This window comes from Novosphingobium sp., from assembly GCF_025351285.1.
Lineage (GTDB): Bacteria > Pseudomonadota > Alphaproteobacteria > Sphingomonadales > Sphingomonadaceae > Novosphingobium.
Genome location: NZ_JANXWG010000056.1, coordinates 1 through 42,090 on the forward strand (window position 1 = coordinate 1; position 42,090 = coordinate 42,090).

Consider the following 42,090-nt stretch of genomic DNA (forward strand, 5'->3'; position numbering starts at 1 on the left):
GCCCGCCCCACTGCTCGGCCACGCCCCATTTCGCCATCAGCCCCATCGCGGTTCCTTCCCGTCGCGCTACACAAGCCATCCTATGCTGCAAATGCGAGAAAGGGAAAGCGCCACGACGAGATTTGTCGGCGAGGGGGCCGCGCATCCCACCCCCCTCCTCGTCGCCCGCACTCGCTGCGGGGCTCGGCTTTCCTTCTCTGCAGCACGCACCAACTGCTTCCGGAAGGTGGCGCGGAAGCTTAGCCAAGCCCAGAGTCAAGCACGGGGCGACGAGCGGTGGCTGGGGCTGGCGACGCTCGCGGTTCGAGGGGGGGCTGAGAGTCGGCAATGTCGTGTCCGGCAGCGGCACTTGTGTTGCAGATTGGAGCCAAGCAACCCTTCGTTCACGCTTGCAACGAAGGGCGGCTTTCAGGTCTGGTCGGCGCTACGGAAACAACGGCGTGGCTAATTGTCCGACTGCTTTTTGTGGTTGGATCTGGTAAGCTGACGCGAGGCCATTGGAGGATCGGGTGATGGAAGCCGTGTGCGCCTGTGGGACGGTAGTACTCGAACTTTCAGATGAGCCGTTGGCGCAGGTCTATTGTCACTGTGACGACTGTCAGCGAGCGCACGGAGCGGCCTATGTGCCGCGCGCAATCTTTCCGCGAAGTGCGGTTTCAGTTCGCTGCGGCGAAACCAGAGAATGGCTGAACCGCACCCGCACGATGGTTATCTGCTCAGCTTGCGGCTCGCACCTTTACGGCGAGCAAGACGGATCGCCATTCCGTGGCGTCAACGCATCACTCTTGCCAGCGGGTCGATTTACGCCGAGCGCGCATTTTCATTGCCTCTATGCCGTCGCTCCTGCGCTGGATGCTTTGCCGCACTATCGCGACTTTCCTGCCGAATACGGGGGAACCGGCAAGTTGATTGGCTGGTGACAAGAAACGCCAAAGGTTGCTGCAGGCTCCGTATGTGGTCGTTTCCGGAGCGGCCACGTTTTGCAGCGAGTACACAAGTAGCGGTCGTCCCCTCCACCGTTTGAAAGCAGCGGGACCCCCGGGGTGAGCCCGGGTTGTCGGTTGCAGGAAGGTGCGAGCCGGAACTTTCCTACTTGCGCGAAGTGTGGCTTATCCTGCGCGATGACGCCCTCCGCATCCCTCCCATGCCAGCACAGCACGCGCACTGCGGCATTCGCGCGGTGGCCACGCGTGCGCGGCGCAATTGGGGGGCGATTGCTCCAGAACGGAAGATCACGCTCGGCGCGCAGCGACAGGGCGCATTTGGGGGCCTGCTGCGCGTGGTCCTGCGCGGCCGGCTGCACGTTTGGATCGCGCCAAAACGCGACAACTCCGCGCTTTTGCGCTGGCTCAGCGTGCTCGATCAGTCGCGTTGCCAGGCAATCCGGGAGGCGAAGGTGACAGCGCACAAAAACCGCGTTGAGCGTCAACCGCTCACTGCTGCGTGCGCCATAAAGTCAGGCGATGCGCTTGACCCATCCGTGCGGATCGGGCGCTTCGCCGCGTTGGATCGCGACCAGTTGCTGGCGCAGCTTCTGCGTCAACTGGCCCGGCCCGCCCGAACCCACGGTAAATTCGCCGAAGTGTCCGGCCACCTCGCCTACAGCGGTCACCACCGCAGCGGTGCCGCAAGCGAAGGTTTCGAGCAGCGCGCCCGATGCGGCATCGGCGCGCCACTGGTCGAAGGCATAGCGCTCCTCGCGCACGGTCAGCCCCTCGTCGGCGGCGAGCGCGAGCAGGCTGTCGCGGGTGATGCCGGGCAGGATCGTGCCCGACAGCGGCGGGGTGATCAGCGAGCCGTCCGCCTTGACGAAGAACAGGTTCATGCCGCCCAGTTCCTCGATCCACTTGCGCTCGGCTGCGTCGAGAAACACGACCTGGTCGTGCCCGCGCGCGATCGCATCGGCTTGCGGGACCAGGCTGGCGGCGTAATTGCCGCCGCACTTGGCCGCGCCGGTGCCGCCCGGCGCGGCGCGGGTGTAATCGCTCGACAACCAGATCGACACCGCCGGTGCGCCCGACTTGAAGTAATTGCCTGCAGGGCTCGCGATGACCAGGAACTTGTACTGCCTGGCCGGCCGCACGCCCAGGAACGCCTCGCTGGCGAACATGAACGGGCGCAGATAAAGCGAGCCGCCGTCGACCGGGGGAAACCACTCGCGATCGGCCAGCACGAGTTCGGTGACCGCCTGGACGAAGGTGTCCTCGGGCATTTCGGGCATCGCCAGCCGCGCGGCCGAGGCATTGAAGCGCCGCGCATTGGCCTCGGGCCGGAACAGTGCGATGCCGTCATCGGCTGTCTTGTATGCCTTCAACCCTTCAAAGATCTCCTGCGCATAGTGCAGCACCGCGCAAGCGGGATCGAGGAGGATCGGTTCGCGCGGGCCGACGGTGGCGCTGTGCCAGCCAAGCGATTCGTCCCATTCGATCGAGACCATGTGGTCCGAGAACGCCTTGCCGAAGCCGGGATCAGCCAGCACCGCCGCGCGATCGCTGGCAGGCGTGGGGGCAGGGTGGGGCTGACGGCTGAATGCGATTTCGGCTGCGGCGATGGTCGCCATCGGGAAGTGTCCTTGTAGCGGGCCGCATGTCGCGACCGGATCGCGCGTCCTTGAACTATAATTGCGCGTAGATCAATAGATCGGACATAAACAGAAAGTTCGGCTTAAGGCTAAGTGAAGGCCCCAAAAATGTGAAGGGCCGCGCCCGGAAACCGGATGCGGCCCTTCGCATGGTCAGCGGCAGGAAGTGCCGCTTACGAAGCCTCTATCGCGTCAAAATCATCTCAGCGATAATGCTTTACGTAGCGGAAGTCCGACCTCTGTGCTGAACCATGAGACATCGGATCACCTCCTTTCGCGCTGTTGAGCCAAGTGCCACCTTTGCGGATGGCTTGGCCGGAAGATCGCGAGCAACCGTCCGGCCTGCACACCTTGTGAATCAGGTGCGCTGCAACAACAAGTCTTGCATTGAAAAAGTTTCACGTCACAATCGGAGCTTGGCGCTAAATCGCGGGCCCGAATCCAACGGGCGCCAGCTCGAATATTCTACCGGCAATCCTCGATCACGCGGCCCACTTCCTCCCACGCGGGCAGGATCAGCGTTGGCTGCCCGTTAGCCTCGATCGCAAAGCGCCCGCGGCTGAACGCCAGGTCGTCGAGCGTGGCATCGCGAACTGCGAAACTCACCACCAGGCTCGGCCCGAATTGCCCCGGATTAGCTGCAACCACGGCATTGAAAGGGTGCTGCTGCGCGGTGGTGACCAGCGTCAGCGGCACCGATGCCTGTGGTCCCACGGTGGGGTTGGGCGCACTGCGACTGACGGTCACGATCCGTTGACTCAGGTTGCACGTGATCGCGGCCAGCCCGATTCCCGTGCTATCGCTGAACCGCGCGATCGACCCGCTGGCCAGTGTGCGATAGCTCCAGTCGCCGGCAGTCAGCGGCCGGTCGCGCCAGTCGGTTGGCCCTTGTACGAGGGGCGCCGGCGCGGGACGCGCCATCGGTGCGGGTTGCGGCATCACGCGCGGTGGAGGCGCTGCGCGCTGCGAAACGCAGCCCGCCAGCGCAATCGTCACCACGCCCGTCAGCACAAAAGTGCCACGACTGATGCGGCTCAACTTCGGGTCGCGGGGGACGGAATGGTGCGCATGGTTGATCTTCATGCCCCGGCTATGGGATCAAGCGGCCATGACCTCAACCCCGCCACCCGACAAAGCGCCCGGAAAGCAGGCTGCGAAGGCCGGCAAGGCGCGTGTTGACCAGCTTCTGGTCGATCGCGGCCTCGCCGAAAGCCGCACCCGCGCGCAGGCGCTGATTCTGGCGGGGCTGGTCTACGTGGGCGAAAGCAAGATCACCAAGCCGGGGCAGACGGTGCCGGTCGACGCTGCGCTGGATGTGCGCGGGCGCGATCATCCGTGGGTTTCGCGCGGCGGGATCAAGCTGGCGCACGCGCTCGATCACTTCGCGCTCGATCCAGCCGGCATCACCGCGATGGATATCGGCAGTTCTACAGGGGGCTTCACCGACGTGCTGCTGAACCGGGGCGCTGCCCACGTCTTCGCGGTCGATTCGGGGACCAACCAGCTCGCGTGGAAGCTGCGCAGCGATCCGCGCGTGACCGTGCTCGAACAGACCAGCGCGCGTTTGCTGACGCCGGCGCAGATCGACCGGCCTCTGGTTTCTCGACCGCACTGGATCGTGTGCGATGCCAGCTTCATCTCACTGGCCAAAGTGCTCGAAGTGCCGCTTGGGCTGGCGGCGCGTCCGTCGGTGCTGGTCGCGCTGATCAAGCCGCAGTTCGAAGTAGGCAAGGCCGAAGTCGGCAAGGGCGGGGTGGTCCGTGATCCCGCGCTGCACGCGCGTGTTTGCGACGATGTCCGCGGCTGGCTGGAAGCGGGCGGATGGACTGTCGAAGGCGTGGTGCCCAGCCCGATCACCGGACCCGAGGGCAATGTCGAATTCCTGATCGCCGCGCGTCGCGGTTGACCGCGCCGGCTGACCCCGCCGACAGGGGCGCGGATGGCTCCATTATGGGGCGGCACGATTGCGTGGGCCCTCGCGTGTTGCCACACCGGCACAGGACCGCCACACTCCGGTCGATTCGGGTCAGCACGCGCTGCCATACAGCTGCCAAAAAAGGGCCGAACGGTCGATGAGATATCTTGCTTCGCCCGCGCAATTGCGTGGGTCACTGATCCGCTGGTCGCTGGTTACGGTTCCGCTGATCCTCGCGCTCGGTTTCCTGGCGAGCATGACGTCGGGCAGCGGGCCGGGCAACGCGTGGTATGATGCATTGGTCAAGCCCGCGATCAACCCGCCGCCGATCGTGTTCCCGATCGTGTGGAGCACGCTGTATGTGCTGATGGGGCTGGCACTGGCGCTAATCCTGTCGGCTTCGGGTGCTGCGGGCCGGGGTGTGGCGGTGATCGCGTTCGTGGTGCAGATGGCGCTCAATCTCGCGTGGAGCCAGGTGTTTTTCGGCGGCCATCAGTTGACCGGCGGGCTGATCGTAATCGGTTTGATGGCGTTGGCGATCATCGCCACGATCGCGCTGTTTGCGCGGGTGCGGAAATCGGCAGCGTGGCTGCTGGCGCCTTACCTGGCGTGGGTGGTGTTTGCGGGGTTCCTCAACTGGCAGTTCCTCGAATTGAACCGCAACGCCGATGGCAAGCAGGTTTCCGGCGCGGCGGTGCGTATCGCGATCTGATGCGGTCTTGCCATTGCGGCGTTCCAGCCCCATTTCGCGCTCAACCAATCACGAAGGCCAAGTCCCATGCAAAGCGAAAACCCGATCATTGCCGACATCTCCAAGCTGATCAACAGCGCCGCCGGCACGCTGGCGGGCATGGGGCGTGAAGCCGGATCGAACGTGCGGGAACGCGCGCGCGAAGCGCTTGGCGGGCTCGATTTCGTCAGCCGCGAGGAGTTCGACGCGGTCAAGGCCATGGCCGCCACCGCGCGTGAAGAAGCCGAAGCGCTGAAGGCCCGCGTGGCTGCGCTCGAAGCCGCCGCAGGCCAGGCCAAGGCCGGCTAACGCCAGCTATTGAGCCACATCCAGTCCAGGTAGCTCAGCTTGCCTGCCAGCGCGCCGGCCGAGATGATCGGGTAAAACCCCACGAACATGCCCAGCGCAGCCAACAGCGACACCGCTACCGGCCAACGAAAACCGCGGTCCCACCACGCGCCCACCACCACCGCCAGCGCGGCAGCGGCAAACACGCTGGCAAGCAGGTAGTGGTAATAGAACTGCACCGGCTTGCCGTTGATGGCCCAGAAGATCAGCGACGCCACGTACAGCACCACCAGTGCCAATCGCAGCCGATCGGCCCGGCGAACCCCGTCCCACGCGCACAGCGCCAGCGCGGGGAGGGCGGCCAGCATCGTGAACGGATTGCCCATCATCAGCACCGCGCGCTGCGCGCCGTCGACATTCTGGTACAGGAACCAGATCGGCCGCAAGTTGAACATCCACTGCCACCAGTGGCTCATATAGCGGTGCGGTTTGACCACGCTGTCCTGCAATCGCAGCATCGTCTGCTGGTACGGCAGCAGTTGCGTGGGGCTGTTCAGGTGCCCGGTGTGGTACAGGAACATCGGCGCAAAGCTGACGAAATAGACGAACAACGGCAGCGAACCGAGCCACAACGCGGCCTCGATCAGCGACACGCCGTGCACCGGCGCTGCGTTTCGCTGAGTCAGCCAGCCGCGCAGTTTGCGAGCGCCGAAATCGCCCTCCACTGCCCGCCAGCGTGCGATCGCAAAGCCGATCCCGGGCAGCACCGCGAGCGGAATGCCGTTCCACTTGGCCCCCAGCGACAGCCCCAGAAACAGCCCGGCCAGCGCCAGATGCAGCCGCCCGCGCCCCGGCTTTCGGCACGCCAATGCGCATTGCCAGAACGCGCAAGCCAGCGCGGCGGCCATCGTCATGTCGAGCATCGCGATGCGGCTGAGGATGAACCACACGAAATTGGTCGCTAGGAAAGCGCCGAACAGCAACGTGGTGCTGCGCGAAAGGCTCGCCCACCACATCGCGCGGATCGCAGCGTAAAGCCCCACCGTCCCCAGCACGGCATTGACGATGCGCCACCCGAACGCGTTGTCGCCGAACAGCGCAAAGCCCAGCGCCATTGCCTCCTTGGCGACCAGTGGATGCTCCTGGTTCACAGGATTGGACAGCGCGAGCAGGTGGCGGATGGCGGGAAGGTAGTGAATTTCGTCGAACATCGGGTTCGACGGGATCGCCAGCCGGTGCAGCACCACGACGAAAAACGCGGCTGTGATCGCCAGGCACCAGTGCCACGGATCGCGCCGCGCCATCGTTCCGCCCACGGCCACGGCAGGGAAGCTTTCGATGCCGGTATCTTGCTGCGGGTGTTCCATGATCGGCGCCAGCCTTATGCGCTCGCCGCGCCGCCCGCAACGCTGCGGTACTTTCGACCCGCTTGCGCGGCTGCGCCGGCTTGCATAGAGGCAAGCCCATGAAACGCACAGCCGGCCAGGACCGTTCGATCACCGCCAATTGGCGCCCAGCAACCCGCGCGATTCGCGGCGGCACCTGGCGTTCGGAAATGGGCGAGACGAGCGAGGCATTGTTCCTCACCTCTGGTTATTCGTACGACGATGCCGAGACCGTGGCCGCGCGATTCCGCGGCGAAGATTCGGGCATGACCTATTCACGCCTGCAGAATCCCACCGTGCAGATGCTTGAAGAACGCATTGCACTGCTCGAAGGCGCAGAGGCGTGCCGCACCCAGGCTACCGGCATGGCGGCGATGACCGCGGCGCTGCTGTGCCAGCTTTCGGCCGGAGACCACATCGTCGCCGCCAAGGCCGCGTTCGGATCGTGCCGCTGGCTGATCGACAGCCTGTGCCCGCGCTTCGGGATCGAAACCACGGTGATCGACGCGCGCGACAACCACGCCTGGGAAGCCGCAATTCGGCCCAACACCAAAGTGTTCTTCTTCGAAACGCCGGCCAACCCGACGATGGACATCGTCGATCTGGCATTCGTGTGCGGACTGGCGAAAGCGCACGGCATCACCACCGTGGTCGACAACGCGTTCTGCACCAGCGCGCTCCAGCGCCCGCTCGAATTCGGGGCCGATGTAGTGGCCTATTCCGCCACCAAGCTGATGGACGGGCAGGGGCGCGTGCTGGCGGGCGCGGTTTGCGGAAGCGCAGAATTCATCAACGACAAGCTGCTGCCGTTCCAGCGCAATACCGGGCCGAACTTGTCGCCGTTCAATGCCTGGGTTGTGCTCAAGGGGCTGGAAACGCTCGATCTGCGCGTTCAAAGGCAGAGCGAGAACGCGATGAAAGTGGGCAAGTTCGTCGAAAGCCGCGTTCCGAAAATCCTTCACCCCGGCCTTGCCAGCCATCCGCAGCACAACCTGGCAATGAGCCAGATGGCTGCGTGCGGATCGATCTTCAGCCTGGTGCTCGATGGCGGCCGCGCTCAGGCGCACGCGCTGCTCGATGCGCTGACGCTGGTCGATATTTCGAACAACATCGGCGATTCGCGCTCGCTAATGTGCCACCCGGCGTCGACCACGCACCATTCGGTCGGGCCCGAAGCGCGCGCTGACATGGGTGTGGCCGAAGGGATGCTGCGGCTCAATGTCGGGCTGGAAGACCCGCAGGATGTGATCGAGGACCTCGATCGCGCGCTGACGGCGGCCGGTCTGTAAGGGAATCCGGTTCCTCTCCCGATTGCGGAGCCGGTCCGGTCACATCTGGTCGGCGATGGCCGGAAGCAGCAGCCCTGCCGCAATCGCGCGGTCGAGGTCTTCGGGGGTGTCGATATCGAGCGCCAGACCGGGCCGTTCCACAACTGCCGCATCGGGCAGCAAAGCGCGGTGCAATGCAAAGCTGTCCGGGCCGAATGCGGGTAGCAAGCCGTTCGCATCGATGAACGCGAGCGCATTGGTGCCGGTGCGCGCATGATCGGGCGCGATTGCCGCGCCGGCCCCGGCGGCTGCGTCGATCAGCACAGCGATATCGTCGGGGGCTGCCAGCGGCAGATCGGCATGGATTATCAGGACATGCCTGGCTCTGGCCAGGGCGGCGGCTAGCTCCGCATTCAGCCCGTGCCCCTTGTCGACGATCAAACCCGTGCCTTCCGACGCGAACGCGGGCCGGACCGGCGCCAGCAGGGTGAGCGACCCGATCGACGGGCAGCGACCGAGCGTTTCCAGCACATGCGCCGCCATCGCTTCAGCCAGCGCCGCGCGGGACGGCGCGTCGAGCCGTTCCGCCAGCCGGGTTTTCGCCCCGGCGCGGAACGGCACGATTGCGTGCCAATGGGTCATAGCGCCTGCCGGACGATCATCATGCGACTGTGCCGGCAAGCGTCAGCGCTTCATCGGCCACGCGCACTTTGTCCGCCAGCGTCGTCATCAGCGTCGATGCGGCGCGCGCTGGCAGGCCGGGCGGCGCAGCATCCGATCCGTCATGGAGCATGGCATCGATCACCGGCCCATAGTGCGCGGCGATGGCGGCATTGTCGGGCTCCAGGCCCAGTTCGGCCATCATCTTCGAAGTCGGCCCCTTGACCGCCTTGCCACCGACCAGCGGCGAGACCGCCACCACCGGCGCGCGGGTTTCGCGCAGCGCAGCGGCGATGCCCGGCACAGCCAGCAACGGATCGACCGACAGCCACGGGTTCGATGGTGCGATCAGCACGGCATCGGCGGCCAGAATCGCCTCGATCACCCCCGGCGCGGGCCGAGCCTTGGCCGCGCCCTCGAAACGGACCGCGCGCACGGCGGGACGGCATTGCTGCTCGACGAAGTAGTGCTGGAACGCCAATGGGCCAGCTTCGGTATCGAGCCATGTCGCCACCGGATCGTCGCTCATCGGCAGGATGACCGGCGCAATACCCCAGAGGCGCGCGGCCTGTGCGGTCACTTGCGACAGCGTCGCGCCCTCGGCCAGCCGCGCGCTGCGCCACACGTGCAAGCCAAGATCGCCATCGCCCAGGTTGAACCAGCCCGGCCCGCCGAGTGACTTCAGCGCCGCCATGAAGCTCCACGTTTTGCTCTCGCGGCCCCAGCCTTGCGCGGGGTCGGCCTTGCCCGACAACGTATAGAGCAGCGTGTCGATATCGGGAGAGATGGCGAGGCCCAGGTGGCGGAAATCGTCACCGGTGTTCACCACGGCGGTCAGCGACGAAACCTTTGCGCTGTGCATCAGCCCCAATACCAGCTTGGCACCGCCTACCCCGCCGGTCAGCACGGTGACTTTCATCGGAACAGATCCTCGGCTTCGGGGCGGATCAGGTCGGCCGCCGGGCGCTTGCCGGCGGGCAGCCGATACCCCGAAACCAGCGCGGCCGGTATGCCTTCGTCGGCCTCGCCCATCGCCAGCCCGGCGGCTGAGGCGATCAGGTCTGCCAGCGCGACTTGCGTCATCTGCATCGGCCGCCCGTCGCGGTCCAGTTCACCACGCCGGTCGACCAGCGCGGGCAAGCCGGCGCACCCGTTCGCGACGTTGACGACGCCATGCCGCCACGGCCGCCCAAAAGAATCCGAAATGACCACGGCCATTTCCAGGCCAAGCCGCGCCAGGATCGAGGCGGCGATGCCTGCGGCCGAGCGGTCGGGATCTGCGGGCAGCAGCAGCACGCGATCGTCCTGCTCGCCACCTCCCGGCCCCAGGTTCGAGGCATCGATCCCGGAATTGGCCATGACCAGCCCCAATTTGTGCCGTGTGATCAGCACTCCCGGCGCCGCACGCACCACCGCAGTGCTTTCACGCAGCGCCAGTTCGACCAGCCGGGGGTCCTTGTGGATCGCTGCGGCGATTTGGTGCGCGCGGGCGCTTGCGGCTATCGTGGCCAATGAAACCCAGCGGTTTTCCGCTTTGGAGACGATCTTCTGCGTTACCACCAGGATATCACCGGCGATGGGGCCGAGCGGTTCGATCGCGGCGGCCAGCATCGTCCCGAGATCGCAGCCGCGCGCGACTTCGCCGATCCCGGCGAGCGGGCGGATCGTGATCGTCGTGCTTGCCGGCGAATGCATGTGGAGGCCTTCTTCTTGCGCGGCAACGTGTGCGGGCTGGCAGTGCGCAGTGTCAATCGGGATCGGCGGATGGGCACATGAGCAGCGATGTCGCAGGCTTGCGCGCGCACCTGCTCGAAACTCCGTTGGCCGCGTTGCTGGCTGAGGCGCGCGCAATGCGCGATGCCGGCCACGGACTGGCGCAGAGTTTTTCGCCCAAGGTGTTCATCGCGCTGACGCAGCTATGCCGCGATTATTGCCATTACTGCACGTTCTCGCGACCCCTGGAGCGCGGCGCTGCAGCCTATCTTTCGCGCGACGAAGTGCTGGCGATTGCCCGCGCAGGTGCCGCGCAAGGCTGTACCGAAGCGCTGTTCACGCTGGGCGACAAGCCCGAACTGCGCCATCCGGCGGCCCGCGCCGCGCTCGATGCGATGGGGTACGCCAGCACGATCGACTACCTTTCGGCGATGTGCGCGGCGGTGCTGGCCGAGACTGGGCTGCTGCCGCACATCAACGCCGGGGTGATGGGGCGTGATGATCTGGCCAGGTTGCGGCGGGTTTCGGTCAGCCAGGGCTTGATGTTGGAGACCACCGCCGCGCGGCTTTCAAATCACGGTGGCCCGCACTGGCGATCGCCCGACAAGGACACGGCGGCGCGGATTGCCACGATCGCCGCGGCGGGTAAATTGTCGATCCCGTTCACCAGCGGCTTGCTGATCGGCATCGGCGAGACGCGCGGCGAACGGCTCGATGCGCTGTTTGTGCTGGCCGATCTTCAGGCGCGGCATGGCCATATCCAGGAAGTGATCGTCCAGAACTTCCGCGCCAAGCCCCGCACGCCGATGGCCAATGCGCCCGAACCGGATCTCGAGGACCTCATGTGGACGATCGCGGCGGCGCGGCTGGTGCTGGGGCCGGCGATGAACATCCAGGCGCCGCCCAACCTGTCGGCCGATGACTTTCCGCGGCTGATCGAGGCGGGGATCAACGATTGGGGAGGGGTCTCGCCAGTCACGCCCGATCATGTGAACCCCGAAGCGCCGTGGCCCGAACTGGCGCGGCTGGATGCGGGAACCCGCAGCGCCAATGTTACGGGGGGCGGCCGCGTGCTGGTGCGGCGGCTGCCGGCTTATCCGGCGATGATCGCGGACAGCGAACGCTGGTTCGATCCGGCGGTACTGCCCGCGCTGCGGCGCCACGCCGATGCGCACGGCTGGGGACGCGAACCGGGCTGGCACAGCGGCGATGCGAAGGCGTGCGTTCTCCTGAACGGGTACAGCGACGGCCCTGCAGACTCGACGGTTGCCGGTGCGCTCGCTGCGCTGGAAGCGGGTGCCGAGCCCAATGCGGCGCTGGTCGAGGCGCTGTTCACGGCGCGCGGAAGCGACGTTGAGCGTGTTTGCACCGCCGCCGATGCGCTGCGGCAACGGGTATCCGGCGAGGCGATCAGCTACGTTGTCAACCGCAACATCAACTACACCAACATCTGCGCTTATGCCTGCGGGTTCTGCGCGTTCTCGAAAGGGCGTGGCCATGCCGCGCTGCGGGGCACGCCTTACGATCTCGACCATGCCGAGATCGCCCGCCGCGTGGCCGAAGCGGCCGCGCGCGGGGCCAGCGAAGTGTGCCTTCAGGGAGGCATCCACCCGGCATATACCGGCGAGACGTACCTGGCGATCCTGCGCACCGCCAAGGCCGCCGCGCCGGACATCCACGTCCACGCGTTTTCGCCGCTGGAGGTGTGGCACGGCGCGGAGACATTGGGCATCCCGCTCGCCGCGTACCTGACCATGTTGAAGGACGCCGGGCTGGGCTCGCTGCCGGGCACAGCGGCGGAAATCCTCAGCGACGACGTGCGCGCGGTGATCTGCCCCGACAAACTGACCACGGTGCAATGGCTCAAAGTGATCGAGACCGCGCATTCGGTCGGACTGCCCACCAACGCCACGATCATGTTCGGCCATGTCGAGACGCCTGCGCACTGGGCCAAGCACTTGCTCGCGGTGCGCGATCTGGCCGCGCGGACCGGCATGATCCGCGAATTCGTGCCGCTGCCGTTCGTCCACATGGCAGCGCCCCTGGCGATGAAGGGCCGCACCCGCGCCGGGCCGAGCTGGCGCGAAGTGCGGCTGATGCATGCGGTTGCGCGGCTGGTTTTGCACCCGCACGTGCCCAACGTGCAGGTAAGCTGGACCAAGCTCGGACCGGCCGGCGCGGCGGCGTGCCTGAACGGCGGCGCCAACGATCTGGGTGGCACCTTGATGAACGAGAGCATCAGCCGCGCCGCGGGCAGCGGCCACGGCGAGGAGTTCCCGGCCGAAGCGATCGAGGCGCTGGTCACCGGCATGGGCCGCATTCCGCGCCCGCGCCTGACCAGCTATGCCGATGCCGATCTCGCCAAAATCGCGCAAGCCAAAACCGCACCGCCGCTGGCTACGGTGGTGCAGACCAAGCCCAGGAAATTCAGATTGCCGGAGTTGCAAGCATGACCGACACGCCATCACGCCTGATAATCGCGCTGCTCGGCGGCGCGGGCAAGGAAGGCAGCGGCCTTGCGCTGCGCTGGGCCAACGCCGGGCACACAGTCGTAATCGGCAGCCGCGACCCCGCACGTGCCGCCGAGGCCGCCGCCAACATCAACGCCAGACTGGGCCGCGAAGCCGCAACCGGCACCGACAATCTGTCAGCCGCACGGGCAGGCGAACTGGTGGTACTGGCGGTGCCCTATTCCGCGCAAATCGCCACGGTCGAAGCGGTGCGCGATGCGTTGGCGGGCAAGATCCTGATCGACGTGACCGTCCCGCTGGTGCCACCCAAGGTTGCCCGCGTGCAACTGCCGGCAAGCGATTCGGCCGTCGTCGCGGTGCAAACGCTGCTCGGCGTGGACGTGCGCGTAGTCTCGGCGTTCCAGAACATCTCGGCCCACCACCTTGTTCACCTCGATGCCGAGATCGACTGCGACGTGCTGGTCTGCGCCGATGACAAGGCCGCCGGCGAAACCGTGGTGGCGCTTGCGCGCGAGATCGGCCTGGGCGCGTTCTATGCCGGCGTGCTTGCCAACTCGGTCGTCGCCGAGGCGCTGACGAGCGTGCTGATCGCGCTCAACCAGCGTTACAAGGTGCCCGGCGCGGGCATCCGGCTGACCGGGATTCCCAGGGACTGAGTTAGCACTTGCGCGGCGCGCGGGGCGTGCGATGTATTGCCCTGGCGCGGCCGGATCGCGTCGAAAACCAAGGGATTCGCGCGATGAAAACCGGGATCAAGGCCCAAGTGCTAGGCGCGGCAATTGGCGCGGCGCTTGCAGCATCGACCGCGCTGGCGGCGCCTGCCGGCCCGGCTTTCGTCAAGGCTGCCACGATTGCTGCGCCCGATGGTGGCTGGGATTTCGCAAGCTGGGATTCGGCGCACCACTTGCTGCTGATCGCGCACGGCAAGGACGTGCTGGTGATCGATCCCGCGCACCCCGAAACGGTCCGCGCGATCGGCGCACTGCAAGGCGCACACGGCGTGGTTCCCATCCCCGACAGCAACAATCTGCTGGTCACGAGCGGCAAGGACAACACCGTCCGCGTGATCGACATGGCCAGCGGCCAGGAACTCGCCAGCATCCCCGTGGCCGCCAATCCCGATGCGGTGATCCTTTCGGCCAGCGGCAACCGCGCTTATGTGATGGCGGCCAAGGGAGGCGCAATCTCGATCGTCGACCTGACCAGGAATGCCGAAGTGGGGCGGATCGCGCTCAAGCCCGCGCTCGAAGTGCCGGTACTGGTCACGCCCGGCCTGCTCGCCGTGAACAACGAAGATGCGAACGAAATCGAGTTCGCCAACTTGCTCACGAAGAAAGCGGCGGGGGTAATCAAGCTGACCGGGTGCGAGGGGCCGACCGGGCTGGCTTACGATCCCGCGAGCGGCCTTGCGCTCAGTTCCTGCGCCAACGGCAAGGCTGCGCTGACCGACTTGCGCGCGCGCAAGGTGGTGGCGCTGCTGCCGATCGGTGACGGTCCCGACACCGTGATCTGGGACGCCGGCCGCAAGCGCTTCCTGGTGCCTTGCGGAAAAAGCGGCACACTCTCGGTAATCCGCATGCTTGGCCGCAAGCCTGTGGTGGACGCTGCCGTGCCGACTGAAGTGAGCGCGCGCACGGCGGCGTTCGATCCGGCGACGGGCCGGGTGTATTTGCCGGCCGCACGCTTCGGACCGCCCGCACCGGGCGCCAGGCGTGGGGGGATGGAGCCCGCGAGCTTTCACGTGCTGGTGATGGCGCCGCGGGGTTAGGCAAGGAAGAAAAGCCCGCCCCCAACCCCTCCGGCAAGCGGGCGGGGGAGGCTAGCGGATCACCAGACCAGCGGCACCGCCTCCGGCCCCACGACCCCACCCGGCCGGTACTCGATCCTGGTGCCGGGCTTTACCGCGAACTCGGGTATCCGCCGCAGCCATTCCTGCAAGGCGATCTTCATTTCCAGCCGCGCCAAGTGTGCGCCCATGCAACTATGGACGCCGACAGTGAAGGCCAGCGTGGTCTTCCTGGGGCGGTGGAAATCGACTTCGCGCGGGTTGGGGAACACCTCGGGGTCGAAGTTGCACGCGGGCAGGACGCAGGTCACGCGGTCGTCCTTCTTCAACTGCACGCCGCGCATCTCCACATCCTGGATCAGCACGCGGCCCGAGAACGTGACCGACCATACCCGCAGCAGTTCTTCCAGTTGCGCGTTGATATTGTCGGGATCGGCGATCATCTCGCGCACCTTGGCGGGGTTCTGCGCCAGATAGAGCCAGATGTTGTTCATGCTGGCGAACACCGTGTCGAGCCCGCCGATGAACAGGAAGCACACGAAGCCGAACACCTCCTTGTCCGACAGCGGTACCCCGCCGGGCGCGGCGTGGGCGATCAGGCTGACCACGCCATCGTCGGGCTGGGCCTTCTTTTCGGCGATCGCCGACTTGAGATAGGCGGTGATCTTGCCCATCGTTTCGGCCATGGTCGCGCGATCGTTCGAATGAAGCAGCGCCATCGCCCATTCGACGAAAGTGTCGCGCATGGCTTGCGGCAGGCCCATGATGTCGAGGAACACCATCACCGGCAGCGGGCGGCCATAAGCCTCGGTGAATTCGCAACTTCCCGCATCGATGAACTGGTCGATCAGGTCGTTGGCCAGCTTGCGGACCTTGCCTTCCAGCTTAAGCACGCCTTGCGGGCTGAACACGGGATCGACGATGTTGCGGTACTTGCGGTGGTGCGGCGGGTCGATTTCCTGTGGGATGAAGTAGAAATAATCGTCCGGATCGCGCGGGAAGGGGGTGGCGCCCGCGTTCGAGAAGGTCTCGGGATGGCGCAGGATGTGCAGCGCGTCCTCGTGCTTGAGGACTTGCCAGGCGTTGCCCATCGGACCGACGTCGTAGAAGATCGGCGGCATCGTGTCGTGCAGCCCAGCCATGTAGGCGTGCGGCGCCGCCAGGAATTCGGGGCCGAAAGTGATCCCGGCCGATCGGATCAGATCCTTGGGCACGTGCGCAGGCACCTGGTCCATGCCGACGCGGCGCGGATACGTGGGCGGAACGGGGTTGGCAGCGTCGATCGGCATCATCAATCTCCTGGGCGCAACGCGTCTGTCAGAACTGGGTTTCGGGCAGATGGACGACCAGCCCGTCGAGCGCGGGGGTCATGTCGATCTGGCACGACAGCCGGCTTGTCGGCCGCACTTCAGCGCCAGCGGATTCGAGCATGTCGCGTTCGTCCTGAGACGATGGTCCGCCGACCTTGTCGGTCCACGCCGCGTCGACGTAGCAATGGCAGGTGGCGCAAGCGAGCCCGCCGCCGCATTCGCCGATGATCCCGTCGATATCGTTGTAGAGCGCCCCGCGCATGACGTTTTCGCCCAGCGGTACATCGACCGTGTGCGTGGCGCCGCTGGCCGCGATGTAAGTCACCGAAGGCATGGCTTCATCCTTTTCCATTTGCTTGAGAACAGCGTTCTCGACGCACTGTGTATAGCGTGATAGTGGCAAAAAGGAAGCGAGATCGGGCGCGCCGGTGATCGCAGGGGCGGTGTAGGAGCAGGTGTTGGCGGACAAGGCGGCTGATTCGACGCCAAGTGCGACCGAAGATGACCGCGCCGGGCGGATCGTCCTGGCGGCGTACGAGTTGCTCGATTCGGCCGGGCTGGAGGGGCTGACGATCCGTGCGGTCCTGGCGCGGACCGGACTGGCGCGGCGGGCCTTTTACGATTGCTTTGCGGGCAAGGACGCCCTGGTGCTGGCAGTGTTTGCGTACACTCTGCGGCTGGCGGCGGGCTATTTCGCCGAAGCGGTGATCCGCTTGCCCGATCCGCTGGCGCGGGTGGAAGCGATCGTCACCGGGATTGTCATGGGCAGCGCAGCGATCGAAGGTGCGCACGACAGTGGTTCGAACCGCCGCAGCGCGGCGCTGTCGCGCGAACATCTGCGGCTGGCCGAGGCGCATCCGCCCGAATTGCAAGCCGCGGTTGCCCCGCTGATAGACCTGATCGCCGCACACCTGGCCGATGGCATGGCGGCGGGGCAAGTGCGCGCGGGCGATCCGGCCAGGATGGCCGCGCTGGTGTACAATCTGGTGTCCACGACCGTTCACACACAGTTGATCGCCGAGGAAGCCGCCACGCCCGACCGCGCGCGGCGAGAGGCGCTGGCCGAGGAAATCCGCGAGTTCTGCCGCAGGGCGGTGGCTGCCTGACGCAGCCCTAATTCAACACATCGCTCGCTTCGGCCTGCGCGATCACCCGCGCAGCATCGTCGGGCAGCAACCAGCCGTCGGCCAGGCTGCGCGCGGTGGCGGCCTTGACGTGCGCGACGAAGCCGGCGTGATCGGCGTAGCGTTCTTCCAGGCTGGGGCGCGGATCACCGTTGGCGATGCGCTCGGCCTTGGTGCGCGCGAACGGGATGTAGCCGCCGAACAGGCTGCACCCTCCGCCCGTGCCATAGCCTGTGCCTGTCACGTTCCAGCCGGTGTAGGTGCCGGTGGGAACTTGCAACTGGATGGGCAGGACGCCGGCGGTTTCGTTGCCGTCGGCGTTCACGCGGGGCACGCGCTGCGGCAGCACTTGCCGCAGGACCGGCGGTTGCCGGGTCGCGACGCCGCTGACGTCGGCGGTGATGAAGCCGGGGCCGAAATCGTAATCGGCCAGCGGGTTCTGCTTGCCGTCGGGGCGCGGCGCGTCGGGGATCGCGGGCCAGCCCATCGCCTTGCTGTTCGGCTGGACGAGATCACCGCGCGCCAGCATGGGATAACGGCTGGCCGGGGGCTGGTGCTTGCCCGTCACCCAATCGACCAGCCGTTTGCGCGCCACGCGCAGGATCTCGCGCTCGCTGGCGGGATCGCCGGGCAGGGTGCAGGTGGGCGGAGCGCTTTCGCCCTTCGCCGGGAAGCCGCCGACCCATGATCCGCCATGCGTGATCCCGGCAAAGTAGTAGCGGCGCACGTTGGCGGGCAACGCGATGTCGGCGCGGGAGTCGGTGCCGATCAGGTCGGGCGACATCCGCAAGTTCCAGATTTCGGCCGAGCCGAAGGTTTCGATCACCTTGGGGCAAGTTGCAGAGCGGTTGCAGCGGTCGAGCAGGCTCGACGCAGCGTGATGGCGAGCGCTATCGGTGTAACGGCCCCACCACAGCGTGCCCTCGCTGCCCGGTTCCCACATTTGCGCCGCACCGCCGGGCACGCCGAAGCGCTGGTTGAGGACGATCTGCCGCGCGGCGATGTTGGGGTTGATCCCGTCGAACACGCGGGTGCCCGCTTCGTCGGCGTTGAAGCCCAGGTGGACGAAACTGCGCAGGAAATTGCCGCTTTGCGAATTGCCAACACCCACTGCCCAGTGGATCGTCGAGCCGGCCGCCTCGGGATGGGCGTGCAAATAGGCGATCAGGTCGCGCGTCGCGGCAAAGCCGATGCCGAGCACGCGCGGGTCCCTGCCCCGATACGTCAGTCGGTAAGCGGCGTCGGGATCGAACCCGGCCTTCAGGCACAGCCGCGCCGGATCGGGCGTGCCGGGGAATGGCGCGGTGCGGCAATCGCCGAAGGCCCAGTCGCTTGCGGGCACCTGCTCATCGGCGCGGCGGTCGCGTTCGATGACGAGGCTGGCTTTCGCGGTGTCGACTGAGACCGGCTCGGCCAGCCGCGTCGGACGTCCGAATCCGCCGATGATAGCGGTTGAATGCCCACCCGCCGGCAAGTTGATCATGCGCGCCAGGATCGGGCCGGTGATCGAGGAGCCATCCGAATTGCGCGCCACTGGCACCACGGCATAAAGTGCGCGCGGGCCCGGTTCGATATCGCCCTGCCAGCCGCTGACCACGCGGACGTGGCCATCTTCGTCGGGTTCAAGGCTGACGCCACCGCCGCGGTTGGCCACGTCGTAGTAGAGCACGCCGCTTGATTTGGCGGGATCGACCGGCCGCGCGATGGCGAAGCTGGCGCTGTATTCGACCATCCCGCGTGCATTGCGCGGCGCGAGCGCAAGGTCGGTGATAATGGCGTTGGCGGGCGCCTTGGGATCGATCTCACCGAAAAACAGCCCGTCGACCCGCTCGTAAGCCGCGCGGCCCGCAACCGGCGCCATCGGCACGGGCGCCGCGGCTTCGATACGCACGACTTTTGCGGCGAGCGGTTGCCCCGTCACTGCGAGCGCGGCCAGGAAAACCTTCGCGCTTATCGTTCCGTGCTTCATCGCATCCCCCGGGGCCGTGTTTGGCAGCCACCGTGCAGGCGTTCTCGCATCGTGGCAACCGGTCAGTCGGCCGGAACCCACTTCGACGTGGTTGCGCGCGGGCTCAGGTACTTGGTGCGCGTCCAGCCGCCATCGACCACGATCGACTGGCCATTGAGCATCTCGCCGCCGGGCGAGCACAGGAAAGCGATGGTGGCGGCAACGTCCTCGGGTTCGGCCAGGCGCGGGTAAGGTGTGGTATCGACATTGACCCGCTGGAACGTTTCGTCCTCGAAGCGGTGGCGAACCATATCGGTCATCGTAACGCCCGGCGCCACGCAGTTGGAGCGGATACCCTGCGGACCGTATTCGCAAGCCATGTGCTCGGTCAAAGACTTCAAGCCGCCTTTTGCCGCCGAATAAGCCCCACCGCGTCGGCCGCCGATCATGGCAAAGGTGGAAGTGACGTTGACCACGCCCGAGCCTGGCTTCATGTGCGGCACACAATCGCGGCATAACCGGAATGGTGCGCGCAGCATCACGTTCAGGAAGTGATCGAGCGCGTCGTCATCGGTTTCGTGGAGCGGACTGGGGCTGCCGATCCCGGCGTTGTTGATCAGGAAATCGATCGATCCGAACCGTTCGAGCGCGGTTGCGACGATCCGTGCCGGCGCGTCCTTCGCCGTGACGTCGATCGCCAGCGTGGCCACCCGCGCTTCGGTACCGAGCGCGGTGGCGATGCCCGCCAGCTTGCCCGGATCGCGCCCGACTCCGAACACGGCCATCCCGGCCTGGTGCAGCAACTTGGCGGTGGCGAGGCCGATGCCGCTGCCGGCGCCGGTGATGATGGCGGTTTTCATGGCATCCATGGGCGGCGTGCGGCCTGCCTTGTCAAGCGCGGCCGGTTCGTGCGCCGGATTGATCGCTCGCGCGCTGCCGGAGTCTGCGATCGGGAATTAGCCTTCCGCTTCAACAGGCTTGCATCCAGCGCCTCATTCGGGAAGGTTCGCGTCTTACGAAAGGCACGCCGCCATGACGACAGTCATCCACCCGCCAATGACCGGTCCGAACTCGGTCACGCTGCCTGCGCGGCCCGAGCCGATCAAGGTCGATCCGGCCAGTACGGCGGTGATCGTGGTGGATATGCAGAACGCCTATGCTTCGGCGGGCGGCTACGTCGATCTGGCGGGGTTCGACATCGCCGGAGCGGCGGGGGTGATCAGACGGATCGGGCAAGTGCTCGATGTGGCGCGGGGCGCTGGCATGGCGGTGGTGTTTCTGCAGAACGGCTGGGACACGGACTATGTCGAGGCGGGCGGGCCGGGTTCTCCCAACTGGCACAAATCCAATGCGCTCAAGACCATGCACGCGCGGCCCGAGCTGGCGGGGCAACTGCTGGCGCGCGGCGGGTGGGATTACGAACTGGTCGATGCGCTGGCGCCAAAGCCTGGCGATATCCGCGTGCACAAGACCCGCTACAGCGCGTTCTTCAATTCGCAGCTCGACAGCGTGCTGCGCGCGCGCGGGATCAGGACGCTGGTGTTCGTGGGCATCGCCAGCAACGTCTGCGTGGAATCGACGCTGCGCGACGCGTTCCACCTCGAATATTTCGGAGTGCTGCTGGAGGATGCGACGCACCACCTGGGGCCCGATTTCATCCAGCAGGCGACGGTCTATAACGTCGAGAAGTTCTTCGGCTGGGTCAGCACGGTCGCCGATTTCTGCGGCAGCGTGGGCCAATCTTCGGGAGCAGACTAATGCCATTCGAACCGATCAATCCGCCCCAGTTCCCCACCCCGATCGCGCCTTATTCGGCGGGAGCGAAGGCAGGGAACACCGTCTATGTCTCGGGCGTGCTGGCGCTCGGCGAAGGCGGCGCGGTGCTGCACGTGGGCGATGCTGCCGCGCAGACCCGGCATGTGCTCGACGTGATCAGGATAACGCTGGAGGCCTCCGGCGCTACCCTGGCGGACGTGGCGATGAACCACATCTTCCTCAAAGACCTGGCCGATTACGCCGCGTTCAATGCGGTCTATGCCGAGTACTTCCCCGCCGCCAAGCCCGCGCGATACTGCATCCGCGCGGACCTGGTGAAGACTGATTGCCTGGTTGAGATCGCCAGCGTGGCGCACATTGCCTGAAGCAGCAGGCCTTTACTACGAGGAGCATGGCCCGCCCGACGCGCCGCCACTGATCCTGTCGTCGGGACTTGGCGGATCGGCGGGTTACTGGGCGCCGAATCTCCCGGGGCTGGCCGAGCATTTTCGGGTGATCGCCTACGATCATCGCGGGACGGGGCGGAGCGATCGAGCAAGCCCCGAAGGTCTGACGCTGGCCGATCTTGGCGCCGACATCCTCGCGTTGATGGGTGCATTGGACGTCGGGAGTGCAGCCATCGTCGGCCATGCGATCGGGGGCATGGCCGCGCTTGAAGCGGCAAGGGCAGCTCCGGCGCGGGTGAACCGGACTGTCGTCATCAATGGGTGGGCCAGCCTCGATCCGCAGACCGCGCGCTGCTTCGATGTGCGCCTCACGCTGCTGCGCAAGGCAGGAGCCGCGGCCTATCTGGAAGCCCAGCCGCTGTTCCTGTTCCCGCCCGATTGGCTGTCCGGGCATGACGCCGTGCTGCGCGCCGAAGCCGCACAGCACCTCGCCAACTGGCCAGGCGACTTGACGATGGAGCGGCGCGTCGCTGCGGCAAGGGCGTTCGATTGCCGCGCGTGGGCTGGTTCGATTGAAGTGCCGACCTTGCTCGTCTGCGCGACCGACGACCTGCTGGTGCCCTCGTTCAACAGCACCAGCCTTCAATCGCTGTTGCCCCACGCGCGCAGCATCGTTCGCCCGTGGGGTGCACACGCCGTCAACGTCACCGATGCTGCCGCCGTCACCAGCGACATCCTCGACTTCCTCAGGAGCTGAACCCCATGCAAGTCGGCGTTTTCGTGCCCATCAACAACAACGGCTGGCTGATCAGCGAGGCCGCGCCGCAGTACATGCCCAGCTTCGATCTCAACAAGGAGATCGCGATCCGCGCCGAGAAGTACGGGCTCGATTTCCTGCTGTCGATGATCAAGCTGCGCGGGTTCGGCGGCAAGACGCAGTTCTGGGACTATGGGCTGGAAAGCTTCACGCTGATGGCTGGCCTCGCCGCGGTGACCGAGAAGATCAAGATCTACGCCACGTGTCCCACGCTGATCATTCCGCCCGCCTTTGCCGCGCGGATGTGCAACACGATCGATTCGATCAGCCACGGCCGCTTCGGGCTCAACCTCATCACCGGCTGGCAGCCGCCCGAGTACACGCAGATGGGGCTGTGGCCGGGCGACGAGCACTTCCGCAACCGCTACGATGTGCTCGACGAATACGCCCACATCCTGCGCGAATTGTGGGAGACCGGCACCTCGGACTTCAAGGGCAAGTACTACACGATGGAGGATTGCCGGGTGTGGCCGCAGCCCACCGGCGACATGAAGATCATCTGCGCGGGATCGTCCGATGCGGGCCTCGCGTTTTCGGCACGCTGGGCGGACTATGCGTTCTGCCTGGGCAAAGGCGTCAACACCCCGACCGCCTTCGCCTTCAACAACGAACGGCTGGCGCTCGCCACCGCGAAGACCGGGCGCGACGTTTCGGTGTTCGTGCTGGTCATGGTGATCGCCGCCGAAACCGACGCCGAGGCCCACGCCAAGTGGCAGGCCTACAACGACGGCGTGGATATCGACGCGATCGCCTGGCTGGCCGAGCAGGGCGCCAAGGACAAGGTCAACACCGACACCAACGTCCGCCAGCTCGCCGCGCCCGAGGGGGCGGTGAACATCAACATGGGCACGCTGGTGGGGTCCTACTCCAGCGTGGCAGCGATGCTCGACGAGATGGCCGAGGTTCCCAACACCGGCGGCGTGCTGCTGACCTTCGACGATTTCGTCGAGGGCGTGGAGGCGTTCGGCACGCGCATCCAGCCGCTGATGACGAGTCGCGGCGCATAACCGGTTGCATTTGCAACTTCACTAACATCGCGCATGTGACGTATTGCGAGTGAAGAAGCGCATGGATGAAATTTCATCATCTTTTCCGCTTTGGATCAATGGGTTATAGCGATGTGAAAGAACGCCGCCGCCCTTGCACGACACGCCCTTGTAGGAAAGCGTTTTTCGCTACTCCCACTCCTCGCGATCCAGCCCGCGCATGGCCTCAGTGATCGCCACCGTCTCCACGCTCACGCGCACCACGCGGGCGAGCAGGTCGATCATCGGCTCCTTGTAATCGGCAAAGCGATACGTGTTGAACTTCGCGGCGATGACCGGATCGCGCGGGGTTTTTTCCTTATGCTGATCCAGCACCCAGTCGATCGCCGAGCGGTTGCCCAGCCGATAGTCCCACGCCTGCGCCGGGATGCCGGCAAGCAGCGTATCGGCATCGACCACCACGCAGCCCGTTGCGGCGCCCGTATCGAGCCGGCTTTTCAGCACTGGCTTGGGGTGCGTGCCGTGCGCGCGCTTGGGCGGGGTTTCGATCCGCTCGATCGGCCACGGTTCCACGGTTTCATACCCGATATGCAGCGCCATCAGCGCCTCGCCCCAGGCCACCCAGCGCGCGAAATCGGGATAGAACGGAATGCGCGGGAATTCGCGCTTGAGGTTCAGCGCATAAGTCTCGCGGTACACCGGATCGTGCAGCACGGCGTAGCAATAAGCAAAGATCGCATCCTTGCTCATCGCAGTCCCCCGCCCACCAGCGGCAGCGCTCTCCTGAGTCCCCCGCCCGCTTGCGGGAGGGGCTAGGGGTGGGCCCTTCTTCTTCCCTTCTCGGTCCCCACCCTCAACACGAAGAAAGTGCCCACCCCCAACCCCTCCCGCAAGCGGACGGGGAGCCAGAGCCTTCTTGCCATAGCGCGCGAGGAACTTGTTGAAGGCTCAATCGGCGACGCTCGCCCCGTGCATGCTGAAACGTAAGGCGGCGGGCACCCGAGCGAAGTCTGTGTCAGATGAAAATAGGAATGCTGTCCCTTGATTCACACCCCTCTGCGTCAAGAATAAGCTTTAGTTTACAAGGCGAAGATGCCGCGTTGACGTAGGATCAGGTTGATAGACGCGCTTGAAGTCCTCCGGGGTAACACAGAGTAAGTTCGCGATATCGCTATCTGAGTATTCTAGTTTTGTTCTATGAAATTCAATCATTCGCCGGAGTATTTTAGGCTGTTCGCGCGGAGGCTCGTTTGGCTCCCGCTTTGCGTATCCGAGTCTATTCATTTCAATAAAAAACATTTTTCGCTGATAATCTGTAATCAATTTATGCCTATGCGCGTTCATTGCAATAGATGACATTGAAACCTTCCAATAAGCCTTCATATTTGCAAGATGAGGTAGATCAAACCTACGAAGTTGTGATCGCAATTCAGCGGGAGGTAGAAGAAATGAACCTGCAAATTCGTCGGCTTCTTTTTCCATTTCACCATCTTCTTTAAATTCTGTGGTGTGGAGGACCATGTGGGCTAACTCGTGGCATAGCGTGAATCGCAATCTGTCCATTGACGAATTTGTGTTCACAAAAAAAAGGACTGGCAGCCCATCAATGCGCTGACTCATTGCATCGAGAAGATCGGTGCCGAAGTCACAAGGAATAACGATTCCTCCGTTACCCTCAATGAGGTCGACCACGTTCTCAATCGGCCCAGAAGGAAGCATCCATGATTCTCGCAATGAACGGGCCAAGTCGCTGATCGTCGCGACCCCCAGCGTACGCCCCTGAAATTCGTCGCGATCTATTTCAGGAATAAACCGATTGGTGCTTAGCTGAAACGATACGCTCAGCTTCTCAACGTGCATCCGCCGAATGTTCATTTCGGCGACGATCTTGCCCAACGCCTTGGCGGAGAGCTTTTTGCGTTTTCTGAAATGGAATGGCGGAAAGCCAAAGGGGCGCCCTGCCTGAAAAAAGAAGCTGGCAGGATAATTGAGCGCACTTCCGGCGTCGTCCGCAAACTCATCTGGAGCGTCCAGCACGCCAGTCTCGTATTTAGAGAGCGTGCCTTGACCCATTCCGATAATGTCAGCCAGTTCAGCTTGCGTCACACCCCGGGAATCCCGGGCGAGAGTCAGCAAGTGGTGATTAAACCGCGCCATAATTCACCACAATAAAAGTTACGTCAGCCGAGTTGCGCTTGGCGCGTCACATCATACCAACGCGGCTGGCCGACAATGCGGCTATCTGTCGGCACAATAGCGGCACACCAATCGATTGCTTTGCCCATCGGGCGGGCCACCTGCACCCGCTCGACGTCCGTGCCGAGAGAGTTCGGCCAGTATCCGACAACCAAGTTGAGCGGCGGGCAAGGGATGCCCGGGAGAGGGAGTTGCTTGTCGAAATCCTTGGCCTGCTTGGTCGGATAGTTCCGGGTGCGACCATCCTCGTCCATCTTCTTGAAACGGATCGTCGCCTTCTCTCCAACAATCCAGACCTTCAATCCCCCAATATCTTTGTGGATCACGTTAGAAAGGTCGCTCAATCGCGCATGCGCTGCGGTCTCCATGTGGGAGTAGATGCAGGCGAACTTGGCGCGCGAATCATGCTCTATCCTGATGTCCGCTGGATACTCCTGATAGCGGGCCAAGCCGCCACGGCAAATCGCGTCCAAGTGATCGAAGATAAAATCAAGCTGTGACATCGCTTGATCTTGAGTCCATTCCAGCATCACGCGCCCCCAGGATAGCGCGACCCTGATACTTCAATTCGCCAAAAAGGCAAGAAAAATATTCCGAAAATTATTCCACTGGGTGTTGCCCCACCACTTCGCGGGGGCGTCCTTGGCCTCCCAATAGCCGAAGGGCACGCGCAGCGCGTGGAGCAGCGCGCCATCGGGATAGATGCGGCTGCCGCGCGGGGTGATGATTTCGTGTTGGGCGTTGAACACCAGGTCCTGCGACTTGCCCCAGCGCTTGAGCAGATCCTTGAACGCCTCGCTCAGCACGCCTTCGCGGCGGCTGCCCGATACGCTGCGCAGACGATCGAGTTCCGCGCGGTATTCGTTGATGAATTGCCTGCTCACGTGTCCCCCGTTCGGGTGCCAGCGTAGAGGGGGGAGATGCTGGTGCCAATGGCGATCAGCGTTGAATTTTAACCGGTTTAGGGACCGGGATGCAAGGGCGATGGCCCTTACCCGCCGGAGGCTACTTTCCAACTCTCCAATAGCTTCTGACGAATCACCTGCTTGAGCACCTTGCCCGCATCGTTCTTCGGCAACGCGGGCCATGCCTCCACCGCTTCGGGCACCTTGAACCGGGCCACTCCCAGCTTGCCGAGGAAGCGTCCGAGTTCGGCAACGTCGGGTGCATCACCATCGCGCGGGACGATCACCGCCACTGCGCGTTCTCCAGTGCGCGGATCGGGCAGGCCGACGATGGCCACTTCGGCGATGCCGGGGTGGCCGGTCAGCAGGTCCTCGATTTCCTTGGGCGCGATGTTCTCGCCGTTGCGGATGATCAGGTCCTTGATGCGGCCGGTCACGGTGAGGTGATTGTCGTCGATCCAGGCACCCTGATCACCCGTGCGGTAGTAGCCTTCGGCGTCGAAGGCGGTCAATTCGTCCTCGGCGTGGACGTAGCCGACCAGCATCTGCGGGCCGCGCGCGCGGATTTCTGCGTCTTCGGCAAGCTTGACGGTAGCCACGCCTGGGCAGCCGTCGGTTTCGGCGGCGTGAGTCACGTCGTCGCGGTCGATCACGCCCACGGTGGTGACGGGAACTTCGGTCGAACCATAGACGCGGCTGACCACGGCCTTGTCGAACCATTCGACCGCCTCGCGGACCAGCGCGGGCGGGACCGAGGCACCGCCGCAGATGAACAGTTTCAGGTGCGGCAGATGGGTGCCGGCGGTCTTTGCGGCATCGAGCAGACCGCGCAGGAACGGGGTGGCGCCGGCCATGTGCGTTATGGCGTGCTGTTCCATCAGCGCGATCGCCTCGGCGGCATCCCAGCGCTCCATCAGCACGGCGGTGGTCCCGAGCAGGACCGGCATTTCGAAAGCATAGATCGATCCGCCGATGTGGCTGACGGGCGAGGGGACCAGCCAGCGGTCGCCCGGATCGACCAGCCAGTGCGCGCCGATCTGCGCGATCAGTGCGCCCAGAGTGTTGTGCGTGTGAAGCACGCCCTTGGGCCGGCCGGTGGTGCCGCTGGTGTACATGACCATGCGCACGTCGTCGGCATCGAGCGCGGGGAGGGACACCCGGTGTGCCTCGGTGTGGAGAGCTTCGTAGGCGGTGTGCGCGCCGGGATCGCTGCGCAGGACGACGACTTCGGGCGGGTCGGGCAGTTCGGCGGTGACGCGCGCCAGCATCGCGGCATAGTCGAAGCCGCGCCATTCGCCCGGCACGAACACCATCCTGCTGCCCACGTCCGCCAGCATGAAACGCAAGTCGTGATCGCGCAGTGAAGGCAGGATCGGGTGCGCGACCATGCCCGCCAGCGTGGCGCCGAAATAGATCGCGGCGGCTTCGTGCCAGTTGGGCAGCATGAACGAAACCACGCTGCCCGGCGCGGCGCGCGACAGCATGGCGCAGCCCAATTGCTGCGCTTGTGCTGCAAGATTTGCTGCGGTGATTTGCGTTTCGCCGTCGACCAGCAGAACGCGATCGGGCGTGACGGTGGCGACTTCGAGCAGCGCGTCGGCGGCGGTGCGGTCGCTCCACCAGCCATCGGCGCGGGCTTGGCGGGCAAGCGTTTCGTTCCAGCGGATGCGCCAGCCGTTGGGGGTGTGGCGGTGTTCGATCAGGCTCACGCGCCGGCGGCCTCGCGTGCCTTGGCGGCTTCGGCCAGGCGCAACACGAAGCGCTGGATCTTGCCGCTGGGGGTCTTGGGCAGGCTGTCGACGAATTCGACCTCGCGCGGGTAGGCGTGCGCGGACAGCCGTGCCTTGACGTGGAGCCGCAGGGCTTCGGCCAGTGCAGTGGTGGCGGGCTCGCCCCCATCTTCGACTGAGCGCAGCACGACGAAGGCCTTGACGATCTCGGTGCGTTCGGGATCGGGCTTGCCCACCACCGCCGCCTCGATGACGGCCGGATGTTCGAGCAGCGCGCTCTCCACATCGAACGGCCCGATGCGGTAGCCGGCCGAGGTGATGACGTCGTCCGCCCGCCCGACGAAACTGATCGAGCCATCGGGATTCAATTCGGCGGTGTCGCCGCTGCGATAATGCGCGGGCCCGAGGGCGGGTGTGGCAAGGCCGTCGTAGCCGGTGAACCAGAACAGCGGCGATTGCGCCAGATCGAGCGCCAGTTCACCGGGAACGCCAGGCGGCAGGTCGTTGCCCGCCTCGTCGATCACCGTCACCCGCCAGCCGGGCATCGAAACCCCGGCCGATCCCTGGAGCACCGGGTGCGCAAAAGCGTGGTGGTTGCACAGCACCATGCCGGTTTCGGTCTGGCCGTAGTGATCGTGGATCACGACATCGAGATGCGCGGCGAACCAGCGGATCACCTCGGGGTTCAATGGCTCGCCCGCGCTGCTCACCGCGCGAAGCTGGCCCTTGATCGGCGCGACCGCCTCGGGGCCAGCCGCCATGATGAGGCGGAAGGCAGTGGGCGATCCCGCCAGGTTGGTGACGCCATGCTCGCGGATTGCGGCGACGGTTCCGGCAACGGTGAAGGGTGCGTCGTGCAGCATTGTCGAGTGGCCCAGCGCCAATGGACCCACCACGGCATAGTACAGCCCATAGGCCCAGCCCGGATCGGCTACGTTCCAGAAGGTGTCCTGATCGCACAGGCCCACGGCATCGCGGGTATAGTGCGCCATCGACAGAATCGCGCGGATCGGCACCAGCAAGGGCTTGGCGAGGCCGGTGGTGCCCGAAGTGAACATGATCAGGAACGGATCGTCGGGTTCGCGCGGCACCGGCGGCAGGCCGGGTTCGCGGGCGGCCAGTTCGGCATGAAAATCGAGATCGCCCGGCGACAGTGGGGTGGCGTCGTCCCCGGCGAGTGTAACGATCCGTGCCGAATGCGGCACCTCATCGAGCTTGGACCGGTTGGCGCGATCGGTCACGATGACCTTGGCACCCGAGGTGCCGACGCGATGCTCGATCGCCTTGGGGCCGAACGCGGTGAACAGCGGCTGGTACACCGCGCCGAGCCGCCATGTCGCCACGATGGTGACGAGCAGTTCGGGCACACGCGGCAGCAGGCCCGCCACCCGATCGCCCGCCACGACTCCGCAATCGGCCAGCACGTGCGCGAAACGTTCGGACTGTTCTTGCAACTCGGCGAAAGTCAGGCGTTCGACCACACCGTCGCGGGTCCGCGAGACCAACGCCACAGCCGCGCCCACGGCATGCCGATCGCAGCACAGCACCGCCGCGTTGAGCGGTCGAGCATCGGCGGTGAAGTCGCGCCATTCGGCAGCGGCGTCGAAGGTAGCCCATGCATTTTCCCAATCGGGCTGGGCAGGGGACGCTTGCGGCTTGGTCATGAAGGCACTCTCGGACTTGGCGGGACCGGACAGTGCATGCCCGCACGCCGGCGCGTTATGTCGGTCTGATCGGGCCTTGGCCAGCCACCGGCAATTGCGGTGGCGATGCTTGGCGGATGCCGCATTCATGCATCGCCGAAGCGATGGAATGCTGCAACGGGCGCCAAGCCGGGCATTTGCATTTGTCGCGGCGCCAATCCGCTGTAATCAACAGGTCTGTTCAATGGATACCGAAAATCGGGTCCGCCGCACCTGGGAGGGATACTATGCGTCTCTATCGCACAATCGCGCTTGCCGGCGTCAGCCTGGCTTCACTGACAACACCGGCATTTGCCGCAGAGGCCGCGCCAGTCGCCGCCGAACCTGCTGCCGATGCAGCGGCCGACACTGCCAAGCCCGACAGCGAGATCGTCGTCACCGGTACGCTGATCCGCGGCACTGCGGTCGTCGGATCGCAGACCATCACGATCGACCAGAAGATCATCACCGACAAGGCGGCGACGTCGACCAACGAACTGCTCAGCGTGATCCCGCAGATCGCCAACAACTTCAACGGCCGGCCAGAAGGTGATCCGCGCGGCTATGCGGCTGGCATTTCGACCACGCGTCCCAACTTGCGCAGCCTGCCATCAACCAACAGCACCTCGGGTGCGCTCACGCTGCTGCTCGTCGATGGCATGCGTGTGGCGCCGGTCGGGGTCAACCAGGCTTCGCTCGATCCCGACGTGGTCCCCACGGTGGTGCTCGAAGGCGTTGACGTGGTGACCGATGGCGGCACTTCGCTTTACGGCGCCGATGCGGTTGCCGGCGTTATCAACTTCCGCACGCGCAAGAAGTTCGATGGCTTCAAGATCGACGGCAACTTCGGTTTCGGCACCACGATCAAGGGCTTCCACGAATACGATGTCTCGGGCATCGCGGGCAAGAGCTGGGCCACCGGCAATGCCTATGTCGCGGTCAGCCACGCCAATCGCGACAACGTGCTGAACGGTGAAACCACCTGGGCATCGGGCCTGGTGTACAACGCCGCCGGCGTCGGTGCGTTCACCTTCACCCAGTGCCCGACCCCGGTCGGCACCGAAACCCGCTGGTTCCGCTTCGGACCCGGCGCGGCGCAGTTCACCAACAATCCCGCAGCGCCGGGCGCTGGCACATTCCCGGTCGGAACGCCGTGCGACGCCACTTCCTCGCAGTCGTACTCGCCGCTCCTACGCCGCACCAACGTCTATGGTGCGATCACGCAGCAGGTCGCGGAAAACATCGACTTCCGGATGACCGCGTATTTCTCGAAGCGTGACATCGAACTCAGCCAGTTTCCTCGTGGCTTTACGGCGGCAGGCAGCCCGCTGACCACCGGTGCGCTGGTCGGTGCAGCGTTCCCTGGCGCGGCCGTGGGCAGCGTGACCGCCATTCCCGGCGGCACCAGCTTCTCGTTCAGCCCCAACGCCGCCAACCGGAATCTCCCGCAGCGGATCGGCTTCGAAACCTGGGGCGTCAGTCCCGAGCTCGACATCAAGCTGGGCGGTGACTGGCATGTCCGCAACAACCTCCACTACGGCCGTTCGACCAACTTCCAGGATTTCCCCGGTGTCGATGCGGTCAAGGCGCAATGCTACATCACCGGCTGCACCGGGATTGCCGCGGGCCAGCTCAGCCCGTTCAACGTCGCGGCGGCAAGCGGTGCGGTGATCACCGACATCGAGAACTACACCAACATCCAGCAGACCACGCAGCAACTGTTCGTGTTCCGCACCGTCGCCGATGGTTCGCTGCTTTCGCTTCCGGCGGGCAACGTCAAGCTGGCCGTGGGCGCCGAATACCAGGACAATTCGGCCAAGAGCCGGCTGACCGCAGGCCCGGTCGGCTCGATCAACGCGCTGCCCTACATGTCGGCCGGGCGCAATTCGAAGTCGCTGTTCGGCGAAGTGCTGATCCCGGTGGCCTCGTTCCTCGACGTTACCGGCTCGGTGCGCTTCGACAGCTACAGCGACTTCGGCCACACCACCAATCCCAACGTGGGTGTGACCTTCAAGCCGGTTTCGTGGTTCAAGGCCTATGGCCACTACAACACATCGTACAACGCGCCGACCGCGGTCGACGATCTGGCGATTGCTACCGGGCGGTTCGTCTGCGGCATCTACGTGCCGGGCGGCACCGTCGCGCAGCGGCCGACCGATCCGCTGGGCCGGGATACGCTGAAGCAGGGTTCGTGCGCACTGGTATTGCAAGGCTCGGGCCCGGGCCTGAAGCCGCAGACCTCGAAGAACTTCGCGCTCGGCTTCGAAGTCACGCCAACATCGAACTTCCGCTTCGGTGGCGAATTCTACTCGATCGATCTGCAGAATGCGCTCGGGACGCTCAACCCTTCAAATCTCAACACTTACAGCACCAACCCGAACCTCTACACCTACAATCCGCAGGACCCGACGTACCAGGCGATCCTCAAGACGCTGACCAACGGCGGACAACTGGGTGCACAGCAGGCGTTCTCCAATGTGGCGATCGTGGTCGATACGCGGACCAGCAACCTCAACGCTGCCAAAGTGAAGGGCATCGACTTCCACGCGAACTTCGATGCGGACACCAGCTTCGGGCGCCTCTCGCTGGGGGTTTCGGGGACGCAGCAAACCAAGGCACAAATCACCAAAGGCGGCGTGACCACCGACGAACGCGGCAATGGCGGCCCGCGCTTTTCAGCCGTGTCATTCGTGGCGTTGAAGTCCGGCGGGGCTTCCGCCCGCGTCACGGTGTACTACACCGGCAAGTATCACGATCAGGCGCAGAACAATCTCGGCCTGATCGAGGTTGTGAACCCGTTCGTGGTGGCCAACCTCAATCTCGGCTATGAATTCGGTGAAAACAGCGGGGTGCTGGCGGGCACATCGTTGCGGCTCGTGGTGAACAACCTGTTCGAAGCGCTGCCGCAGACGATCAAGCGCGGCAGCAACTCGTTCAACAGCTACAACAATTACACGCTGGGCCGGGTGATCAAGGTGGGCTTCAGCAAAACGTTCTGAACGTCAGGCTGATAGCGCACTTGCTACCGGTGATGGGGGCGTACCGAAAGGTGCGCCCCCAATTGCTTGTGATCCTGCCACTACGCCATCTCAGAACGAGCGATCGACCGAAAGACGCACCCAATTATCCGTCGGCTGCCGTTCATGCCGCCCCCGGGCGACCGCTATCGCCTGGCATTGGGCGGCTGCCCGACCGGGGAACTTGCGGCCAATCCGGCGCTGTTTGCGGGCTCGATTTCGACAGCGTCTATCTGAACGTAGGAGTCTGGTGCAACGGCGTGGCCGTGGGCGGGCGCCACATCGGCCAAACCCCTTTCGGCGTGCGGATCGTGACCTTGGCTTCCGAGGCTGGGCCCGACTCTGGCATCGCGGTCAACGGCAAGCCCGCCAAACTGCGCGGCGGCTGCATCCACCACGACAGCGGCTTGCTGGGACCTGGCCGATCGGAGCCCGTAGCTGATCGGCGATTTCGTGTGGACCGTGATGGACTATCTGGGCGAAGCGGGGATCGGCGGCAGTTCGCCGGTTTCGGCGAGGTCGAAGCCCGCGCAGTTCTCGTTCGCGGGCTGGCCTTGGTCCGGCCATGGCAACGATCAAGCCGGGTTGAAAAGGCCGCGTTTGGCGTAGCCCGGCCTCGCTCAGCGCGAAGGCCGGGCCACCGTTTGGCTTACTTGGCCGGGATCTTGGCCAGTTCGGCGTCGACCTTGACCAGCGATTCGTCCTTGATCTTGTCGGGCGCATAGCCCTGGACCTGCTTGAGCGTCATCGCGCGGGCCATGTCGATCTGCGGGTTGGTGCTGAGCCCTGGCAGCAGCTTGTCGATCACCGCCCTGGTGGCAGGATTGTCGAGCAGCGTGCCGATGTCGGTATCGTCAACCGAGAACGCGGCCTTGGCTGCGGGGGCGGCGGCAGGCGCGGTGGCTGCCGCAGCGGTTGGCGTGTCGGCGGCCATGGCCGGAACAGCGATGGCGGCGCCGCCGAGCGTGGCGGCAATGAGCAGATTGCGAAGCATTGGTGTAGACCCTTTCCCATTCGGAAGGCCGCCCATGGCGGTGTCCGTTTTAAGCGTGACTGAACGGCGAAAAGCTAGCCGAATTGCGACAAACCGGCAATCCGTCGGGGCGCGGCGTTGCCGTAGCGTCAACGGCAGGGGCCGGCCGAGCAACGGTATCACCGGTGCGATCACGCGCTCAGCCGCACCGACGGCAGGATTCGCCCCGCCACCGGCGCGGTGAAAGCAAGCAGGCTGCCCGCCAGCGGCTGCGCGGCCAGCGCGGCCTCGTCCAGCCCGACGCGCGCGGTGGTGACATAGGCGGTGCGCAAGTCCGGCCCGCCGAACGCGATCTTGGTCACGCGCGCGCAGGGCAGGCTGACGTGGAGCAGCAAGGTGCCATCGGGCGCATAGCGGCGCACCCCCCAGCCATCCCACAGCGCGACCCACAGGCAATCCTCGGTGTCGGTCACGATGCCATCGGGGTGGCCATCGGCGGCGTCGAGCTGCACGAAAACCTCGGTTTCGCGCAGCGCCACGCCGTCGATGCGTGAGCGCCAGATCGTGCGTTCGCCCGAATCGACGTGATACAACACGCGCCCGTTTCCGCTCGCCGCCGGGCCGTTTGTGACGATGGCGCCGACGTCGGTGGAGTGCAAGGCGCCTTCATGAAGGCACCAGATACTGCCAGTAGGCCGGCTTTCGCCATCATCCATCGTCCCGAACCACAGCCGGCCGGCTGGATCTACAGTGGCGTCGTTGGTGCGGTTGTGCAGTGGCTGCGGGATCGTCACCAATGGCTCGCCCAACGCAGCGCCTTCGAGCCGGTGCAGGCCATGCTGCGATCCCACCAGCAGCCCGCCGTCCTGGATCGGCACGATGAAGCTGGGGTTGCCGCCGACTTCGATCGTCGTGCCCGTGCCGCTGGCGGGATCGAAGCGGTGCAAGTGCCCGCGCTCGATATCCACAAACCGCAACGCGGCCTCATCGGCCAGCCAAACCGGGCCTTCGCCAAGCTGGCAATCGAGCTGCCAGGCCAGTTCGGGTATCACGCTCACTTCGGTGACGTGCACGCTGCCTGGCCGTTGCCCGCCGCCCACACGACCGCGTTCTCGAGCAAGCTGACCACATGCGGTTCGCTGTATGAGGCCGGCAAGTGGCCGATTGCCGAATAGGCCATGCGTCCGCGCCCGACGCAGCGCGTCCACGCGATCGGATGGTCACCCATGCGCAACTGCTGCCCCGCCATGCCGATGGGCGAATACGTGCCCTCATCAAGCCGTGCGATCACGTGCGCACCGCTGACGCGCGGGCTGGTGCGGAACGAATACCATTCGTCCTTCATCGTCCAGCTTGCGGGCAGGCCTTGCGCAACCGGGTGCGCGGGATCGTCGATCACCACGCGCGCGTCCTGGAACTGCGGCGCCAACGGGTGGCCGATGAAGCGCGCGCCCAGCAGGGTATCGGCGTACCAATCCCAGAAATAGACCGGATCGCCGCCGCTGCCATGCACCGCGACGAAGCCGCCGCCGCGTTCGACAAAGGCCTTGAGCGCGCGCCGCTGAGCCAGCGTGAGAATATCGCCGCTGACGTTGTTCCAGATCACCACATCGAATTCGCCCAAGTTGCGCGGGTTGATCGTGCCACCGCTGGTGGTGGTGAACGTGGCCCAGTGCTTGCGCTTTGCCATGGCCTCGAACGCGGCGTGTGCGGCATTGACCCCCGGCGCATCGCGAAACCCGGTCATCTTTTCCATGATCAGCAACCGTGGCTGGTCTTTGGTCGTAGCGGGAGTCGCCGCAAATTTCGGATCGTCGTTGTCGTATCGTTCACAGCGCGCGAGCTTGTCGGCAGGCGTAACCGGCAGCTTGCGCAAGTCCGCATCGATCCGTGCGACCACGGCCGGATCGCCGCGTCCGTAACCGACCAATTCCTTCGCGGTGAGGATCGCCGCGAAGCTTGGCGCCCTGGTGCTGGCGAACATCGGCGGGAACTTGGCCAGCGCGCCGGGCAAGTGCCGTTCAAGCACGCCGCGCGCCGCCGGGCTGAGCAGCAGGTCGATCAGCGGTGAACCGGCCGAAAACGGCGCATTGCGCAGCGGGCAGTCGGTGACCGGCGCCGCGCCGGCCGCCGCGGGAAGCGCCAGTGCCAATGCTGCGATGAGGGCCTGGACCCGGGCGTGTACCCGGCGGCGAAGTTCAGTGCGCACTGGCCACGCCCTCCTCGATCGCGTGCGTGGTCGCGGATCGTGCCGCCAGCGCGAACCACAGCACGTAAAGGTAGCACCCTAGCGGCACCACGAACGCCAAACTGCGCGCACCCACCGGCACCAGGTGCATGAACAGGTCGACCACCCCGCCGAACACCAGCGAGATGATGCCACCGCCGCAGATCGCCATGCACATCAGCCCCGACGTGGCCGAAGCCGGCGCGGACGAGCGTTCGAGCGTAAGCGTGAAGATCGTCGGGAACATGATCGAATTGAATAGCCCCAGGAAGATCGCTGCGATGGCCGGGATGAACCCGGCGGTAATCGGGATCGATGAACCGCCAAGCGTGATCGCGCCGCCAAGCGGGGTGGCGGCCATGCCGTATGTCGCGATCACGATGAGGCACAGGATCGAAGCGCCGGCCGCGACCAGCGTCAGCATGCCCGTGGCCGCGAACTTGCGCAGCAGCGCGCTGCCCGCGAACCGCCCGACCATCGCCAGCAGCATGAAGTAGGGCGTGATGTAGCCCGCGATCTGTGAAGGCACGTTCAGGATCTGCTTCTGTTCGAGGAAGAAGATCATCCCCGAAATCACGCAGACTTCGGCGCCGACATAAAGGAAGATCGCCACCGCACCCAGGTTGGCCCAACGCGATTGCAGCGCCGACAGCGGCGATTCGGCGTGGGCGGCCATGGCTGGAGCGTGCGCGGCGATGGTCTTGCGCGATACGAACACGAACGCGGTGAACAGCGCCAGCGCGGCCGCGATCGCAATGTAAACTCCCGTTACGAACGACAGGCCATCGTCCTTCAATGCGTCGGTCAGCACCACGTCCTGCTTGAACAGATCGCCCTTGAGCAGGAACGCCGCGCCGAAAGTGCCCCCGGCATAGGCGCCGAGCGAATTGAAGGCCTGGCTAAGGTTGAGCCGGAAGTGCGCGCCCTTCTGGTCGCCCATCGATGCGATCAGCGGGTTGGCCGCAACTTGCAGCAAGGTAACTCCCGAAGCGGCGATGAACAGCCCGGCCAGCACCGTCACGAAGCTGTGTGACAGCGTGGTCGACCAGGCGACGATGCAGCCGGCGATGATGCCCATGAGCCCCAGCACGATCGACGAGGCATAACCGCGCCGCGCGAGGTATCCAGCCGCGGGGATCGACACGAAGCCGTATGCAATGAAAAACGCGAACTGGTTGAGCTGCGCCTCGAAGTCGGTGAGCGTGTAGATCACCTTCATCGACTTGACCAAGGGGTCGATCAGGTTGGTCACGAACGCCCAGATGAAGAACAGCGCGGTGACGCTGACCACGGCCAGCGCGAAGCCTGCGGCCCGGCTTCTGCCTGCCTGATTGCCCGCAATTGCTTCGGTCATGACTCGTGTTCTCCCAGCGCGGATTTGCCTTTGGTCCGCGGCATTGTTTGGCGGCACATGCGATTGCCCAGCCAATTGTATGAGTATATAACGGGTCAAAGCGCGTCAACGGTGGCGTAGCGGCATTCGGCAGGTGGAACACGAAGGTGGCGGCGAAGCAGGACATTGGCGTTGCGCTCGTTGGCTACGGCAAGATTGCGCGCGACAAGCATGAAGGCGCGATCGCGGTAACACCAGGCTTGCGGCTGGCTGCGGTGGTCGATCCGGCGGTGCAGCACGCAACGCTGCCGAGTTATCCGACAATGGCGCAAATGCTGGCCGCGCAGCCGGATATCGGTGCCGTGGCGCTATGCCAGCCGCCTCGCTATCGCGCGCAATCGGTGGTCGAGGCGTTGCAAGCCGGATTGCACGTGTTCTGCGAAAAGCCGCCCGGGATCGATCCGGCCGAGGTCGATCGTTGGGGCGATTTGTCGGCAACCACAGGCCTCACGCTGTTCACCGCCTGGCATTCGCGTGAAGGCGCCGCGGTGCACACTGCGCGTTCATGGCTGGCGCAAACCACCGCGCGCAAGATCCTGATCACCTGGAAAGAGGACGTGCGCCGCTGGCATCCGGGTCAGGCGTGGATCTGGGCGGAGGACGGCTTCGGGGTCTTCGATCCCGGCATCAACGCGCTGTCGATCCTGACCGCGCTGGTGCCAGGCCGGATCAGGATGCGCGAAGCGAAACTTGAACGGCCCGAGAACTGCGCCACGCCGATTGCGGCTTTGCTGGCGATGGAATCGGACAGTGGTATTGCGATCTCGGCGGACTTCGATTTCCGCCAGACCGGTCCGCAAAGCTGGGACATCGCGATCGAGGCCGATGCCGGTCGGCTGTTGCTGTCGAATGGCGGCAATACGCTTTCGATCGATGGCGCGGATCAGGACTGTGGCGCCGAGCAGGAATACCCGCGGCTTTATGTGCGATTTGTCGAACTGATCGGGCAGGGCGCGTGCGAGGTCGATGCAAGCCCGTTGCAACTGGTTTGCGATGCCACGTCGATCGCGCAAGTGCAGGTTGTCGAACCGTTCTACGACTGACGGTTCAGGCCAGCGCAGCCACCAGCGCGCGGGCGCGGTCGCTCACTTCGAATGCGGTCATCCCGGGCTTGTAGATGCTGCCCCCCGCCGCAACGCCTTCGGCCCCCGCCTCGATCCACGCGCGCGCGTTTTCGGCGCTGACGCCGCCTACGGCCCAGACCCCGCATGACTTGGGAAGAACCTCGCGCAAAGCCTTGATATAGCTCAATCCTTGCGCGGTGGCCGGGAACAGCTTGATCCGCCGCGCGCCCGCTGCAAGGCCGGCAAAGGCTTCGGTCGGGGTTAGAAAACCGGGCATCGGTTCAAGCCCAAGCTCCACCCCGCGCGCAATCACCGCCGGGTTGGTGTTGGGCGTCACCATCAGCCGCGCGCCGGTTGCGGCCAGTTGCTCGACCGCTGCCAGATCGAGCACGGTGCCCGCGCCAATCAGCGCATTTCCGCCGAATTCAGCCTGCAACAGCGCTATGCTGGCAAATGGATCGGGCGAATTGAGCGGAACTTCGATCAGCCGCACCCCGGCGTCGACCAGCGCGGCGCCAATGGCCAGCGCCTCGCCCGGCTGGATGCCGCGCAGGATGGCGACCAGCGGCGGGACCTTTCGGGCCAGTAGCGCGTCAATCGTCATTATGGCTGGCGTCATCATGGCTGGATTTCCGATTTCATGAGCGCAAGCCCTGCGAGCGTGATCTTTTCGGCATCTAGAATTTGCGTTTTTGTTCCGCAAGTTACGAGTGCCAGTCCATAGCGTTTGGCAAGCGCCGAAGCGCCGATCAGCCACACACTTGCGGGCAGCAGACCGCGCGCTGCGGCTTCGCCGATTTCCCCACCGATCAGCAGGCCCGAGACAAACCCCGAAGCCCATGCCCCCGAACGGCCATGGCGCAATTGCATGGCGCGCGCCTGAAACAGGTCTCCGAGTATTCCCCCCGGAGCGTGCTCAAGCCCGGCCGCAAAACCCGCATCCTCATCCTCGCCGGCCACACCCGCCGACATGAGAGTCGATCTGCCCAGCAACGCGAACAGCTCGCCTGTCATGAAGGTGGTGAAGCCGGTAATTGCACCATCCTCAACCGTAACCCACTTGCTGTGCGTTCCGGGCAGCAACAGCGTGTGCCGCCCGGCAGCCAGTGCCGGATCGCTCGCAATCGCGCCGAAAACCTGCGTTTCCTCGCCGCGCATCACATCGGCACGGTTACCGCCGGCCGGTGTCGCGACCCCGGCCGCGATTGTCAGCGGGATGCCGTCGAAATCGATCCTTGCGGCTCGGTGCTGCCATGCTGCCCGGTCAGCCGGGCAATCTGCGTAGCCCGCCTCATGCAAACCTCCGCGCGCGCCCGCCATCCCGCACAAAGCGATCGAATGCGGCCGTTCGGCGAGCTCCAGGTCAGCCAGAAAGCCTTGCAGCACTTCCGCTGCCGAGCGGTCGATCGCCCCGATGCCAGGCCCGATGCGCCACGGCGCAATCACGCCATCGCGCTCCCACCACAGGCGAAGTGTGCTGGTGCCCCAATCGCCGAGCAGGCGCGTTCGAGCGGGTGTGTGAGTTGGTCTATGCATAGCTTGAAGTTCAATTTGTATGAGTATATCGCACGATATTCAAGATCCGAGCAACCCGCAGGAATCCGCCCGCCATGAGCGCACCGTCCCAACCACCCCGCAAGCTGCGCTCTGCCGCGTGGTTCGACAATCCCGACAACATCGACATGACCGCGCTTTATATCGAGCGCTATCTCAACTTCGGCCTGAGCCAGGAGGAACTGCGCTCTGGCCGCCCGATCATCGGCATTGCGCAGACCGGCAGCGACCTTTCGCCCTGCAACCGGCACCACCTGGTGCTGGCCGAACGCGTGCGCGAAGGCATCCGCGATGCGGGCGGGATCGCCATCGAATTTCCGGTCCACCCGATCCAGGAAACCGGCAAGCGGCCCACTGCGGGCCTCGATCGCAACCTGGCTTATCTCGGGCTGGTCGAGGTGCTTTACGGCTATCCGCTCGACGGCGTGGTGCTCACCATTGGCTGCGACAAGACCACGCCCGCCGCGCTGATGGCGGCGGCGACGGTCAACCTGCCCGCGATTGCGCTGTCGGTTGGGCCGATGCTCAACGGCTGGCACGCCAACGGGCAGAAGGGCGGCGAACGCACCGGCAGCGGCACGATCGTGTGGAAGGCGCGCGAGATGCTCAGCCGTGGCGAGATCGACCACGCGGGCTTCATCAAGCTGGTGGCGAGTTCGGCCCCGTCGACCGGCTATTGCAACACGATGGGCACCGCCACGACGATGAACTCGCTGGCCGAGGCGTTGGGAATGAGCCTGCCCGGATCGGCGGCGATCCCGGCGCCTTACCGCGATCGGCAGGAATGCGCGTGGCGGACGGGCAAGGCAATCGTGGAAATGGTCCACGCCGATCGCAAGCCATCGGACATCATGACCCGAGCGGCCTTCCTGAACGCGATCAAGGTCAATTCGGCGATCGGCGGATCGACCAACGCGCCGATCCACCTGGTCGCGATCGCGCGGCATATGGGCGTCGATCTCAGCGTGCAGGACTGGCAGGACCACGGCCACAAGGTGCCGCTGCTGGTCAACATGATGCCCGCGGGCGAGTACCTGGGCGAGGATTACTACCACGCGGGCGGGGTGCCGGCGGTTGTGAACCAGTTGATCGGTGCGGGGCTGATCGATGAAAGCGCGTTGACTGCCAACGGTAGGACGATCGGCGAGAATTGTCGCGGCGTGGCCATTGAAGACGAGGCGGTGATCCGCCCGTTCGATCAGCCGCTGGTCAAGGACGCGGGCTTTGTGGTGCTGTCGGGCAACCTGTTCGACGCGGCAATCATGAAGACCAGCGTGATCGGGCCTGAGTTCCGAGCGCGCTATCTGTCGAACCCCGACGATCTGGAGGCGTTCGAAGGCCCGGTCATGGTGTTCGACGGGCCCGAGGATTACCACGGGCGGATCGACGATCCGGCGCTGGCGATCGATAGCTCGACGCTGCTGGTGATGCGCGGGGCGGGGCCGATCGGCTATCCGGGCGCCGCCGAAGTCGTGAACATGCGCGCGCCGGCCTATCTGCTACGTGAAGGCGTGCGCAACTTGCCATGCATCGGCGACGGTCGGCAATCGGGCACTTCGGCAAGCCCGTCGATCCTCAATGCCAGCCCCGAAGCGGCGGCGGGCGGCGGTTTGGGGTTGCTGCGGACGGGTGACCGGGTGCGGATCGATTTGCGCAAGGGCACCGCCGATGTGCTGATTTCGGCGGCCGAACTGGCGACACGCCAGGCCGCACTCGAAGCGGCGGGCGGCTATCAGGTGCCGGCATCGCAGACGCCGTGGCAGCAGATCCAGCGCGATCTGGTCGGCCAGATGGCCAGCGGGGCGATCCTCGAAGGGTCCGAGAGTTTCCAGCGGATCGCGCAAACACGCGGCTTGCCGAGGGATAATCACTAAAGGCACCGCGCGGGCTGCCGCGCGACAACCATTGAATTTTAGGACAATATCATGATCGACGGCAGCATTCTGATCGGCGGCGAGGCGCGCCGCAACGCGCAGACCTTCCGCGCCACCAATCCCGCGACAGGCGAGGCCAGCGGTCCCGAGTTCTGCGAAGCTTCGGGGCAAGACGTGGTCGATGCCTGCGCGCTTGCCGCCGCCGCCTTGCCCGCATTCTCCGCGCTGTCGCCCGACGCGCGCGCGGCGTTTCTCGATGCTTGCGCCGAGGCCATTCTCGCCATCGGTGACACGCTTGTCGAAACCGCGATGGCCGAAAGCGGCTTGCCGC

Annotated in this window: 39 protein-coding genes; 17 read left to right on the plus strand and 22 right to left on the minus strand. The window is 65.1% G+C overall.

All coding sequences use genetic code 11. The features are described from left to right. The first annotated feature begins 512 nt into the window (after positions 1-512). On the plus strand, positions 513-920 hold the full coding sequence (locus Q0R16_RS06795; RefSeq protein ID WP_295633984.1) for a GFA family protein: 408 nt from the start codon (positions 513-515) through the stop codon (positions 918-920). A 536-nt stretch (positions 921-1,456) separates the two neighbouring features. Here the strand turns inward: Q0R16_RS06795 and Q0R16_RS06800 are convergent. Beyond that, positions 1,457-2,560, minus strand: coding sequence for a branched-chain amino acid aminotransferase (locus Q0R16_RS06800; RefSeq protein WP_295633987.1), 1,104 nt, complete (start codon positions 2,558-2,560; stop codon positions 1,457-1,459). Positions 2,561-3,046: 486 nt separating this feature from the next. Beyond that, the gene (locus Q0R16_RS06805; protein ID WP_295633990.1) at positions 3,047-3,664 is read right to left on the minus strand and encodes a hypothetical protein; all 618 of its coding nucleotides are present in this window, start codon (positions 3,662-3,664) and stop codon (positions 3,047-3,049) included. Positions 3,665-3,689: 25 nt separating this feature from the next. On the opposite strand from Q0R16_RS06805, the gene Q0R16_RS06810 reads away from it, so the two are divergent. From Q0R16_RS06810 to Q0R16_RS06820, 3 genes are all read left to right on the plus strand, one after another. Continuing rightward, entirely contained in the window at positions 3,690-4,487 is a 798-nt protein-coding gene (locus Q0R16_RS06810; RefSeq protein ID WP_295633993.1) for a TlyA family RNA methyltransferase, read from the plus strand. 166 nt (positions 4,488-4,653) lie between these two features. Then, a complete protein-coding gene (locus Q0R16_RS06815) occupies positions 4,654-5,208 on the plus strand; it encodes a TspO/MBR family protein (protein WP_295633995.1) in 555 nt (184 codons plus the stop codon). Positions 5,209-5,274: 66 nt separating this feature from the next. Then, the gene (locus Q0R16_RS06820; protein WP_295633997.1) at positions 5,275-5,535 is read left to right on the plus strand and encodes an accessory factor UbiK family protein; all 261 of its coding nucleotides are present in this window, start codon (positions 5,275-5,277) and stop codon (positions 5,533-5,535) included. On the opposite strand, the gene Q0R16_RS06825 is transcribed toward Q0R16_RS06820, so the two are convergent. Further along, positions 5,532-6,881, minus strand: coding sequence for a phospholipid carrier-dependent glycosyltransferase (locus Q0R16_RS06825; protein ID WP_295634000.1), 1,350 nt, complete (start codon positions 6,879-6,881; stop codon positions 5,532-5,534). The two genes, Q0R16_RS06820 and Q0R16_RS06825, sit on opposite strands and share 4 nt — an antisense overlap. A gap of 98 nt (positions 6,882-6,979) precedes the next feature. Between Q0R16_RS06825 and Q0R16_RS06830 the strand changes: the two genes are divergently transcribed. After that, positions 6,980-8,188, plus strand: coding sequence for an aminotransferase class I/II-fold pyridoxal phosphate-dependent enzyme (locus Q0R16_RS06830; protein ID WP_295634003.1), 1,209 nt, complete (start codon positions 6,980-6,982; stop codon positions 8,186-8,188). A 39-nt stretch (positions 8,189-8,227) separates the two neighbouring features. Here the strand turns inward: Q0R16_RS06830 and cofC are convergent, their stop codons facing one another. From cofC to cofE, 3 genes are read right to left on the minus strand one after another with little or no spacing between them, the layout of a single operon-like run. After that, on the minus strand, positions 8,228-8,809 hold the full coding sequence (cofC, locus tag Q0R16_RS06835) for a 2-phospho-L-lactate guanylyltransferase (protein ID WP_295634007.1): 582 nt from the start codon (positions 8,807-8,809) through the stop codon (positions 8,228-8,230). Between the two features lie 19 nt (positions 8,810-8,828). Further along, on the minus strand, positions 8,829-9,746 hold the full coding sequence (gene cofD / locus Q0R16_RS06840; RefSeq protein WP_295634009.1) for a 2-phospho-L-lactate transferase: 918 nt from the start codon (positions 9,744-9,746) through the stop codon (positions 8,829-8,831). Continuing rightward, positions 9,743-10,522, minus strand: a complete 780-nt coding sequence (gene cofE, locus Q0R16_RS06845; RefSeq protein WP_295634012.1) for a coenzyme F420-0:L-glutamate ligase — start codon at positions 10,520-10,522, stop codon at positions 9,743-9,745. Before cofE ends, cofD begins: the two co-directional genes overlap by 4 nt. Before the next feature lie 77 nt (positions 10,523-10,599). Here cofE and cofH point away from each other — a divergent pair, with 77 nt between their 5' ends. The 3 genes from cofH (at position 10,600) to Q0R16_RS06860 (ending at position 14,779) form a co-directional block, all read left to right on the plus strand. Continuing rightward, positions 10,600-12,993 (plus strand): 5-amino-6-(D-ribitylamino)uracil--L-tyrosine 4-hydroxyphenyl transferase CofH, encoded by a 2,394-nt coding sequence (gene cofH / locus Q0R16_RS06850; protein WP_295634015.1) that lies wholly within the window; start codon positions 10,600-10,602, stop codon positions 12,991-12,993. Beyond that, entirely contained in the window at positions 12,990-13,667 is a 678-nt protein-coding gene (npdG, locus tag Q0R16_RS06855; RefSeq protein ID WP_295634018.1) for an NADPH-dependent F420 reductase, read from the plus strand. The genes cofH and npdG overlap by 4 nt, the downstream gene beginning before the upstream one ends. A gap of 83 nt (positions 13,668-13,750) precedes the next feature. Continuing rightward, entirely contained in the window at positions 13,751-14,779 is a 1,029-nt protein-coding gene (locus Q0R16_RS06860; protein WP_295634020.1) for a YncE family protein, read from the plus strand. Between the two features lie 59 nt (positions 14,780-14,838). Here Q0R16_RS06860 and Q0R16_RS06865 read toward each other — a convergent pair whose 3' ends face one another. Both Q0R16_RS06865 and Q0R16_RS06870 read right to left on the minus strand, forming a co-directional pair. Next, entirely contained in the window at positions 14,839-16,086 is a 1,248-nt protein-coding gene (locus Q0R16_RS06865) for a cytochrome P450 (RefSeq protein WP_295634023.1), read from the minus strand. A gap of 28 nt (positions 16,087-16,114) precedes the next feature. Beyond that, positions 16,115-16,441 carry a 2Fe-2S iron-sulfur cluster-binding protein gene (locus tag Q0R16_RS06870; protein ID WP_295634025.1) on the minus strand — a complete coding sequence of 109 codons (327 nt, stop codon included), beginning with the start codon at positions 16,439-16,441 and terminating at the stop codon, positions 16,115-16,117. Between the two features lie 124 nt (positions 16,442-16,565). Here Q0R16_RS06870 and Q0R16_RS06875 point away from each other — a divergent pair, with 124 nt between their 5' ends. Continuing rightward, positions 16,566-17,213 carry a TetR/AcrR family transcriptional regulator gene (locus tag Q0R16_RS06875; protein ID WP_295634028.1) on the plus strand — a complete coding sequence of 216 codons (648 nt, stop codon included), beginning with the start codon at positions 16,566-16,568 and terminating at the stop codon, positions 17,211-17,213. 7 nt (positions 17,214-17,220) lie between these two features. On the opposite strand, the gene Q0R16_RS06880 is transcribed toward Q0R16_RS06875, so the two are convergent. Both Q0R16_RS06880 and Q0R16_RS06885 read right to left on the minus strand, forming a co-directional pair. Continuing rightward, on the minus strand, positions 17,221-19,200 hold the full coding sequence (locus Q0R16_RS06880) for an alpha/beta hydrolase domain-containing protein (protein ID WP_295634031.1): 1,980 nt from the start codon (positions 19,198-19,200) through the stop codon (positions 17,221-17,223). 62 nt (positions 19,201-19,262) lie between these two features. Further along, complete coding sequence (locus tag Q0R16_RS06885) at positions 19,263-20,039, minus strand: SDR family oxidoreductase (protein WP_295634034.1); 777 nt, start codon at positions 20,037-20,039, stop codon at positions 19,263-19,265. Positions 20,040-20,211: 172 nt separating this feature from the next. Between Q0R16_RS06885 and rutB the strand changes: the two genes are divergently transcribed. From rutB to rutA, 4 genes are read left to right on the plus strand one after another with little or no spacing between them, the layout of a single operon-like run. Next, on the plus strand, positions 20,212-20,937 hold the full coding sequence (gene rutB / locus Q0R16_RS06890; protein WP_295634037.1) for a pyrimidine utilization protein B: 726 nt from the start codon (positions 20,212-20,214) through the stop codon (positions 20,935-20,937). Further along, positions 20,937-21,320, plus strand: a complete 384-nt coding sequence (locus tag Q0R16_RS06895) for a Rid family hydrolase (protein ID WP_295634040.1) — start codon at positions 20,937-20,939, stop codon at positions 21,318-21,320. Before rutB ends, Q0R16_RS06895 begins: the two co-directional genes overlap by 1 nt. After that, positions 21,313-22,098: a pyrimidine utilization protein D gene (gene rutD, locus Q0R16_RS06900; RefSeq protein WP_295634043.1), complete on the plus strand. Its 786-nt coding sequence runs from the start codon at positions 21,313-21,315 to the stop codon at positions 22,096-22,098. The genes Q0R16_RS06895 and rutD overlap by 8 nt, the downstream gene beginning before the upstream one ends. Before the next feature lie 5 nt (positions 22,099-22,103). Next, complete coding sequence (gene rutA, locus Q0R16_RS06905; protein ID WP_295634046.1) at positions 22,104-23,165, plus strand: pyrimidine utilization protein A; 1,062 nt, start codon at positions 22,104-22,106, stop codon at positions 23,163-23,165. Positions 23,166-23,333: 168 nt separating this feature from the next. On the opposite strand, the gene Q0R16_RS06910 is transcribed toward rutA, so the two are convergent. The 6 genes from Q0R16_RS06910 to Q0R16_RS06935 form a co-directional block, all read right to left on the minus strand. Continuing rightward, positions 23,334-24,053, minus strand: a complete 720-nt coding sequence (locus tag Q0R16_RS06910) for a type ISP restriction/modification enzyme (protein ID WP_295634096.1) — start codon at positions 24,051-24,053, stop codon at positions 23,334-23,336. A 165-nt stretch (positions 24,054-24,218) separates the two neighbouring features. Then, the gene (locus Q0R16_RS06915) at positions 24,219-25,301 is read right to left on the minus strand and encodes an XRE family transcriptional regulator (RefSeq protein WP_295634049.1); all 1,083 of its coding nucleotides are present in this window, start codon (positions 25,299-25,301) and stop codon (positions 24,219-24,221) included. Positions 25,302-25,324: 23 nt separating this feature from the next. Continuing rightward, a complete protein-coding gene (locus Q0R16_RS06920; protein WP_295634052.1) occupies positions 25,325-25,873 on the minus strand; it encodes a hypothetical protein in 549 nt (182 codons plus the stop codon). Positions 25,874-25,903: 30 nt separating this feature from the next. Continuing rightward, positions 25,904-26,224: a hypothetical protein gene (locus Q0R16_RS06925; protein WP_295634056.1), complete on the minus strand. Its 321-nt coding sequence runs from the start codon at positions 26,222-26,224 to the stop codon at positions 25,904-25,906. A gap of 107 nt (positions 26,225-26,331) precedes the next feature. After that, positions 26,332-27,954: an AMP-binding protein gene (locus Q0R16_RS06930; RefSeq protein ID WP_295634059.1), complete on the minus strand. Its 1,623-nt coding sequence runs from the start codon at positions 27,952-27,954 to the stop codon at positions 26,332-26,334. Then, positions 27,951-29,639 carry an AMP-binding protein gene (locus Q0R16_RS06935; protein ID WP_295634062.1) on the minus strand — a complete coding sequence of 563 codons (1,689 nt, stop codon included), beginning with the start codon at positions 29,637-29,639 and terminating at the stop codon, positions 27,951-27,953. Before Q0R16_RS06935 ends, Q0R16_RS06930 begins: the two co-directional genes overlap by 4 nt. 266 nt (positions 29,640-29,905) lie before the next feature. Here Q0R16_RS06935 and Q0R16_RS06940 point away from each other — a divergent pair, with 266 nt between their 5' ends. Further along, entirely contained in the window at positions 29,906-32,656 is a 2,751-nt protein-coding gene (locus tag Q0R16_RS06940) for a TonB-dependent receptor (protein ID WP_295634065.1), read from the plus strand. Positions 32,657-33,323: 667 nt separating this feature from the next. Here the strand turns inward: Q0R16_RS06940 and Q0R16_RS06945 are convergent. The 4 genes from Q0R16_RS06945 to Q0R16_RS06960 form a co-directional block, all read right to left on the minus strand. Beyond that, positions 33,324-33,668 (minus strand): hypothetical protein, encoded by a 345-nt coding sequence (locus Q0R16_RS06945; protein ID WP_295634068.1) that lies wholly within the window; start codon positions 33,666-33,668, stop codon positions 33,324-33,326. Between the two features lie 170 nt (positions 33,669-33,838). Further along, positions 33,839-34,720, minus strand: a complete 882-nt coding sequence (locus Q0R16_RS06950) for an SMP-30/gluconolactonase/LRE family protein (protein WP_295634071.1) — start codon at positions 34,718-34,720, stop codon at positions 33,839-33,841. After that, entirely contained in the window at positions 34,702-35,856 is a 1,155-nt protein-coding gene (locus Q0R16_RS06955) for a ThuA domain-containing protein (protein ID WP_295634073.1), read from the minus strand. Before Q0R16_RS06955 ends, Q0R16_RS06950 begins: the two co-directional genes overlap by 19 nt. Further along, positions 35,846-37,228, minus strand: coding sequence for an MFS transporter (locus Q0R16_RS06960; protein WP_295634076.1), 1,383 nt, complete (start codon positions 37,226-37,228; stop codon positions 35,846-35,848). The genes Q0R16_RS06955 and Q0R16_RS06960 overlap by 11 nt, the downstream gene beginning before the upstream one ends. 146 nt (positions 37,229-37,374) lie before the next feature. Between Q0R16_RS06960 and Q0R16_RS06965 the strand changes: the two genes are divergently transcribed. Continuing rightward, on the plus strand, positions 37,375-38,310 hold the full coding sequence (locus Q0R16_RS06965) for a Gfo/Idh/MocA family oxidoreductase (protein WP_295634080.1): 936 nt from the start codon (positions 37,375-37,377) through the stop codon (positions 38,308-38,310). Between the two features lie 4 nt (positions 38,311-38,314). Here Q0R16_RS06965 and Q0R16_RS06970 read toward each other — a convergent pair whose 3' ends face one another. Both Q0R16_RS06970 and Q0R16_RS06975 read right to left on the minus strand, forming a co-directional pair. Then, entirely contained in the window at positions 38,315-38,935 is a 621-nt protein-coding gene (locus Q0R16_RS06970) for a 2-dehydro-3-deoxy-6-phosphogalactonate aldolase (RefSeq protein WP_295634083.1), read from the minus strand. 14 nt (positions 38,936-38,949) lie between these two features. Beyond that, positions 38,950-39,867, minus strand: coding sequence for a 2-dehydro-3-deoxygalactonokinase (locus tag Q0R16_RS06975; protein WP_295634086.1), 918 nt, complete (start codon positions 39,865-39,867; stop codon positions 38,950-38,952). Between the two features lie 74 nt (positions 39,868-39,941). Between Q0R16_RS06975 and Q0R16_RS06980 the strand changes: the two genes are divergently transcribed. Together Q0R16_RS06980 and Q0R16_RS06985 are read left to right on the plus strand one after the other, a co-directional pair. Then, positions 39,942-41,759, plus strand: a complete 1,818-nt coding sequence (locus Q0R16_RS06980; protein ID WP_295634089.1) for an IlvD/Edd family dehydratase — start codon at positions 39,942-39,944, stop codon at positions 41,757-41,759. Positions 41,760-41,810: 51 nt separating this feature from the next. Next, positions 41,811-42,090 (plus strand): aldehyde dehydrogenase family protein (locus tag Q0R16_RS06985; RefSeq protein WP_295634093.1); only part of this gene is annotated, 280 nt, incomplete at its 3' end.

Coding starts and splice junctions, on each gene's coding strand:
- Q0R16_RS06795 (WP_295633984.1), top strand. CDS start 513: ATGGAAGCCGTGTGCGCCTGTGGGACGGTAGTACTCGAACTTTCAGAT.
- Q0R16_RS06800 (WP_295633987.1), bottom strand. CDS start 2,560: ATGGCGACCATCGCCGCAGCCGAAATCGCATTCAGCCGTCAGCCCCAC.
- Q0R16_RS06805 (WP_295633990.1), bottom strand. CDS start 3,664: ATGAAGATCAACCATGCGCACCATTCCGTCCCCCGCGACCCGAAGTTG.
- Q0R16_RS06810 (WP_295633993.1), top strand. CDS start 3,690: ATGACCTCAACCCCGCCACCCGACAAAGCGCCCGGAAAGCAGGCTGCG.
- Q0R16_RS06815 (WP_295633995.1), top strand. CDS start 4,654: ATGAGATATCTTGCTTCGCCCGCGCAATTGCGTGGGTCACTGATCCGC.
- Q0R16_RS06820 (WP_295633997.1), top strand. CDS start 5,275: ATGCAAAGCGAAAACCCGATCATTGCCGACATCTCCAAGCTGATCAAC.
- Q0R16_RS06825 (WP_295634000.1), bottom strand. CDS start 6,881: ATGGAACACCCGCAGCAAGATACCGGCATCGAAAGCTTCCCTGCCGTG.
- Q0R16_RS06830 (WP_295634003.1), top strand. CDS start 6,980: ATGAAACGCACAGCCGGCCAGGACCGTTCGATCACCGCCAATTGGCGC.
- cofC (WP_295634007.1), bottom strand. CDS start 8,809: ATGACCCATTGGCACGCAATCGTGCCGTTCCGCGCCGGGGCGAAAACC.
- cofD (WP_295634009.1), bottom strand. CDS start 9,746: ATGAAAGTCACCGTGCTGACCGGCGGGGTAGGCGGTGCCAAGCTGGTA.
- cofE (WP_295634012.1), bottom strand. CDS start 10,522: ATGCATTCGCCGGCAAGCACGACGATCACGATCCGCCCGCTCGCCGGG.
- cofH (WP_295634015.1), top strand. CDS start 10,600: ATGAGCAGCGATGTCGCAGGCTTGCGCGCGCACCTGCTCGAAACTCCG.
- npdG (WP_295634018.1), top strand. CDS start 12,990: ATGACCGACACGCCATCACGCCTGATAATCGCGCTGCTCGGCGGCGCG.
- Q0R16_RS06860 (WP_295634020.1), top strand. CDS start 13,751: ATGAAAACCGGGATCAAGGCCCAAGTGCTAGGCGCGGCAATTGGCGCG.
- Q0R16_RS06865 (WP_295634023.1), bottom strand. CDS start 16,086: ATGCCGATCGACGCTGCCAACCCCGTTCCGCCCACGTATCCGCGCCGC.
- Q0R16_RS06870 (WP_295634025.1), bottom strand. CDS start 16,441: ATGCCTTCGGTGACTTACATCGCGGCCAGCGGCGCCACGCACACGGTC.
- Q0R16_RS06880 (WP_295634031.1), bottom strand. CDS start 19,200: ATGAAGCACGGAACGATAAGCGCGAAGGTTTTCCTGGCCGCGCTCGCA.
- Q0R16_RS06885 (WP_295634034.1), bottom strand. CDS start 20,039: ATGAAAACCGCCATCATCACCGGCGCCGGCAGCGGCATCGGCCTCGCC.
- rutB (WP_295634037.1), top strand. CDS start 20,212: ATGACGACAGTCATCCACCCGCCAATGACCGGTCCGAACTCGGTCACG.
- Q0R16_RS06895 (WP_295634040.1), top strand. CDS start 20,937: ATGCCATTCGAACCGATCAATCCGCCCCAGTTCCCCACCCCGATCGCG.
- rutA (WP_295634046.1), top strand. CDS start 22,104: ATGCAAGTCGGCGTTTTCGTGCCCATCAACAACAACGGCTGGCTGATC.
- Q0R16_RS06915 (WP_295634049.1), bottom strand. CDS start 25,301: ATGGCGCGGTTTAATCACCACTTGCTGACTCTCGCCCGGGATTCCCGG.
- Q0R16_RS06935 (WP_295634062.1), bottom strand. CDS start 29,639: ATGACCAAGCCGCAAGCGTCCCCTGCCCAGCCCGATTGGGAAAATGCA.
- Q0R16_RS06940 (WP_295634065.1), top strand. CDS start 29,906: ATGCGTCTCTATCGCACAATCGCGCTTGCCGGCGTCAGCCTGGCTTCA.
- Q0R16_RS06945 (WP_295634068.1), bottom strand. CDS start 33,668: ATGCTTCGCAATCTGCTCATTGCCGCCACGCTCGGCGGCGCCGCCATC.
- Q0R16_RS06960 (WP_295634076.1), bottom strand. CDS start 37,228: ATGACCGAAGCAATTGCGGGCAATCAGGCAGGCAGAAGCCGGGCCGCA.
- Q0R16_RS06970 (WP_295634083.1), bottom strand. CDS start 38,935: ATGACGATTGACGCGCTACTGGCCCGAAAGGTCCCGCCGCTGGTCGCC.
- Q0R16_RS06975 (WP_295634086.1), bottom strand. CDS start 39,867: ATGCATAGACCAACTCACACACCCGCTCGAACGCGCCTGCTCGGCGAT.
- Q0R16_RS06980 (WP_295634089.1), top strand. CDS start 39,942: ATGAGCGCACCGTCCCAACCACCCCGCAAGCTGCGCTCTGCCGCGTGG.